The 51,372-nt window shown below is 49.5% G+C and carries 45 protein-coding genes, 1 tRNA gene and 1 pseudogene; 33 read left to right on the top strand and 14 right to left on the bottom strand.

Annotated features, from left to right (window positions below; translation table 11 throughout):
• The first annotated feature begins 212 nt into the window (after window positions 1-212).
• Both DW677_RS13735 and DW677_RS13730 read left to right on the top strand, forming a co-directional pair.
• Entirely contained in the window at window positions 213-1,433 is a 1,221-nt protein-coding gene (locus DW677_RS13735) for a diaminopropionate ammonia-lyase (protein ID WP_117504425.1), read from the top strand.
• Between the two features lie 160 nt (window positions 1,434-1,593).
• Window positions 1,594-2,382 (top strand): tRNA threonylcarbamoyladenosine dehydratase, encoded by a 789-nt coding sequence (locus DW677_RS13730; RefSeq protein ID WP_015553535.1) that lies wholly within the window; start codon window positions 1,594-1,596, stop codon window positions 2,380-2,382.
• Between the two features lie 133 nt (window positions 2,383-2,515).
• Here the strand turns inward: DW677_RS13730 and DW677_RS13725 are convergent, their stop codons facing one another.
• Window positions 2,516-2,875 carry a DUF4368 domain-containing protein gene (locus DW677_RS13725; RefSeq protein WP_242992177.1) on the bottom strand — a complete coding sequence of 120 codons (360 nt, stop codon included), beginning with the start codon at window positions 2,873-2,875 and terminating at the stop codon, window positions 2,516-2,518.
• A 426-nt stretch (window positions 2,876-3,301) separates the two neighbouring features.
• Between DW677_RS13725 and DW677_RS13715 the strand changes: the two genes are divergently transcribed.
• The 7 genes from DW677_RS13715 to DW677_RS13685 all read left to right on the top strand — a co-directional run bounded on the left by DW677_RS13715 (window position 3,302) and on the right by DW677_RS13685 (window position 10,960).
• A complete protein-coding gene (locus DW677_RS13715) occupies window positions 3,302-3,919 on the top strand; it encodes a TetR/AcrR family transcriptional regulator (protein ID WP_117484219.1) in 618 nt (205 codons plus the stop codon).
• 104 nt (window positions 3,920-4,023) lie between these two features.
• Window positions 4,024-5,799 (top strand): ABC transporter ATP-binding protein, encoded by a 1,776-nt coding sequence (locus tag DW677_RS13710; protein ID WP_117567596.1) that lies wholly within the window; start codon window positions 4,024-4,026, stop codon window positions 5,797-5,799.
• Window positions 5,796-7,526, top strand: a complete 1,731-nt coding sequence (locus DW677_RS13705; RefSeq protein WP_117484221.1) for an ABC transporter ATP-binding protein — start codon at window positions 5,796-5,798, stop codon at window positions 7,524-7,526. The genes DW677_RS13710 and DW677_RS13705 overlap by 4 nt, the downstream gene beginning before the upstream one ends.
• A 1-nt stretch (window position 7,527) precedes the next feature.
• Entirely contained in the window at window positions 7,528-7,713 is a 186-nt protein-coding gene (locus DW677_RS13700; RefSeq protein ID WP_117484222.1) for a cysteine-rich KTR domain-containing protein, read from the top strand.
• Window positions 7,714-8,109: 396 nt separating this feature from the next.
• Window positions 8,110-8,574 (top strand): sigma-70 family RNA polymerase sigma factor, encoded by a 465-nt coding sequence (locus DW677_RS13695; RefSeq protein ID WP_181968364.1) that lies wholly within the window; start codon window positions 8,110-8,112, stop codon window positions 8,572-8,574.
• Window positions 8,537-8,752 carry a helix-turn-helix domain-containing protein gene (locus tag DW677_RS13690; protein ID WP_117567594.1) on the top strand — a complete coding sequence of 72 codons (216 nt, stop codon included), beginning with the start codon at window positions 8,537-8,539 and terminating at the stop codon, window positions 8,750-8,752. Before DW677_RS13695 ends, DW677_RS13690 begins: the two co-directional genes overlap by 38 nt.
• 816 nt (window positions 8,753-9,568) lie before the next feature.
• Window positions 9,569-10,960 (top strand): alanine/glycine:cation symporter family protein, encoded by a 1,392-nt coding sequence (locus DW677_RS13685; RefSeq protein WP_117470707.1) that lies wholly within the window; start codon window positions 9,569-9,571, stop codon window positions 10,958-10,960.
• Between the two features lie 172 nt (window positions 10,961-11,132).
• Here DW677_RS13685 and DW677_RS13680 read toward each other — a convergent pair whose 3' ends face one another.
• Window positions 11,133-11,561, bottom strand: a complete 429-nt coding sequence (locus DW677_RS13680) for a hypothetical protein (protein ID WP_117470706.1) — start codon at window positions 11,559-11,561, stop codon at window positions 11,133-11,135.
• Window positions 11,562-11,760: 199 nt separating this feature from the next.
• Here DW677_RS13680 and DW677_RS13675 point away from each other — a divergent pair, with 199 nt between their 5' ends.
• A complete protein-coding gene (locus DW677_RS13675) occupies window positions 11,761-12,024 on the top strand; it encodes a helix-turn-helix transcriptional regulator (protein ID WP_015553524.1) in 264 nt (87 codons plus the stop codon).
• Here DW677_RS13675 and DW677_RS13670 read toward each other — a convergent pair.
• Together DW677_RS13670 and DW677_RS13665 are read right to left on the bottom strand one after the other, a co-directional pair.
• Window positions 11,978-12,388 (bottom strand): helix-turn-helix transcriptional regulator, encoded by a 411-nt coding sequence (locus DW677_RS13670; RefSeq protein WP_117470705.1) that lies wholly within the window; start codon window positions 12,386-12,388, stop codon window positions 11,978-11,980. The genes DW677_RS13675 and DW677_RS13670 overlap by 47 nt on opposite strands.
• A gap of 740 nt (window positions 12,389-13,128) precedes the next feature.
• Window positions 13,129-14,493 (bottom strand): MATE family efflux transporter, encoded by a 1,365-nt coding sequence (locus DW677_RS13665; RefSeq protein WP_117504428.1) that lies wholly within the window; start codon window positions 14,491-14,493, stop codon window positions 13,129-13,131.
• A 323-nt stretch (window positions 14,494-14,816) separates the two neighbouring features.
• On the opposite strand from DW677_RS13665, the gene nudC reads away from it, so the two are divergent.
• Window positions 14,817-15,701: an NAD(+) diphosphatase gene (gene nudC, locus DW677_RS13660; RefSeq protein ID WP_117472116.1), complete on the top strand. Its 885-nt coding sequence runs from the start codon at window positions 14,817-14,819 to the stop codon at window positions 15,699-15,701.
• A gap of 352 nt (window positions 15,702-16,053) precedes the next feature.
• Here the strand turns inward: nudC and DW677_RS13655 are convergent, their stop codons facing one another.
• Together DW677_RS13655 and DW677_RS13650 are read right to left on the bottom strand one after the other, a co-directional pair.
• Window positions 16,054-16,950 carry a LysR family transcriptional regulator gene (locus DW677_RS13655; protein ID WP_015553520.1) on the bottom strand — a complete coding sequence of 299 codons (897 nt, stop codon included), beginning with the start codon at window positions 16,948-16,950 and terminating at the stop codon, window positions 16,054-16,056.
• Window positions 16,951-17,375: 425 nt separating this feature from the next.
• Complete coding sequence (locus DW677_RS13650; RefSeq protein WP_117567593.1) at window positions 17,376-18,266, bottom strand: DUF4392 domain-containing protein; 891 nt, start codon at window positions 18,264-18,266, stop codon at window positions 17,376-17,378.
• A 411-nt stretch (window positions 18,267-18,677) separates the two neighbouring features.
• Here DW677_RS13650 and DW677_RS13645 point away from each other — a divergent pair, with 411 nt between their 5' ends.
• Together DW677_RS13645 and DW677_RS13640 are read left to right on the top strand one after the other, a co-directional pair.
• Window positions 18,678-19,010, top strand: a complete 333-nt coding sequence (locus DW677_RS13645) for a DUF3870 domain-containing protein (protein ID WP_015553518.1) — start codon at window positions 18,678-18,680, stop codon at window positions 19,008-19,010.
• A 269-nt stretch (window positions 19,011-19,279) separates the two neighbouring features.
• Window positions 19,280-20,179, top strand: coding sequence for a YitT family protein (locus DW677_RS13640; RefSeq protein ID WP_117472122.1), 900 nt, complete (start codon window positions 19,280-19,282; stop codon window positions 20,177-20,179).
• Between the two features lie 209 nt (window positions 20,180-20,388).
• Here DW677_RS13640 and DW677_RS13635 read toward each other — a convergent pair whose 3' ends face one another.
• Window positions 20,389-21,243, bottom strand: coding sequence for an ABC transporter permease (locus DW677_RS13635; RefSeq protein ID WP_015553516.1), 855 nt, complete (start codon window positions 21,241-21,243; stop codon window positions 20,389-20,391).
• Between the two features lie 148 nt (window positions 21,244-21,391).
• Window positions 21,392-22,144 (bottom strand): annotated as a pseudogene (locus tag DW677_RS13630) (ATP-binding cassette domain-containing protein); the annotation flags it as partial.
• A 548-nt stretch (window positions 22,145-22,692) separates the two neighbouring features.
• On the opposite strand from DW677_RS13630, the gene DW677_RS13625 reads away from it, so the two are divergent.
• From DW677_RS13625 to DW677_RS13615, 3 genes are read left to right on the top strand one after another with little or no spacing between them, the layout of a single operon-like run.
• On the top strand, window positions 22,693-24,009 hold the full coding sequence (locus DW677_RS13625) for an efflux RND transporter periplasmic adaptor subunit (protein WP_242990559.1): 1,317 nt from the start codon (window positions 22,693-22,695) through the stop codon (window positions 24,007-24,009).
• Window positions 24,010-24,012: 3 nt separating this feature from the next.
• Entirely contained in the window at window positions 24,013-24,837 is an 825-nt protein-coding gene (locus tag DW677_RS13620; protein WP_117567591.1) for an ABC transporter ATP-binding protein, read from the top strand.
• Window positions 24,831-26,042 (top strand): ABC transporter permease, encoded by a 1,212-nt coding sequence (locus DW677_RS13615; RefSeq protein WP_117567590.1) that lies wholly within the window; start codon window positions 24,831-24,833, stop codon window positions 26,040-26,042. Before DW677_RS13620 ends, DW677_RS13615 begins: the two co-directional genes overlap by 7 nt.
• 132 nt (window positions 26,043-26,174) lie before the next feature.
• On the opposite strand, the gene DW677_RS13610 is transcribed toward DW677_RS13615, so the two are convergent.
• A complete protein-coding gene (locus DW677_RS13610; protein WP_181968363.1) occupies window positions 26,175-26,657 on the bottom strand; it encodes a hypothetical protein in 483 nt (160 codons plus the stop codon).
• Between the two features lie 233 nt (window positions 26,658-26,890).
• On the opposite strand from DW677_RS13610, the gene DW677_RS13605 reads away from it, so the two are divergent.
• The 6 genes from DW677_RS13605 to DW677_RS13580 all read left to right on the top strand — a co-directional run bounded on the left by DW677_RS13605 (window position 26,891) and on the right by DW677_RS13580 (window position 33,122).
• Window positions 26,891-27,550, top strand: coding sequence for an HAD family hydrolase (locus DW677_RS13605; protein WP_117567588.1), 660 nt, complete (start codon window positions 26,891-26,893; stop codon window positions 27,548-27,550).
• A 222-nt stretch (window positions 27,551-27,772) separates the two neighbouring features.
• Window positions 27,773-28,969, top strand: coding sequence for a metal ABC transporter substrate-binding protein (locus DW677_RS13600; protein WP_242992176.1), 1,197 nt, complete (start codon window positions 27,773-27,775; stop codon window positions 28,967-28,969).
• Window positions 28,966-29,676: an ABC transporter ATP-binding protein gene (locus DW677_RS13595; protein WP_117470694.1), complete on the top strand. Its 711-nt coding sequence runs from the start codon at window positions 28,966-28,968 to the stop codon at window positions 29,674-29,676. The genes DW677_RS13600 and DW677_RS13595 overlap by 4 nt, the downstream gene beginning before the upstream one ends.
• Window positions 29,677-30,495, top strand: coding sequence for a metal ABC transporter permease (locus DW677_RS13590; RefSeq protein ID WP_117567587.1), 819 nt, complete (start codon window positions 29,677-29,679; stop codon window positions 30,493-30,495).
• A gap of 305 nt (window positions 30,496-30,800) precedes the next feature.
• On the top strand, window positions 30,801-32,060 hold the full coding sequence (locus DW677_RS13585) for a CobW family GTP-binding protein (RefSeq protein WP_117567586.1): 1,260 nt from the start codon (window positions 30,801-30,803) through the stop codon (window positions 32,058-32,060).
• Between the two features lie 114 nt (window positions 32,061-32,174).
• The gene (locus DW677_RS13580; RefSeq protein ID WP_343220242.1) at window positions 32,175-33,122 is read left to right on the top strand and encodes a GTP-binding protein; all 948 of its coding nucleotides are present in this window, start codon (window positions 32,175-32,177) and stop codon (window positions 33,120-33,122) included.
• 239 nt (window positions 33,123-33,361) lie between these two features.
• Here the strand turns inward: DW677_RS13580 and DW677_RS13570 are convergent, their stop codons facing one another.
• Window positions 33,362-34,873 (bottom strand): polysaccharide deacetylase, encoded by a 1,512-nt coding sequence (locus DW677_RS13570; RefSeq protein ID WP_117514057.1) that lies wholly within the window; start codon window positions 34,871-34,873, stop codon window positions 33,362-33,364.
• A 408-nt stretch (window positions 34,874-35,281) separates the two neighbouring features.
• Here DW677_RS13570 and DW677_RS13565 point away from each other — a divergent pair, with 408 nt between their 5' ends.
• Window positions 35,282-36,427, top strand: coding sequence for a D-alanyl-D-alanine carboxypeptidase family protein (locus tag DW677_RS13565; protein WP_242992178.1), 1,146 nt, complete (start codon window positions 35,282-35,284; stop codon window positions 36,425-36,427).
• Window positions 36,428-36,626: 199 nt separating this feature from the next.
• Here DW677_RS13565 and DW677_RS13560 read toward each other — a convergent pair whose 3' ends face one another.
• On the bottom strand, window positions 36,627-37,625 hold the full coding sequence (locus DW677_RS13560; RefSeq protein WP_117567584.1) for an ABC transporter substrate-binding protein: 999 nt from the start codon (window positions 37,623-37,625) through the stop codon (window positions 36,627-36,629).
• 277 nt (window positions 37,626-37,902) lie between these two features.
• Between DW677_RS13560 and DW677_RS13555 the strand changes: the two genes are divergently transcribed.
• Window positions 37,903-39,213 (top strand): O-acetylhomoserine aminocarboxypropyltransferase/cysteine synthase family protein, encoded by a 1,311-nt coding sequence (locus DW677_RS13555; RefSeq protein WP_117504456.1) that lies wholly within the window; start codon window positions 37,903-37,905, stop codon window positions 39,211-39,213.
• Window positions 39,214-39,514: 301 nt separating this feature from the next.
• Here the strand turns inward: DW677_RS13555 and DW677_RS13550 are convergent, their stop codons facing one another.
• Window positions 39,515-39,994, bottom strand: coding sequence for an Rrf2 family transcriptional regulator (locus tag DW677_RS13550; RefSeq protein ID WP_021904784.1), 480 nt, complete (start codon window positions 39,992-39,994; stop codon window positions 39,515-39,517).
• 317 nt (window positions 39,995-40,311) lie between these two features.
• Between DW677_RS13550 and DW677_RS13545 the strand changes: the two genes are divergently transcribed.
• Together DW677_RS13545 and DW677_RS13540 are read left to right on the top strand one after the other, a co-directional pair.
• Window positions 40,312-40,836, top strand: a complete 525-nt coding sequence (locus DW677_RS13545) for an adenine phosphoribosyltransferase (RefSeq protein WP_117567583.1) — start codon at window positions 40,312-40,314, stop codon at window positions 40,834-40,836.
• A 137-nt stretch (window positions 40,837-40,973) separates the two neighbouring features.
• On the top strand, window positions 40,974-41,204 hold the full coding sequence (locus tag DW677_RS13540; protein WP_165860042.1) for a hypothetical protein: 231 nt from the start codon (window positions 40,974-40,976) through the stop codon (window positions 41,202-41,204).
• On the opposite strand, the gene DW677_RS13535 is transcribed toward DW677_RS13540, so the two are convergent.
• Window positions 41,205-42,788: an oligosaccharide flippase family protein gene (locus DW677_RS13535; protein ID WP_117567582.1), complete on the bottom strand. Its 1,584-nt coding sequence runs from the start codon at window positions 42,786-42,788 to the stop codon at window positions 41,205-41,207.
• A gap of 313 nt (window positions 42,789-43,101) precedes the next feature.
• On the opposite strand from DW677_RS13535, the gene nifS reads away from it, so the two are divergent.
• The 6 genes from nifS (at window position 43,102) to DW677_RS13505 (ending at window position 48,523) form a co-directional block, all read left to right on the top strand.
• Window positions 43,102-44,286, top strand: coding sequence for a cysteine desulfurase NifS (gene nifS / locus DW677_RS13530; RefSeq protein ID WP_117470686.1), 1,185 nt, complete (start codon window positions 43,102-43,104; stop codon window positions 44,284-44,286).
• 12 nt (window positions 44,287-44,298) lie between these two features.
• Window positions 44,299-44,739 (top strand): Fe-S cluster assembly scaffold protein NifU, encoded by a 441-nt coding sequence (gene nifU / locus DW677_RS13525; RefSeq protein ID WP_015553494.1) that lies wholly within the window; start codon window positions 44,299-44,301, stop codon window positions 44,737-44,739.
• A complete protein-coding gene (gene mnmA, locus DW677_RS13520; RefSeq protein WP_117567581.1) occupies window positions 44,739-45,815 on the top strand; it encodes a tRNA 2-thiouridine(34) synthase MnmA in 1,077 nt (358 codons plus the stop codon). Before nifU ends, mnmA begins: the two co-directional genes overlap by 1 nt.
• The gene (locus tag DW677_RS13515) at window positions 45,812-46,885 is read left to right on the top strand and encodes an N-acetylmuramoyl-L-alanine amidase (RefSeq protein ID WP_015553492.1); all 1,074 of its coding nucleotides are present in this window, start codon (window positions 45,812-45,814) and stop codon (window positions 46,883-46,885) included. The genes mnmA and DW677_RS13515 overlap by 4 nt, the downstream gene beginning before the upstream one ends.
• Before the next feature lie 238 nt (window positions 46,886-47,123).
• Window positions 47,124-47,213, top strand: a tRNA-Ser gene (locus tag DW677_RS13510).
• A 299-nt stretch (window positions 47,214-47,512) separates the two neighbouring features.
• Window positions 47,513-48,523, top strand: a complete 1,011-nt coding sequence (locus DW677_RS13505; protein WP_117567579.1) for a GH25 family lysozyme — start codon at window positions 47,513-47,515, stop codon at window positions 48,521-48,523.
• Between the two features lie 426 nt (window positions 48,524-48,949).
• On the opposite strand, the gene DW677_RS13500 is transcribed toward DW677_RS13505, so the two are convergent.
• Window positions 48,950-49,516, bottom strand: coding sequence for a prolyl-tRNA synthetase associated domain-containing protein (locus DW677_RS13500; RefSeq protein WP_117567578.1), 567 nt, complete (start codon window positions 49,514-49,516; stop codon window positions 48,950-48,952).
• 300 nt (window positions 49,517-49,816) lie between these two features.
• Between DW677_RS13500 and rlmD the strand changes: the two genes are divergently transcribed.
• Window positions 49,817-51,367 (top strand): 23S rRNA (uracil(1939)-C(5))-methyltransferase RlmD, encoded by a 1,551-nt coding sequence (gene rlmD / locus DW677_RS13495; RefSeq protein WP_117567577.1) that lies wholly within the window; start codon window positions 49,817-49,819, stop codon window positions 51,365-51,367.
• Window positions 51,368-51,372: the final 5 nt, after the last annotated feature.

The raw sequence follows: 51,372 nt of genomic DNA, 5'->3' as shown, positions 1-51,372 counted from the left end.
AAAGTGGATTATGCGGTAGTTTATGGTGAATTCATGTACAAGGCGATCGAAGAGGCGTAAGCCGATTGTGATGTGTGAAAAAGTATAGGAGGAAGACCTTTTGTGGAGAGATTCGTGAAGGGTCTTCCTTTTTAATATCCGGATTTTTACTGCGAATTTATGGCACGTATGTTATAATTTTATAATTGAAAGATCGTGGAAAGGGGATTCTTATGGCAAAGAAATTAGAAGAGGAATGCGGAACAAAAGTTTTGATGAATGTACCGGAAGTGGATCAGGTGGATCTTTCGGCGTTTTCTGAGGGAAAGGCGAAGGAGACGAGGAGATTTCATGAGAGTATTCCGGCGTATAACCGGACACCGCTGGTGCAACTGCGGGGGCTTGGCGGCAAGCTTGGTGTAAAAGGAATCTTTGTGAAGAACGAGGCGGAGCGGTTCGGGATGAAGGCGTTTAAGGGACTGGGCGGAACGTATGCGATGTTTCGGATCCTGTGCCGGGAGCTGGGGCTTGATCCAGGAAAGGTGGATTTTTCGGAATTTCAGAAAGCGGATGTGCGGGAAAAGACTGCGAAGTACACGTTTGTGACGGCGACGGATGGAAACCACGGAAAGGGCGTTTCCTGGGCTTCCGGGCTCTTTGGGGCACATGCTTACGTCTATATGCCGAAAGGCACCGTAAAGGCTCGTGAGGAGGCTGTACGGCAGGCTGGTCCGGCGGAGGTGACAGTCACAGACTGGAATTACGATGATACGGTAAAATACGCGAAGAAGATGAGTGAGGAGCACGGATGGTTTCTGATCCAGGATACTTCCTGGGACGGATATGAGGAGATCCCAGGCTGGATTATGGACGGGTATCTTACCATGGCATCGGAGGCGGCGGAGCAGACCGAGGCAGCGGGAGAGATTCCGACCCATGTGTTTTTGCAGGCAGGCGTCGGCTCCATGGCGGGGGCTGTCGCAGGATATCTTGTAAACCATTACGGGGAGAAGGCGCCGAAGATCATGATCGTGGAGCCGGACGTGGCGGATTGTATTTTCAGATCCGGGGAAGCGGGGGAACTTTGCTCGGTGGACGGAGCGCCGGAGACCATCATGGCGGGATTAAACTGCGGAACACCGTGTAAATCTATCTGGCCGGTGTTAAAATTGGTTCCTGCGGCTTACATCACCTGTAAAGACTATGCGGCTGCCCATGCCATGCGGGCATACGCAAAGCCGGCGGGGGATGACCCGGTGATCGTATCCGGCGAATCCGGGGCATCGACTATGGGAGCTGTACTGATGCTGTTGGAACGCCCGGAACTTGAGTCTGCGAGAAAGGCGCTGGGACTTGGAGCGGATTCCGTGATCCTGCTGATCAACACGGAAGGTGATACGGATCCGGTGTCCTATCGGAATATTGTGGAGTGCGGGGCGTATCCGTTGCCGTAAGTCTAACAACAGAGTGATCGAGGGTACGGTACACGTGCAATGTCAGTAACTGATCGAGTGGTGAAATCGCGAAATAATGAAGCACTCTCTTTACACATATCAAACTAGTGGGTATAATGGTATCTGGTCAATTGAAGTACAGACAGGATTGGAGTTAGATATGTTAAATCAGTTCTCGAGAACACAGCTCCTTTTAGGAGCGGAAAATATGGACCGTCTCGCGAAGGCAAAGGTGGCGATCTTTGGCATCGGCGGAGTCGGCGGATATGTGGCTGAAGCGCTGGCGAGAAGCGGAGTCGGCTCTTTTGTGCTGGTGGATGACGATAAGGTCTGCCTCACGAACATCAACCGACAGATCATCGCGACGAGAAAGACCATCGGACAGTACAAGGCGGAGGTCATGCGTGACCGGATCCTGGAAATCAACCCGGACGCCCAGGTGGAGGTCAGAAAGTGCTTTTACCTTCCGGAAAACGCCGACGAATTTGATTTCACGGAGTATTCCTATGTGGTGGATGCTGTGGACACCGTGACAGCAAAGCTTGAGATCATCATGAGAGCCATCAGCTGTGAGATTCCGGTCATCAGCAGCATGGGGGCAGGAAACAAGCTGGACCCGACACAGTTCCATGTGGCAGATATCTATAAGACCAGCATGTGTCCGCTTGCGAAGGTCATGCGCCGCGAGTTAAAGAAGCGCGGAGTGAAGAAATTAAAGGTGGTTTATTCCACAGAGCCTCCGGTAGAGCAGCAGGAAGACATGAGCATCAGCTGCCGGAAAAACTGTATCTGCCCGCCGGGCGCAAAGCATAAATGCACCGAGCGCCGCGCAATTCCTGGAAGTATCGCGTTTGTTCCGTCCGTTGCGGGACTGATCCTGGCGGGGGAGGTCGTGAAGGATCTCTGTGTGATGCCGCCGAAGAAAGCGGAGCAGCAGGAGAACGCGTAGTTTTCTTTGGGGCAGCATGAATTTAAACTGCATTTAGAAAGATGAAAAAGGATACCAAAAGGTCGGCACTCATAAAACAGCATAGAGTTGTTTTCGAGAAACGGCATAGCTTCAGCTATGCCGTTTCTCCGTTTTACAGGTCAGCGAGCAAGGACGCGGGGAGTATCCCCACAAGGTCATAGGAAATGTCAATCTGCTGTTCCCTATGTCCGCTTAACTTGTCGGGAGCGTGAACATATACCGCCTTTATCATGTCATTCAAGACAGCGGGCGTCAGCTCGTCCAAATCAAGATACTTCCGTACCTTGCCGATAAACCTGTCAATGTTTTCTGCCTGTTCTTCCTGCTGTATCATTTCTTCATTCAGTTGCAACAGCTTTTCCCGCAGTTCTTCCCGCTCCTGCTCGTAATCGTCAGAGAGCATTTGAAATCTGCTGTCAGAAAGTTTCCCGTTGGCGTTATCTTCGTAAATACGCTTGAATAGCCTGTCCAATTCCTCAATGCGCCGTTCCGCTTGTGTAAGCTGTCTTTTCTTCGCCGCAAGTTCCTTTCTAAAACAATGATGTACCTGTCAATCAGCATTTTACGGGAGTAAGCAGATAGGTTCATGGTCGGTATCTGCCTCATTTTTTCCTCAATCAACGTCCGTTCGTCCTCCGTCACTCGGACAATGATGTGCACGTTCCGTTTTCTATTTTCCATTCGCAGTTCTCCTTTCACTACCTACAACACCACAGGAGGCGGTTTTGCCAAAGTTTCAGAGAAAGATTTTTCAAAAAGTTTTCTTACTTCTTAATACGGAGAAAATCGAAAAATGCCAATTCTATAATGCAAAATTTTCAAACTATTGACAAAGCGCCCTCTTTACTGTATCATATAACAGTGATATATAACGATGTTATATGAGAGGAGTGAGTTAATGAATGAAGTAGAGCAGACGACATTACACTTAATTCTTTCAGCCGCCATGCAGGAATTTCTTGAAAAAGGTTTCAAGTCTGCTTCCTTGAGAAACATCGTCAAAACAGCAGGGGTAACAACAGGGGCATTATATGGCTACTACGACAGCAAAGAGGATTTATTTGAAGCATTGGTAGGTAAACATTACAACTTTTTGTTAGATTGCTTTCGCAAGGCGCAAAAAGAATTTGCAGAAATCCCGCCGGAGGAACAGCCTGACAATCTTACCTCTACTTCCGGCGAGTGTATGTATGAAATGCTTTTGTACGCCTATGAACACTTGAATGAATTTAAGCTCATTCTTTGTTGTTCCGAGGGAACGCGCTTTTCAAAGCTGATTGACGAAATGGTGGAAATAGAAACAAATGCAACACATGATTATTTCAAGGTGCTTGAAAGGTTGGGCAGGCCGGTTCCCTCGATTGATAAACGGTTAGAGCATATTTTGATTACTGGAATGTTCAACACTTTTTTTGAATTGATTATACATGAAATGCCGCTTGAAGAAGCAAAGCATTATCTAAAAGAAATGCGGGCTTTTTACACCGCAGGGTGGATGAAAATTATGGGGCAATAAGCCCTATAATTTTTACATGTAAGTTAGTTATTGCTAACTCAAAAAGTGGATATTTGAGGTTTCCATAATCTCTTTTATCATAAAAATTTTAAGGAGGTTTTTCAATGAAAAAACAGTCTAATCTATCAAGATTGATGGGTTATGCCGGAGGGCATAAAATATTGACCTATCTTTCCTGGGTACTGTCAGTCATGAGTGCGCTATTGGCTCTTGTGCCGTTTTGGTATATATGGCGTATCATTCACGACATACTGGAAGTTTCCCCGGATTTTTCAAAAGCGGGGAATGTTACAAGCTACGGTTGGTCTGCCGTATTGTTTGCGGTTATCTCTAGTGTTGTCTACATAGCCGCTTTGATGTGTTCGCATTTGAGCGCGTTCCGGGTTGCCGCAAATATCCGAAAAGAGCTTATGCGGCATATCACAGCCCTGCCGCTGGGGGTAACAGAAAAGTACGGAAGCGGCAATCTGCGAAGGATTGTTAACACCTCAAGTGCCGCAACGGAAACCTATCTTGCACACAGGCTGCCCGACAAAGCGGGAGCGATTGCTACCCCCATAGGGCTGCTCTTTCTACTGCTTGCTTTCGATTGGCGGTTAGGGCTTTTGAGTCTTGTTCCCGTTGTGCTTGGCTTTTTGATTATGATGAAAATGACCGGAAAAGACATGGCGCAGAGAATGGAACAATACCAAAATTCACTTTCCGACATGTCAAATGAAGCCGTTGAATATGTACGGGGTGTACCCGTAGTAAAGACGTTCGGGCAGACAATCTTTTCTTTCAAACGCTTCAAAGATGCGATAGACAATTATGAAGCATGGGTAATTGCGTACACAAAGGGGTTGCGTCTGCCCATGATGTTCTATACAACGGCAATCAACGGCGTATTCGCGTTTCTGATTGCCGGCGGTATTCTCTTTACAAGGGGCGGCGTAACAAATGAACTGCTGCTAAACCTTATCTTTTATATTGTGATTACTCCTGTCATTGGTACAACACTCACAAAAATTATGTTTATGAGCGAGGACGCAATGATTGTAGGGGACGCATTAGGCAGAATTGATGAAGTGCTAAACGAAAAACCATTGTCTGAAAGCACCGTGAATAATACCCCTAAAGACAATGGAATTACATTAGAACACGTTAGCTACAGCTATGACGGAGAAAAAAACGCGCTGAATGATGTGTCACTTCGGGTTGCACCGGGACAGGTGATTGCATTGGTAGGTGCGTCCGGCGGCGGCAAGACGACCCTTGCAAATATTGTAACAAGATTTTTTGACCCGCAAAAAGGGCGCATACTGATAGGGAATATCGACATACGCGACATTCCAAAGGAAACATTGATGAATAAGGTGTCCTTTGTATTTCAGAATAGCCGTCTTATCAAAGCGTCCATATTGGAAAATGTGCGTATGGCAAAGCCTGACGCTACACGTGAAGAAATCGCTCATGCACTGGAAGTTGCACAATGCCTGGATATTATCGAAAAATTACCGAATGGCATTGATACGGTTGTGGGTACAAACGGCGTGTACCTGTCCGGCGGTGAACAGCAAAGAATAGCGATTGCCCGCGCAATTTTGAAAAATGCGCCTATCCTAATTCTGGATGAAGCGACCGCATTTGCTGACCCCGATAATGAGGTGCGTGTACAGAAGGCTTTATCTGCTCTCTCAAAGGGAAAAACTGTTATTATGATTGCACACAGGCTATCGTCAATCACAGGTGTTGATTGTATTTATGTAATGCAAGACGGCGAGATTGTCGAGAGCGGCACGCATAATGAGTTGATAGAGAGAAACGGCATATTTGCAAGAATGTGGAAGAATTATTCCGAAGCAGCAGAATGGAAAATTGCAAAGGAGGTAACAGCATGATTAAAACATTGCAAAGACGATTTGCGTTATCAAGACAAGGAGCTGTCGATTTGATAAAAGGTTGTATTGCCTGCGTTTTGCAGGATATATCGTTTATGCTTCCGGTGGGGCTGCTCTATAATTTTGTCATTGACACCATGAACGGGGGCGTAAATGGAAGCCGCATTGCTTTCTATGGGGTTGGCGTTTTGGTTTGCTTATACCTTATCTTTGTTGCAACTTGGTTTCAATATAACGCCACCTATTTAGCGACTTATGTGGAAAGCGGAGTAAGACGCATTTCGTTAGCAGAGCAGCTCCGCAAAATCCCCTTATCCTTTTTTGGAAAAAAAGACCTTGCCGATTTAACAAATTCCATTATGGGCGATTGTGCCACACTTGAACAGGCATTTTCCCATTATGTACCCGCTTTGGCAGGCTCCCTTGTTTCAACAACGTTGATTGCAATTTGTCTTTTTTCTTATGATTGGCGTATGGCTCTTGCGGCTGTTTGGGTTTTGCCGATTGCATTTACAATCGTATTCTTTTCAGCCCGCATACAGGAATATTTCAACCGTAAATCCGTAGCGGCAAATGTCGCGCTTGAAAGTGGCGTACAGGAGTGTATCGAGAGTTTACAGGACTTAAAGGCGAACAATGCAGAAGAAAGCTATCTGAAAGGACTGGACAAGAAAATTGATGATGTGGAAAAGCGGCACATTATAACAGAACTTGGAACGGCACTTTTTGTTGTTTCCTCAACATTGATATTAAAGTTTGGAATTGCTACGGTTGCGCTTGTAGGCTCTGCGCTGCTCATTCAAGGGGAGATTGATATTCCGCTGTTCTTTCTATTTCTGCTTGTAGCCTCAAGGCTGTATGCCCCGCTGGAGGGCGCATTGCAAAACCTTGCCGCAGTCATATCCACAAAAACGAACATAGACCGCATGAATGAAATCCTTGACCAGCCAATTCAGACGGGCGGCAATACACTAACAAATAAAGGCTATGATATTGTGTTCGACCATGTAGGATTTGCTTATAATACCGGGGAAACCGTATTGAAAGATGTGTCCTTTACGGCAAAGCAAGGAGAAGTTACCGCTTTAGTCGGACCGTCCGGCGGCGGCAAAACTACGGTGTCACGTCTTGCCGCCCGGTTTTGGGATATAAGCAAAGGCAATATCACTGTCGGCGGTATGGATATATCGAAAATAGAGCCGGAAACACTGTTATCACTGTACTCTATCGTGTTTCAAGACGTGACGCTGTTTAACAATACAATCATGGAAAATATCAGAATAGGCAGAAAGGACGCAACAGATGAAGAAGTGATTGCAGCGGCAAGATTAGCAAATTGTGAAGAATTTGCGGCAAAGCTCCCGGACGGTTATCACAGTATGATTGGTGAAAACGGCTGCGAACTGTCCGGCGGTGAAAGGCAGCGTATTTCAATCGCCCGCGCTTTCCTCAAAAATTCCCCTATCATCTTACTTGACGAAGCAACGGCAAGCCTTGATGTAGAGAATGAAACATTGATACAGGCTGCCTTGTCAAGGCTGATAAAGGATAAGACCGTACTTGTTATCGCCCACCGTATGCGTACCGTAAGCGGCGCGGATAAAGTAGTTGTGCTTTCAGACGGTTCCGTTGCCGAACAGGGAACGCCAGAAAAACTGATGAACACAGGCAAAATTTATCCGCATATGGTAAAGCTGCAAATGATTAGCGGGGATTGGGGCATTTAGTATGAATAACGAATGGATAATATGTCCCATATGCCACAGCAAAACAAGGTTGAAGATACGGAACGATACTGAACTGAAAAACTTTCCCCTATACTGCCCAAAATGCAAGCAGGAAACTCTTATTAGCGTACAACAAATGAATATATCAGTTATCATAGAGCCAGACGCAAAGACGCAGAGCCGATAACACGCAGGTTTGAAATGTGGTTATCGGCTCTTTCTTTTTTGACAACCTATGCGATTGCTGACAGATTGCAACTCAGGCGACAGTTTTATGAAGATAAAGCCGCCGTTCTCCTTTTGCAAAATTGGATTTACGGGGACGTGATAAAGTCGCCCATTTTTAGGGACATGGCGGTATCTTTGGAGGTATCGTCATGTCCATTTTATGTCAACACGGTTTTCCAATCAGTAGCCTATTAAAAAAAGCTCTTTCCTGCCTATGGGATATTGCGGCTATCAAGAGGAACTTTTACATCATCATAAATGCCCTACTACATCATATAGCATAACCGCCTGTTCAGTTTTTCGCTGCACAGGCGGTTTTGTTATAGCCCTCATTCCAAACGGAAAGGGGGTGAGAATGATGTTATCCACAGAATACAGAGAAAGTATCGAACGCCGCTTTCACGCATTTTGCAAAGCCGTATTGCACAATGAAGCCTGTAATTATTACAGGGAAAGGAAACACAGAACGCAGCGCGAGATATCCTTTGGATACTTGCAAGAGAACACATCTTTTGCGCCTCACAGTGTAGACGAATACTTTGTCTTGCAGGACAAGTCGACTGCCTTTGCAGTCAACGGGCAGACGGTTATTATTGACAGCGAGAAGTTAGCAAAAGCCTTGTTGTGCCTATCGGAGCGTCGGCGGGAAATTATCCTTATGCGCTATTATCTGCAATTAAGAGATAAGCAGATTGGGGCGTTATTGGGAAAGCCACGCACAACGGTCAACTATCAGAAAAACGCAGCTTTGAAACAGTTGCGGACAGAAATGGAGAAGATGAATGATGAGGAACAGCAAATACAACCTTGTTCCCTATGAAGTGATTGAAAGAGCAATCACAGGCGATACCGCCGCGCTCCTTGCGGTACAGGAACGGAACAAAGCCTATATCGGCAGACTAAGCGGAGGGAACACCGATATGAAGGAGCGATTAAACGAAAAGCTGCTCATGGATGTTATGAAGTTTCGACTGGACTATCAACCACCGAGCAAATAGCAAAGCCATGAAAAACCGTCAAGGGTCAAGATAAACGGGCTGCGCCCGCCCTTGACGGCTTTTCATGTCCTTGCCATGGGACAATCAAGAGGGCGCAAACGGATAGACCGCTTGCGCCCTCTCTAAATTATGGGGTTTTCTGTTACGCAGTAGGGTTTGAAAAATCCTGTATTCATGCGGCTTTGCAAAAGCAAAATGAGTGGCGGCAAGGGGAATACTCATACCCCTCAAAATGGCGTTCTACTGCGTAACAAAACGGACATATCGCCGTTTAGACGATACGCCCGTTTTGCTTTGCCCCCTGTATGGCAGCTACCCTGTTTCAGTTTGTTGTGATACTGTTTTATGAGTAGCTACCAAAGAGGTGTCCTTTTTTATTTACGCGAGCAACGAGCCAAAGTCCATGATTGAATGAGACCTTGGAGACTGCCGCAATAACTTGAGAAGCTCGCAAAGCGTGCTCCTCATAGTTTATACGGACAAGAAGATAAAGTTCAGACTCGCATGAGCATCAGAGTGGCTGGGTACCAGCGTCGTTTGTTCAGGGGACCGAAACAGGGGGGGATCAGTCGCGATAACCTGAGGGGCTTAAAATAGCTGCGTATTTTTTACCTCATAATATAACTGATAATTCATTCCCACATACGAGCTATTCATAAGGATTACTTGACAGCACACATTATAAACGTGTATAATAAAAACTTGTACATGCCAATTTAACAGACTGGCGCGTTTTAGTATTGAAGCTTGAAATGTACGCTTTGGGGGAGCGGGTGCCTGTCTGTCATGTTATATCGAAAAGGAGAAAATTTACTTATGGTAACAGCAGTTGTCGAAGCGGTGTACCGCTTCTTATGGGGAGACCTGTTTACGATTCCGCTGGGGAATGGAAATGGGATCGGGATCCCGCTTCTTGTTTTGCTTTTGATCCCGACGGGAGTCTATTTTACGATTCGGACAAGATTTCTTCCGATCCGCCTGTTTCCGGACATGATCCGGGCTTTGAACGGAAAGAAACAGGAGGAAGGCGGCCTGTCGCCGATCCAGACTTTGTTTGTATCCACAGCGACCCGCGTGGGAATGGGAAACCTCGTGGGAGTCGTTGCGGCGATCTCGGCAGGCGGTGCCGGTGCTGTGTTCTGGATGTGGCTGTCGGCGGCGCTTGGGGCCTCCACAGCGTTTGTGGAGGCGGCTTTAGCGCAGCTTTATAAGGAAAAGGACCCGCTCTACGGCGGTTACCACGGTGGTCCGGCTTACTATATCCACAGCTATGCGGAGAGGGTGAGAAAGAAGAAACTGAAATGTTCCGTGATCGCGGTCCTGTTTGCGCTGTCTGGTCTGATCTGCTGGGGCGGAATCAGCCAGGTCATCAGCAACTCTGTGGCGTCGGCGTTTGAGAATGCCTTCGGAATTTCGCCGCTCGTGACGACGGTAGTCCTCGTCGTGATCTCTGCGGTGATCGTTATGAGAAAGAACGCTACGGTCCGCGCCCTTGATGTGATCGTCCCGATTATGGCGGGCTGCTATTTTGTGATCACCCTGTTTATCATCGCGACACATTTGAGCAGCGTTCCTGGCGTGTTTGCGAGGATCTTTGCGGAAGCCTTCGGACTCCGCCAGATCGCGGCGGGCGGCTTTGGCGCGGTGCTCATGAACGGCGTGAAGCGCGGCCTGTTCTCCAATGAGGCTGGTTCCGGTTCCGCACCATGCGCGGCGGCTGCGGCGGATGAGAGCGATCCGGTAAAGGTCGGCCTCGTGCAGGCGCTTGGCGTATTTATCGACACCATCGTGATCTGCAGCTGCACGGCGATGATCATGCTGCTCGTCCCGGAAGAACTGACGACGGGGCTTGCGGGAATGGATCTTTTACAGAAAGTCATGAGCTACTATATGGGTGAGTTCGGTGTGGTATTTATCGCGGTGACGCTGGCGTTATTCAGCTTCTCAACGTTTCTCGGTATCCTGTTCTACGCTAGATCCAACGTTGCGTATCTGTTCGGAAATCGTTGGATTTATCAGACACTCTACAAGATCTTTGCTTTGATCATGCTGTTCGTCGGCGGACTGCAGGCGTACACGGTGGTGTGGGATCTCGGAGACGTGGGCGTTGGTCTTATGACGGTGTTTAACCTGATAGTGCTGTTTCCGCTGTCAGGGGAGGCACTGCGGGCGCTGAAGGAGTATGAGGAGAAAAAGACAAATAAGTAAGAAATAAAGTAACTGTTCTGTAGGTCTGCGCACTTGCCGCGTTGACTGTATGAGATACAGGGAGAAGGCGCTGAACAGTTACGAAATAAAGAAAAAAGATCTGTCAGGATACCGAAGATAGTTTCGTACGGTATGCTGGCGGATCTTTTTTATGGACTTTTCCTGGGAAAAACTAACCGCGGATTCTTGCATGGACTCCGGAAGTGAGATCCGGATGGCGCAGACCGCAGATCCGCTTTTCGGTTCCGCCGCCGATAAATACACGCTTCCAGACGTCCTGGTTTAATTCATCATCGTGGACATACACTTCGATATCGCTCATCGTCGGAAGAGGATCGCCGCCGAGCGTGAAGTTTCCGGCCGCATCCTGGAGCAGAATTCCTTCCTTCACGATATTCTTCTGCATGTAGGAAGAGACGAACTGCGCGGAGGAGAGGTGGGTGACAAGTTCTAACATCAGGTCTATTTTCAAGCTGTCCTCAGCGGACATTTTCGTCTTATTCAGTGCGTCCGTGAGCTGTGATTCATATTTTCCGAGAAAACTGCTGCACGCAGATTCCAGCTCGGAGAGATCCTGTTTTAATTCTTTTGTGATTTCCATAAATAAATCCTCCTTTGAAAAGTTGTATATTTAAGAGATCTGCTCCTGTGGTGCGGCAGCAGGATCATATTATTTTGGTTTGATAATGCATACCAATAAAATCTTCTTGTGACATCCAGTGAATGTCATGACTGTTTCAATAATAACATATATTGTTTGGAGTGACAATTAGTGAATGCCAAACAAGGAGTGTTATTATATGTACAAAAACAAGTCAATATCCGGCAGGAACAATATCTGCGGGATCAAGATCCGTGAACTTCGCAGCAGGATGAACGATGTTTCACAGAAACGACTGGCGGATATGCTTCAGCTTCTCGGTCTGGACCTTGATAAGAACGCGATCCAGAGGATTGAGAGCGGAAAGAGGTTTGTGACCGATATTGAACTGAGATACTTCGCAAAAGTCTTAAATGTCAGTTATGAGGAGCTTTTGAGTGAGGACACTCCTGAGGCAGATTAAAGATTCCTGAGTAACAGGTTCCCGCGAAGGTATCTGCCCGTGCCACATGCCGCCTTTTTGCGGAAAAGTCATCTTTGTCCTGGACCAGATAGGCAATCTCGTAAGGAAGGCTGTCATCGAAGATACGGTGGTAAGCGACACTTCCGTCCTCATGGACCAGAAGCCTTTCCAACGGAACCTTGAACAGCTCACCGAGGACCAGCATATTCGGAAGAGAGGGGAGCGATTCCCCGCGAAGCCACTTATAGATCGACTGGGGACTGTCCAGTTCCAGTGCATCCTGGAGATCGCGGACTGTCATCTTTCTTTTTAACATTTCATCCCGGATCTTTTTTCCGGTCAGCGTTTTCGATAATTCTTTCATACATCATCCTCCAAATTTCCAATCAGGGCAGACTGATGTCAGCTGTCGGCCATTAAAAAATGTTTCTGACAGCGGGTAATGTTAAGTATTCTTGTAACTGTTCAGTAGGTCTGCGCACTTGCTGCACTGACCGTAAGAAAACATAGGCTGGAAGGCAAAAATCCCATCAGCGAAGCTGATCTGGAATGGATTTTTGCACGTAGCTATGAAGGTACTGAATAGTTACGTATTCATTAATTTTCATAGGGAAACGGACGACGGATCCTTGTCGCCGGTATATGAGACTTAGAACCTCTGTTTTGTAAGTAGCTATATCATACTATAAAATTCGCGGTTTGTCTTGAACTAAAAGGTTAAAATCACATATTTTTTGAAAAAATTTTATGAGAAAATGCTGACGGACAGAAATGCAGATCATCGGAGAATGCGAAAAGACGAGGAATGATTTTGAACTTCGGAAAAGAGGTAATAACAAAAAGGTATGTAAACTTAAGTCTGGCAAAGCCGTTTCATACACGGAAATAACCGGGAGAAACGACCTGTCAGGACGTAAGCTTACATGTCTGAAAAATTCGATTCTTTAATTAAAAACTATAAATGAGCAAATTTGAAAAACTGCACTATTAAGTCTTTCACATGCAGACATTAAGAATATTAAACGAATCAATGTCCGTGTTACATGCACAATAAGTCATAATTTTTGTGCACTTTTCGGTATTTGCTCATTTATAGTTAAAAAACTATTTTCCCTGCTGTGCTTTCAACGGAATGATCTCCTTACGGTACACATGGACAAGGCACACACCGCTGAAGATGATCGCGAAAGCTTCGGCAATCGGGAAGGCAAACCACACGGTGTGAAGACCACCGATCCTTGCGAAGATAAATGCCACCGGCAGAAGAACGACAAGCTGACGGAACACGGAGATCCATAAACTCAGCATTCCATGTCCAAGTGCCTGGAACAGGGAAGTACAGACGATGGAGCAGCCCGCAAACAGGAAGCTGATGGAGATGATCCGGAGTGCCGGAATGCCGATGGAGAGCATCGTATCAGAGGCGCTGAAGATCATTAAAAGCTTATCCGGCATGAGCTGGAAGACAGCGAAGCCGCACAGCATGATCGTTGTAGCGTACACAGCGGCCAGCTTTATGGTTCCCATAATTCGGTCCGGTTTTCCGGCACCGTAGTTGTAGGCGATGATCGGAACGGTTCCGTTGTTTAAACCGAAGACCGGCATGAACACGAAGCTCTGGAGCTTGAAGTAGACACCGAATACAGCTGTCGCCGTGGAAGAAAAAGCGATAAGGATCTTGTTGATTCCAAAGGTCATGATACTTCCGATGGATGCCATGATGATGGACGGAACGCCCACCGCGTAAATGTGGCGGATGATCTCACCGTTGGGCTTAAAGCTCCTGAGGGAGATCGTGATCTCGTGGTTTTTCGTCTTATTTAAGTAAAAACCGAGGCCGAAGGCGATGATCTGTCCGAAAACAGTGGCGCCTGCGGCACCGGCGATCCCGAGAGCCGGTGCTCCGAAGTAACCGAAGATCAGGATCGGGTCCAGGACGATGTTGATGATGGCGCCGAGTCCCTGGGTGTACATGGAGTAAATCGTTTTTCCGGTAGACTGTAAGAGACGCTCACATGCGATTTCCATAAAGAGTCCGAAGGAAGCGATCGTGCAGACTCTCAAATAAGTAGTTCCGAGATCCACAATCTCCTCGATATCGGTCTGGAGACGGAAGAACTGTCTCGCAAAGAAGAGACCGAAGAGCGCGAATACGATGTAGCTCATAGCCGCCAGGAACAGCGCGTGGTCCGCGATCCTGTTGGCGCGATCAAAGTTCTTTTCGCCGAGATTTCTTGAGAGAGCAGCATTGACACCGACGCCGGTTCCGGTCGCCACGGCGATCATCAGGTTCTGCGCCGGGAACGCCAGGGATACGGCGGTCAGGGCATTCTCGCTTAACTGCGCGACGAACATACTGTCCACAATGTTATAGAGTGCCTGGACGAGCATCGAGATCATCATTGGTACGGACATGGAGATCAGAAGCCGGTTCAGCGGCATGACGCCCATTTTGTTTTCTGTTGCCATTTGGGTAACTCCTTTCGTAAAACATAGATAACCGTGAAGAAATTTCACGGTTACAAATAAACATACATTCTCCCTTTGTGAAGGGACACTGAATGGCATTATAAGGCAAATGAACATGTTCGTCAACCGAAACAGGGAAACATATGGCGGAGTTTCTTTGAGGGACTGTGCAGAGCGGAAGGTTTTGATGGATTGACAAAAATGAATGCCCGTCGTATCATGGAAATGATGTGAAAATTTTAAGGTTTTACCGGTCCGGCAGCAGAAACTGAGAGGTGCTGCGGGGAGGCAGAAACTTATGTCAACGAATAAGGAGTATAGGAATGATCCAGAATATCAACCCGCATAAATTTGACCTGACCTACGGACAGCCGAAGGCGCAGGATGAGGACTTTGTCCTTTATATAAAGAAGAGTAAGACACTATTAAGAAAAGTGGACGAGGAAAATCACGAGATTCCGAAGTTTTCTGATTTCCCGGAGGACAAAGAGCTGCTGAAAGAAAGCGCGTATTATCTGTTCGCCATCGATGGAAATCATTATTACTATGTGACGAAGATGCCGAGATATGATGCCGATGTCTATGAACTCTGTTCGACAGCGGCGTACAGAAAGATGCATCCGATGTATCAGGCTTTCGCGGGAATCACGGCGACACAGATTCATCGCTTTAAAGAGAGCAGAAAGTACTGCGGATGCTGTGGTCATCTGATGGAGAACAGCAAGACTGAGCGTGCGTTAGTGTGCCCGGAGTGCGGACAGACGGAGTATCCGAAGATCTCTCCGGCTGTCATCGTTGCGATCTCCGACGGGGACAGACTTTTAATGTCCAGATACCGCGTGAACAACAACCCGTACCGCGGATACGCGCTGATCGCCGGTTTCGTGGAGATCGGGGAGAGCTTTGAGGAGACGATCCACCGTGAGGTCATGGAGGAGGTCGGACTGAAGGTCAAGAACATCCGCTATTATAAGAGCCAGCCATGGGCATTCTCTGACACGGAGATGATCGGATTTTTTGCGGAGTTAGACGGACCGGATAAGATCAAGCTTCAGGAGGATGAACTCTCTGAGGCGGGATGGTACCACCGCGACGAGATCCCGGATGAGACGATGATGAACAGCATCGGAAGTGAGCTTAAGATGGTGTTTAAGTATGGAAGTCTTGAGAAGTTTTATGAGGTGACTGGGTATAAGGACCAGAATTAGGGATTTGGTTTGTAAAAACGCGTGCGGAGACTGCGCCTGGAGGAGTGGTTGAGCGTACATAAGAAAAATGAGAGTAACTGTTCAGTAGGTCTGCGCACTTGCTGCGCTGACCGTAAGAAAACCTAGGCAAAAAGGCAAAAATCCATCGGCGTAGCCGATTTGGAATGGATTTTTGCATGTAACTGTGAAGGTACTGAACAGTTACAAATGAGAAACTAAAAAGAGCCGGGAACTGGATTTTGTAATTGATCGGAATTCAGTTCCCGGCTCTTTTTTGCGGGCGATTCGTACTTATATTGTTTGTTTGCCAATTCTGGGAAGATCGGTATTAAAAATGCCCGCGATTGTCAGATCATGCTTTGTGGAATGTCCGGGAGAATTCCATGAATTCTCTCAGGGTATCCGGCATATCCTGAGGATGGCAGCAGAAGCCGATGACGCGTTTCGGGATCGGGATATCTAACGGGATCTCAATGAGTGTACCGTTTTTCAGGTCATCCTCGACGAAATCTTTGATGACGCAGCCGATTCCGAGTCCGATCCGGGAGAATTCGATGAGGAGTTCCATGTCAGTGGTCTCCAGGATCTGGTTGATCTCGATCTGGTTGTCAGCCAGGTAGGCGTCCACATGTTTCCGGCTCATATTGGAGCGGTTTAAGAGCATGATGTTTCCGGTTTTAAAAATATCGGTGTCATTGCCTTCTCTCAGATGGAGGTTTTCCAGATAGGCCGGAGTACAGACGAATGCATCGCTGATTTCCATTACCGGCTGGAAGTGGAGGCCTTTTTTGCTTTTTGGCTCCGCCACGAGTCCGATATCGATCTTTCTGGCATCCAGCATGTCGAGGGTCTGGTAGGTGGACTGGCTCTCGATGGCGATGTTTACGTGCGGGTATTTTCCGATGAATCCTTTTAAGTAGGGGAGAAGGACGTATTTGCACAGGGTGTTGCTGACACCGATCTTCAAGTTCCCGATATGGAAATCATGGATCCGCTTCAGTTCGCGTTCGCCGCGGCCGATGGAGTCGAAGGCGGTGTTCACATGCTGGAAGAGGATCGCGCCTTCTCTTGTTAGTTGGACGCCGCGGGAGTTTCGGCTGAAGAGTTTGATGCCGAGGCTTTCTTCAAGTTTGCTGATGGCTTTGCTGATGGCAGGCTGGCTGATGTAGAGTTCTTTGGCGGCGCGGGAGATGTTGCCGCAACGGGCTACTTCGTAGAAGATTTTGTATTGTGACAGGTGCTGTTCCATAAAAATACTGCCGTCCGGGTGGGACCGCAGGAGTATAACCCCCTTTCATATGTGGTATTCGTATTATTTATGTCTATTATATAGAATTGGGGTGGGGAATGTCAATATGAAATGTGCGGGGGATTGGCTAAAGGGTACGTGCTGGCCTGGGTCCGGCTCCGGGTACTCGGGATTTCGGGGACGGTTCCTCTAAGTTTGCAGAAGAATGCTAAGGGCGGAGAAAAAGTGACACAACTCGCCTGCGGCTCAAACAAGTGTCACTTTTTCTCCAACGAATTCTCCTGCGCACTAAGAGGAAACCATGCCCCCGAAATCAGGCACCCGGATCCGGACCCAGGCCAGCGCTGGGATTGGCTGCGCGAGGGTGGCCAGTCGAGTGTATTGGCGGGATCGCAGGCGCTGCGCTGTGCGATATGGAGATTACTTTATGCAATTGCACATATGTCCAGTTCTTTCTTTAAGATGTCGTTAACAGAATCCAGGATTCCGAGATGCGTCTCGAGATCCAGGCGGTCGACGGTCATTTCGTTCTTTTTGGTGCAACCGTCTACGCTGCCGGCGGCTACGGCGAGGCGGAGAGACTCGGTCTCTTCCTCGCGGGTCGGGAGGAGATTTTTTTCAGCGAAGAGGGAGCAGAGGGCGGCGATACCAATTCCCCACCAGTTGGAGACGCCGCTGGCGAGGGTGATGTCGGCGGATTCAGCGGTGCAGATCGTTCCACCGAAGGGAACGAAATGTTCGATCACGTCGCGGTAGGTGCCCATGCCCATCTCGTTGCCGCCGTCGCCGATGGAGATGGTGGTGGCTCCGGATTTTTTTGCTTCGGAGAGAAAGAGGGCGGAGTCAGTGATCATGTCATCGAGGACTTCGCCGCGCATGCTGTGGTAGTGGCCGTTGGCGGATTTACCGGGGCGTTCTAAGGAGATGAGGTGAGTTGGGGCGAAGGTTTTGATGCAATTTCGGATGAAATCGTCGGTGTCTGTTTTAGGGAGCATTATGAGTTTGGCTTTTGGAGCGCGGTAGCAGACAACGTCGCTTACAATGGAAAAGGCGGGCTCATCGGTGATCACGAGGACGGAGGCGCCGAGAGCGGTCAGGGCTGCTGCAATATCAGCGGTGCCTAAGGGGCCGTCGGTTTCACCAACATAAGAGCCGTCGCTGAGTCGGACCGGAAAGCCGGTTAAGAGAATGACACGGCGGGCGTCCGCGAGCGTGTTTAAGGTTTCCTGGATCGGATTGTCCGGGAGTGCTTTTAAGAGCCCGCGGTTTCCGAAATCCTGTTTCATAATGGTATCCAGATCTTTAAAAAATGTCATGGTATTTATCCTCCCAATATGTTTGATGAGGGGGAAAACTTTTTTCGCTGCCGTGTGTATGAAAAAGCCGATATGGATCGTTTTTCGGATTTCAGGCAACAAAAAAAGCCACTGATCCCCTGTTGGAAGATTCATGGCTCTTATTTACGGAGGGAACATCCGGGCAGGAGTCCAGATAAATAAAAGAATCTGTTTTCGTTGTCTCTAGTCTAGTGGAAATGCATAGAAAAGTCAATGGAAAACGAATATATTTTGTGATATACTATGTAACGGGCGCAAAAGTAAAACAAGCGGCACCGCAGATGACATTTGTTTTTCTTGCGCTGTCAGCAAAGGTTTCGTCTGCGTGAGCGGGCAGGTCGGTTACTATGAGCAATTTCTTATATCGGGGAACAAAAAGGGGTATATTATATGGAAAACAAAAACACGATCCTTGTGGTCGGCCAGGCAAAGCCGAGCAAAGAGGACGCGATCTACAATCTCCACGGGGAGTTCTATATCAGCCTGATCGTGGAGCGGGATACGGGAAAGATCCTGGAGCTGGACTGCAACACGATCCTTGAGGTGACGAAGCAGTTCGTGGCATCCATGTTTGTGGGGAAGAGCCTGAGGACAGACGTTCCGCTGATCGAGAAGGAGATCAGGGAGCGCTATTTTGCTTTGACGCAGAAGCCATTGATCGCGTGCATGAAGGATGCGTGCAACCGGTACCTCACGGCGATCGGGGAAAACCGCGGAAAATAATTGTACAGATGCGGAAACAAGAGAATAGAATTTTTAACATTATTAAGCCGGAGTTCTCCTCCGGTTGTTTTTTTCTCGTTTTTCAAGAGACCGATTGACAATCAAAAAAATCATGATAAAGTTAGGAAGGTCGTTTTTCTAATACCCCATACAAAACGGAAAAGAATCTGAAAACAATGGACCGATTCGGGAAAATACACCATTTGATTTATCAAATACAACAATACCGGATCGCAGCACCAAGAGTATGAAAAAGGAGTACCCCACTTATGAGTTCCTGGAATGATGTTACCAAAAAGGTACGTGAAATACGGAAAAATTTTGTTGTCCGCTGTGCGATTTCCTTCGTGGCAGTTCTGGCATCTGCCCTTCTGCAGTCTTATGTAATTCTGGCCTTTATTCGTCCGGCAGGCCTTCTGTCCAGCGGATTTACGGGACTTGCGATTTTGATCGACCGAATCGCTGAACTGTATGGATTTACCGTCTCGACATCTTTGGCGCTCGTTGTTTTAAACCTGCCTGTTGCCCTGATGTGCTGCCGCAGCATCAACGTGAAATTCACGGTGTTTTCGTTGCTGCAGGTATTTTTTGCAAGCTTTTTCTTAAAAGTCTGCCATTATACTCCGCTATTTGAGGATCTGACCCTGAATGTGATTTTCGGCGGTGTGCTTTACGGACTGTCCGTTGTCCTTTCCTTAAAAGGAAACGCATCCACAGGTGGTACCGACTTTATTGCCCTCTATGTTTCCAATAAGACCGGAAAGTCCATTTGGAACTATGTGTTCATGGGAAATGTGTGTATCCTTGTAATTTTTGGACACATGTTCGGTTGGGAGTATGCAGGATATTCCATCCTGTTCCAGTTCATCTCCACAAAGATGATCTCCACCTTCCATCACCGCTATGACCGCGTGACCTTACAGATCACCACTGAGAAAGCGGAAGAGGTCATGAAGGCGTATGTCAGCAAGTATCACCACGGTATTTCCTGCGTGGACGCCATCGGCGGCTACAGCCACAAAAAAATGTACCTGCTCCACACCGTAATTTCTTCCTATGAGATCAACGATATCGTCCAGCTGATCCAGGAAGTAGATGAAAACGTGATCATAAACGTATTCAAAACAGAAGACTTCTACGGCGGATTCTACAGAGAGTCCTTGGACTAGCTTAAAATCAAAAAATATTCCCCAGAAGACATGCCCCATTATATGGGCGGTGTTTTCTGGGGATTTTTGTTTGTGAGACTATTTCTTCCAGTCACTGATGAGAGTGGTGCATGATGTTGGTAAAAAAATTTGTTTAGAAAGATTTTATGGATTAACGGATTGTCATACATCCGAAAAACCTACCGATACCAGAAGCTGTGGATGGGATTCTACTGCCTACACCTCCGTTCCAGCACTGCCACCGCCTGATACAGGATTGCGGACAGAATACAGAGGATCACGATGGACATGATCACGAGATCCAGCTTGAAGACCTGGCTGCCGTAGATGATGAGGAAGCCAAGGCCTGCCTGGGCGGAGAGAAACTCGCCGATGATGACGCCGACGAGGCAGAGACCGATGTTGACCTTCATGTTGCTGATGATAAGTGGAACAGAGCCGGGCAGCAGGACCTTTGTGAGGACATCCTTCTGTTTTCCTCCCAGCGTGTAGATCAGACGGATCTGGTCAGGATCCATGGAGAGAAAGCCGTTGTAGAGCGTTAAGATCGAGCCAAATACCGCCACAGAGACCGCCGCCGTGATGATCGTCTTCATGTTGTTGCCCAGCCATACGATGAGCAGCGGCGCGAGAGCGGACTTCGGCAGACTGTTCAATATGACAAGGTACGGTTCCAGAATCTTTGCCAGCCGCCTGCTGGACCAGAGCGCCACCGCGCCGAAGATCCCGATCCATGTCACAAGAAAAAAGCTCAAAAGCGTCTCCAAAACCGTGACTCCCGTGTGGTAAAAGATCGTCCGGTCTGCCGCCATGGAAAGAAAACAGGAGAGCACCCGGGACGGGGAACTGAAAATAAAATCGTTCAGGATCCCGATCCGGGCGCTGATCTCCCAGGAAAAAAGAAACAGGACCAGAAATAAGATCCTGCAGATGAAGATCTGCCTCCGGATCCGCCGCTCCTGCTCCAGATACCGGCACTGGGCCGGGGAGACCGCAAGATCCGCTGCCGGGATCACAGCCCGGTGCCTGCGCAGGATAAAAGAAGCGATACTATGAAATCTCATCCGGCTCACCTCCCACATTGATAGCGGTCATGAGTCCGTTTCTGGCTGCCGGTGGATTCTCATCACCGGATTCAGTTCCATTGATAATATCTGTATCTCCAGATCCGGCCCCATCGACAGTTGACGTATCATCACCATTCCCGTTCCCAAGAATCTTCCACAATTCATTAAAATAAGAAGAAAACTCCGGATAATTCCGCCGCTTCAAAGGACTCATTTCATGGTTCGGAAACCGAATCACAAGCTCCCCCTTGATCGTCCCCGGTCTGTTCGTCAGCACCAGGATCCGGTCCGCTGTGCTCACCGCCTCCGAAAGATCATGGGTGATCAGGATAGCCGTTTTCTTTCTGCTGCGGATGATCGAACTGATATCATCACAGACCGAAAGCCTCGTCTGATAATCCAGAGCAGAAAACGGCTCATCAAGAAGCAGAAGATCCGGCTCCAAAGCAAGAGTCCGGATCAAAGCAGCCCGTTGCCGCATCCCCCCGGAAAGCTCCGACGGATGCGCATCGTAAAAATACTGAAGTCCGTAAGAATCCAGAAGCTCCTTCACCCGGCTCAAATGCTTTGAATCACACTTCCTCCGCACCTCAAGCCCCAGTGAAACATTCGAAAGGATCGTCCGCCACTCAAACAAATGATCCCTCTGCAGCATGTACCCGATCCCCGAAGCCCCCTTCCCGACAGAAACCCCGTCCAAAAGAATCTCCCCCCGCTCAGGGGCCAAAAGCCCGGCAAGCAGAGAAAGCAACGTAGACTTCCCACACCCGGACGGCCCGACAATACAAAGAAACTCGCCGGAATTCACATGAAACGATATATCAGAAAGGGCCTTCGTCTCTCCCTCCATGGTATGGTAGGAATAATCCACCCCTCTAACTTCCAATTTCGGAGTCATGGATACCTCACTCAAACGTACTTACTATAAAATATGTAAAAACCTCTCATCCGTGAGCCAACCGTCAAAAACAACAGCACAGTACGCAACTATTATGCAGCATTGCCGTATCCTGTTCCGTCCCTCAGCACAGCCATCCACCTAACGCACAGCGCAGCGCCTGCGCTTTCCCGCCAGTACACAGCACAGACCAGCTTTCAGATCCGGGCGATTGATTTTCGGGGCATGGCTTCCTCTTGGCTCGCAGAAGAATGCGTTGGAGGAGCGTGGACACTTGTTTGAGCGCAAGCGAGTTGTGTCCACGCTTCTCCGTCCTTAGCATTCTCCTGCAAGCCTAGAGGAACCGCCCCGAAAATCCTCTGAGCCCGGATCTGAAAGCTGGTCTGTGCGTACCCCCCGCCAATTCACCTCTCCCCAAAAAACGTAAGAAAATCGCAAGAAAACCGCCAGATAAAAGACCCAAGAAAGAAACATTTCCCTGCTATACTAAATTCCAGTGTTAAAATAATCACATTTAACATAGAAAACCTCGGAAGGAACACATGAGTATGAGCAGTGAAGAAAAAATCTCACCAGAAGAATTCGACAAAGAACTGGACTCCCTACTGGCCGGAACCACAGAAAAGAAACCCAAAAACCCAAAGAGAAAAAAGATCATAATCGCCGCCGCCATTGCCATCCTCGGAATCACCGGCATCAAACTCCTGTCCGGCGGAAAAGACATGGTCCCCGTTGTGGACACTGTGACCCCAACCCGCAAAACTATCCAAAACCGCCTCACCGTCACCGGCCCCATCTCCGGAACCGACAGCGTAGACGTCGTCTCAAACCTCCACGCTGAGATCCTCGAAATTCCCGTAAAAGAAGGCGACAAAGTCACAAAAGGCCAGCCCCTGGCAGTCCTCGACGATTCCGACGTAAAAAAAGAAGCCGACATCGCCAAAAACGACTACGACCTCGCCGTGACCACCTGCGCCGAAAAAGATAAAGAAGCAAGAAACGGCTACGCCAAAGCCATCCAGGACCTGAACACCGCCCAGGCCAACTACGACCGCACAAAAGCCCTCTTTGATGGCGGCAGCGTCCCCAAAGTTGATCTTGAGACAGCGGAAAACGGTCTCCACGACGCAGAACGGGAATGCGACTCCTACACAATAAAAAACGGATCCGCCGTCGCCGATGACTCCTACCGCCTCCAGATCGAAAAAGCAAAATTCGACTACGAAAAAGCCGTAGAGCAGTTAGATAATACGATATTAAAAGCCCCTATCGATGGCACCGTCGTCCGCGTCAACACAAAAGTAGGCCGCTTTGCCGACAAAATGGAAAACGACGCCCCACTCTTCGTGATCGAAAACCTCGATAACCTGGAACTCGAGATCAAAGTCAGCGAGTACACCATCGGAAAAGTCGCCGTCGGCCAGGAAGCCGAGATCTCCGCGGACATCTTAAACGGTGAGACCGTCCACGGCGAAGTCATCTCGATCTCCCCGACCGGCGAAGAAAAAGGCGGCGGTTCCAGCGAGCGCGTCATCCCCACAAAGATCCGCGTCACAGATCAGGACACAAAACTGATCGCTGGAATCACCGCCCGCGCGTCCATTGTCCTGGAAGAATCCGAGAACGCCCTGACAGTCCCAGTCTCCGCCGTGATGGAAAAAGACGGAACGAACTACGTACAGGAGATCAGTGACGGAACCGTATCCTGGGTTCCGGTGGACATCGGTGTGGAAGGCGATGTGGAGATGGAGATCATCCCGGTGGAAGGGAGTTCCCTGGATGAAAACTCCGTCCTGATCGCGGAGCCGGGAGAACAGTACACAGATGGAATGGCAGTCACATCATCCGGAAAACAGGGGGAATAAACAATGTTTGAAAAACTGACAAGATCCCGCTACATGACGGAAAACGTGACAGATGAGCTGATCCGCCTGGAAAACCTCGTAAAGATCTACGACACAGGCGCGATCCGGGTCATGGGACTAAAGAAAATCAACCTGACGATCCACCGCGGCGAGTTCGTTGCGATCATGGGACACTCCGGATCGGGAAAATCTACCCTGATGAACATTTTAGGCTGCCTGGACCGCCCGACACTGGGTCACTATTACCTCGACGGGATCGACACGGCGGCCCTGTCCCCGGACGAACTCTCCGCGGTGCGGAATAAAAAGATCGGCTTCGTGTTCCAATCCTTCAACCTGATCTCCAGGACATCGGCGTTAAAAAATGTGGAGCTCCCGATGACCTACGCGAGGATCCCGAAAAGGAAAAGGACGGAGCGGGCCATGGAACTGTTGGAGTGCGTGGGGCTGGAAAAACGCGCCGGACACATGCCCAATGAGATGTCCGGCGGACAGAGACAGCGCGTTGCCATTGCGAGAGCGCTGGCGAACGAGCCGCCGCTGATCCTGGCAGATGAACCGACGGGAAACCTCGATACAGCCGCGTCCATCGAGATCATGGAGATCTTCTCGGAACTCCACAAAGCGGGAGCCACCGTGATCGTTGTCACCCACGAGGAAAATATCGCTGCCTTTACGGACCGGATCATCCACTTCTCAGATGGTCAGATCATCAAAGATGAGATCAACGAAAACCCGACAAAAGGAAGCGGTAAAGTCCACATGAAAGGTCTCTACAGACACTTCCAGAAAATAGCCGGAACAGAGAGTGGGGTGGTCGGATGCTAGGTGAAAATATGATCATGGCCTTCCATGCAATCATGGCGAACAAGATGCGCTCATTCCTGACCATGCTGGGCATTATCATCGGAATCGGTTCTGTCATATCCATCGTTTCCATCGGCGATACGATGCGCGGGCTGTTCGCGGACCTCTATAAGGACGCGGGGGCCACTCAGGCGGTGGTCTCCATCGGATACAACGTGGAGGATGTGCGGGACAGCGATTACTTTACCCTGGATGAACTTGATAAGATCAAGGAAGTCTTCGGGGATGAGATATCCTATATCGACAGTTACGCCAGCGTAAATTCAGAAGTCCTTGCGGGACGGACAAACATGAAATTTGACTTCCAGGGGATCGACTGGAATTTTAGCGATGTCCAACCGGTGACCATGATTTCCGGACGTTATTTAAACGAAGGAGATATCCTTGGACGAAAGAAAAATGTGGTGATAGAGGAGGAGAGTGCCAGAAAACTTTTCGGAACGGAAAACGCGGTGGGAAAGACCTTCCGGACCACCGTCTACGGGGATACAGACATGTATACGGTAGTCGGTGTCTATAAAAAAGAGATGAGCGCCTTCCAGAAGCTTTTGACCGGAGGCTCCGGCGATACGGGATCCGCGTATATCCCGTATACACTGCTCACGTGGCCGAATGACCAGTTCTATTACTGCCGTTTGTACGCGAAAGAGGGAACGGACATGGTAAATTTCATGTCAAGGCTGACGGTGTATCTTGGGAAAATTAAGAATAGAAACGCGGAAGATTTCTATACGAATACGGTGGCGGACGAGATGGGATCCATCGACAGCCTCATGGGCGGACTTTCCATGGCTGTGGGCGGGATCGCTGCGATCTCTCTCCTGGTGGGCGGCATCGGGATCATGAACATCATGCTGGTGTCCGTCACGGAGAGGACCCGCGAGATCGGTATCAGAAAGGCGCTCGGTGCAAGGACCCGGGATGTCCTGATCCAGTTCCTGACAGAGTCCGCGATCCTGTCCGCTCTGGGCGGAATCATCGGCGTTCTTCTCGCTGTGAGTCTCGTGACGGCGGGCGGCGCGGCGCTTGGACTCCCTGTTGTGATCAAACCTGGGATCATCCTTCTTGCGGTATCCTTTTCGGCCGTAGTCGGCATCTTCTTTGGGATTTACCCGGCGTCGAAAGCCGCAAAGGCGGATCCGATCGATGCTCTGAGATATGAATAAAGAGGAACTGCCGATCAATGGGACATATGCAAGAAACGTATTATTGGAACGGATGCTATATGGACCGGCAAAAAATCCCCGCAGGATGCGGAAAAACGATCCTGCGGGGATTTTTAAAATTTATGCCAGTGACTATTCTACAAGCGCACCATTCACGTCAACGGTGTATCCGTCCGGAGTCTCACAGTTTACCATGAGAGTGCCCTTGAAGCCATCGCCTTCCTCGTGGAAATAGTACCACTTGCCGCTGATCTCGTGCCAGCCGGTGAAGAGAGCGCCGGTCTTAAGGTCCATGTAGTACCAGTTGCCGTCATCCTTTACCCATCCGGTCTGCATGATATTGTCATGACCGAAATAGTACCAGGTTCCATCGATCTCCAGCCAGTAATCGGTAGCTTCGAGACCTTCCGCAAAGTGATATTTATAGGTACCGTCAGAAAGCTTCTCCCAGGCACCGCCTGCCTGGGACTTTAAACCGCGGCGGCGTCCGCCGTTTGTGCTGCGTTTGTATGTGCCGGATACAACAGTTCCATCTGTTGTATCAGCAGCCTGAGCTGTGATCATGGTTCCGAGAGTCAGTGTTGCAGCGAGAGCTGCGATGCAAAATTTTTTCATAAACGTACCTCCTGGGATTTCGTCTTTTGGTACAAAAATGCACATAAAATATATGTAGATTTGTCCTTTTCATATAGATATATCCTAATATGGAAACTGGAAAGAGTCAATGGGATTTAAAGGAAATTTTCGGAGCCCTATATATGCGCAGAAAGGTATTGTCATTTTTTTTTTAGTGTGATAAAATGAGTGGCACAGTTTTTGATTCGTTTTTGCTTTATATGGAGGCAGATATGAAATATAAGTGTCTGATCTTTGATCTGGATGGAACGCTGGTAAACTCGATCCATGCGCTGACATATTGCACAAACCTTTCCCTGGAGAAGTTTGGTCTCGGCCCTTTAAGCGAGGAGCAGATGAAGACCATCGTCGGCGATGGATATAAAATGCAGATGAAACGTTCCCTCGCGGCCTGCGGGGATACGGATGAGGCGCACTACGAGGCGATCCTCCCTGTATATATGGAGATATTCGGAAAATACTGTAACTATGAGATGCATCCTTACGATGGAATCGTGGAGCTCACCTCGAAGGCGAAAGAGCTGGGTTTAAAGATTGCTGTTGTATCCAACAAGCCTGATGCCCAGGCGAAGAAGACCGTAGAATATGTATTCGGCGCGGGATATTTTGACACGGTGATCGGGGAGCAGGAGGGCGTTCCGAAGAAGCCGGACCCGTCGGGAGCGTTGAAGGCGGCGAAGATCTGTGGCGCGGACCCGTCAGAGTGCCTGTATTTTGGAGATACGAATACGGACATGAAGACTGGAAAGAACGCGAAGATGACGACGGTTGGAGTTCTCTGGGGATTCAGGGGCCGTGAGGAGCTTGCGGCATTCCAGCCGGAATTTCTGCTTGAGAAACCGCTTGATATCTTAACGGAGATTGAAAAGTAGCTGTTTGGCAGACCTGTGCAGATGCGGCATGACTTATCAATGTGCCATAAAAGGTGACAGCAGTAAGCGGATTTATTTATATATAGTGATGACTGCAGGAAAAACTGCGCAGGAAAACAAAGAGCTGCTATTAAAAATAAAAGACAGTAACATGAAAATTCGGACCTTGCGTAAACTATGCTTAAAACATCAGCCCGCGCGTTAGATACCGGAGGAAATGGATTGAAGTATTTTAGAAAAACAAGACGAAAACGGATAGAAGCATGGCTCACCGCAGCGATGTTTCTTTTTGGTACCCTGACAGGCTGTGGCTCTGTTAGTGACACACACGGAGATGTGGGAACTCCGAATGATGGAAAGCTGAAAGTTGTAACGACCCTGTTCCCGTACTACGATTTCACGAGACAGATCGCGGGGGATGCCGTAGATCTTTCCATGGTGATCCCGGCGGGACAGGACAGCCATTCCTTTGAGCCGACACCGGCAGATATCCGCCTGATCCAGAACGCGGACCTTCTGATCTGCAACGGTGGTGCCATGGAGCAGTGGGTGAGCCAGGTTGTGGCATCCCTGGATTCGGAGAGCTTAAAGGTCATCACGATGATGGACTATGTGGATACCGTGGAGGAAGAGATCGTGGAAGGCATGGAGGACGCAGGTGAGGAACATCACCACAGCCATGCGTCGGCAGACGATACCCATGATGACCACGACCATGATGAGGCGGTCCATGCTGATGACGATGATCACGATGCGGAAGATCATGACCACACGGATGATGAACACGATCATGATGCGGAAGATCATGACCACACGGATGATGAACACGATCATGATGCGGAAGATCACACACACACGCACGATGATGACGACGCGGATTACGAGATCGAATATGACGAGCACATCTGGACTTCCCCGGTGAATGCCATGAAGATCACCCAGGTGATCACGGACACGCTTCAGGAGATGGACCCGGCGGACGCGGACACCTTTGCGGCAAACGCAGAGGATTATCTCGGAAAACTTAAAAATCTCGACCAGGAATTCCGCAATGTGGTAGACGGCGCGGACTTAGATCTCATCGTCATGGCGGACAAGTTCCCACTCCGCTATTTTGCGGACACCTACGGACTCCGGTACCGGGCAGCGTTTTCCGGCTGCGCCTCCGACACTGAGCCAAGCGCAAAGACCATCGCATACCTGATCGACAAGGTGCGGGAGGAACAGATCCCGGCGGTCTATTACCTGGAACTCTCCAGCCACCGGGTGGCGGAGATCATCAGCGAGGAGACCGGCGCGAAGCCGTTGTTATTCCACTCCTGTCACAACGTGACGCGAAGGGAGTTTGATAACGGCGTCACCTATCTGGAACTGATGGAGCAGAATGTTGTCAATTTACGGGAAGGACTTTATCGATGAACCAGCCATTATTAAAATGTGAACATGTGGACTTTGGATATGAAAATTATGACGTGGTGAAGGACGTGTCCATGGAGATCAATCCTGGGGACTACCTCTGCATCGTCGGCGAGAACGGATCCGGAAAGAGCACCCTGATGAAAGGACTCCTGGGACTTATAAAGCCCACCGGTGGTGTCCTGACGCTGGCGGACGAGTTGAGACGGTCCGGAATCGGATATCTCCCGCAGCAGACCCCGGCCCAGAAGGATTTCCCTGCGACGGTACAGGAGGTCGTGATCTCCGGCTGCCTTGGAAAGCGTGGGAACCGACCGTTTTACTCGATGGAAGAGCGGAAGCTTGCGGCGGTCAATATGGAAAAGCTCGGAATCACGGATCTCAAAAAGAGCTGCTACCGGGATCTCTCCGGCGGACAGAAACAGCGTACCCTGATCGCGAGGGCCCTCTGCGCTACGGATAAGCTCCTGATCCTGGACGAGCCGATCACGGGACTTGACCCGGCATCCACCCAGGATTTCTACGCGGTGATCCGCCATCTAAACAGGGACGAGAAGGTGGCTGTCCTCATGGTCTCCCACGATATCGGAAATATCGTGACCCAGGCCAACAAGATCTTACAGTTGAAACAGACGGTCCAGTTTTACGGGACCGTGGATGAGTATAAGAAATCGGAATTCGGAAGAGAATTCCTCGGAGGTGAGAACTAAATGGGACTTTTACAGGAAATGTTTTCCTATCCGTTTCTCGTGCGGGCGATGATCGGCGGTATCTGTATCTCGCTCTGCGCATCGCTCCTGGGAGTCAGCCTTGTGCTGAAACGGTATTCAATGATCGGTGACGGACTGTCCCATGTTTCCTTTGGGGCACTCTCTATCGCGGTGGCCTTTAACTGGGCGCCTCTCGCGGTATCGATCCCGGTGGTGGCAGCGGCGGCGGTCCTGCTTCTTCGGATCACGGGAAACGGAAAGATCAAGAGTGACGCGGCGATCGCGATGATTTCCGCAGGATCTCTCGCCATCGGTATCATCGTCACATCCCTGACGACGGGAATGACGACGGATGTCAGCAGCTATATGTTCGGAAGTATTTTAGCAATGAGCCGCGAGGACATGTACTTAAGCGTAGTCCTGTCCCTGGTGGTCCTCGGCATGTTTGTGATCTGCTACAACAAGGTCTTTGCCGTGACCTTCGATGAGAGCTTCGCGAAGGCGACGGGTGTGCGGGTCTCCGCCTATAATCTTCTGATCGCGGTCCTGACTGCCATTACGATCGTTCTCGGCATGCGGATGATGGGTGCCATGCTGATCTCGAGCCTTGTGATCTTCCCGGCACTGACATCCATGCGGGTATTTAAGAGTTTCCTCGGCGTTGTGGTATCCTCGGGCGTTGTGTCTGTGGTGTGCTTCTTTATCGGACTCATTCTTTCCTATGTATATTCAATTCCGGCGGGAGCCAGCGTTGTTGTGGTGAACCTGGCGATGTTCGGGGTGTTCAGTGTCGTTCAGATGGTGAAGCAGTCGAGATAGGGGAGAAACAGCAGGATGCCAGCAGATACGTAATCGCAAGCGCTCAATGAGGTTGGATTTTGCCAGATCCTGAAGACTGTACAAGAAAACAATATTATATGAGAAAATTTCTCGTATTTCTGCCGCTTTCCAGACATCCGCTGGAAGCGGCAGTACTTGACTTTGTTAGAAAATGTGTTAAAGTTAGTAATTGGTAATGAAAAATGAAAGTGCGGCAGTGGATCTGGTCTGTATACAGTATAAAATTAAGGCGGACAGATAAAAATACAGGAATGCCGCGCGGATGGCAAGAAAGAGGTGTCATTATGACAAAAATTGATATTATCTCCGGTTTCCTCGGAGCCGGAAAAACAACATTTATAAAGAAGCTTCTGAAAGAAGCAATTGCGGGCGAGAAAGTAGTCCTGATCGAGAATGAATTTGGTGAGATCGGTATCGACGGCGGCTTCTTAAAGGATTCCGGCATCGAGATCCGTGAGATGAACTCCGGATGCATCTGCTGTTCCTTAGTCGGTGATTTCGGACGTTCCTTAAATGAAGTCCTTACAAAGTATACACCGGACCGTGTAATTATCGAGCCGTCAGGTGTCGGCAAGCTTTCCGATGTCATGAAGGCAGTCTGCGACGTTGCGGGCGAGATCGACGTTGTATTAAATGGTTCCGTGACAGTCGTTGACGCTCAGAAGTGCAAGATGTATATGAAGAACTTTGGTGAGTTCTTCAACAACCAGATCGAGAGCGCAGGAACGATCGTGTTAAGCCGTACCGATGTCGCTGACGCAGACAAGGTCGCTCAGTGTGTAGAGATGATCCGCGAGAAGAACCCGAAGGCAGCTATCGTTACAACTCCGATCGACAAGCTCACAGGCGAGCAGCTTCTTGAGATCATTGAGAAGCCGACAGATGATATGGCTGAGAAGCTCCTTGAGGAGGTAAAAGAGGGCCATCACCATCATCATGACGATGACGACGAGGAGTGCTGCTGTGGCCATCACCATCACCACCACGATGACGATGATGACGACGAAGATGAGCATGAGCACCATCATCACCACCATGACGATGACGGAGAGTGTGAGTGCGGCCACCACCATCACCACCACGATGACGATGATGACGACGAAGATGAGCATGAGCACCATCATCACCACCATGACGATGACGAAGAGTGCGGATGCGGCCATCACCATCACCACGATGATGACGATGATGAGCACGAGCATCACCATCACCATGACAGCGAGTGCGGATGCGGCCACCACCATCATCACCACCACGATCATGATGCCGACGAGGTATTCACAAGCTGGGGTCTTGAGACAAACCGTACCATCACAAAGGAGAAACTCGAGTCCCTGTTACAGGAACTCGCACATTCCGAGAAGTACGGCCAGGTTCTCCGCGCAAAGGGAATGCTGCCGGATGCGGACGGAACATGGTACTACTTCGATCTTGTACCGGAAGAGACCGAGATCCGCACAGGCGCTCCGATCTACACAGGAAAAGTGTGCGTGATCGGTTCCAACCTGAAGGAAGACGAGTTAAAGGCTGCGTTTGAGGCTTAATGAACGTATTCTGCCAGGGTCAGGCTGCCAGATCTGCAGAACCTGTTCAGTGGCAGTTCCTGTCTGCGCAAGACGTGGGCAGGAACCATTTTATATAATTAGGAGAATAAGACAGTGAAACAGCAGGAAAAAATGCCGGTATTTGTCATCAACGGCTTTCTGGAAGCGGGAAAGACCCAGTTCATCACAAATACTTTACAGCAGGACTATTTCCAGGCCGACGGTACGACCGTTCTGATCCTCTGCGAGGAAGGCGATACGGAGTACGATAAGGAAATCTTAAAGAAAACAAGAACAAAGATCGTTACCGTGGAAGATATCTCCGAGATGGACGAGGATTTCTACGGACGGATCGAGGCATTATATGACCCGGCCCGCGTTCTCATCGAGTGGAACGGAATGTGGCCGCAGGATCAGCTGCAGCTCCCGGATACCTGGGAACTCTTCCAGCAGATCACGATCATCGATGGCTCCACCTTCGAGCTCTATTTAAGCAACATGAAGCCGCTCTTAGCGCTCCTTGTAAAGCGCTCCGAGCTTGTGATCATGAACCGCTGCGATGAAGTCAGCGATGAGAACATCACCCGCTACCGCCGCGGCTTAAAGGCTTTAAACCCGCAGGCAGAGCTGATCTTCGAGGACGCGGAAGGCGAGATCGAGCAGGAGGTTCTGGAAGAGGATCTTCCGTACGACATGAAGGCAGATGTGATCAAGATCGATCCGAAGGATTACGGCATCTGGTACATCGACGCCATGGATAAGCAGGACCGCTACGAGGGAAAAGTTGTGGAGTTCACCGGTATGGTATTAAAATCCCCGGAATTCCCGAAGAACTATTTCGTTCCGGGCCGAATGGCGATGACATGCTGCGAGGCAGATATGACATTTTTAGGATTTATCTGCAAGGCGCGTGAGGCGAGAAACCTTGAGACAAAGCAGTGGGTCAAGGTCCGTGCGAAGATCGCATACGAGTTCTGGCCGGACTACGACGGTGTCGGTCCGGTGCTCTACGCCGAGAGCGTGGAACCGGCGCAGGAGATCAAGGATATTGTGCAGTTCTAAATGAAGATTTCAGCTGAAAAACAGAAAATGCAGAATAATACCGGGTACGCTGGATGGAAAAACTGTCCAGCGTATTTTGATTTTCTCGAATTCCGAAGAAGCTGCCGTTGGCAGGCTCTGCGGGTTCCCATGTATTCAGAAGGGACTTCCAGTGAAAGCTTTAGCGGATATAAACAAAAGAAACGGACTTCGTGAGCCATATGAGATATAACTTTTGAAGTCCGTTTTTAATTCCAGGTCTAATTCATCGGTGCCACCGGAACCGGCCGTTCGCGGTCGAAGACCTGGGTCACATCGAAGAGGTCGCTTAAGTGGTCTTTTTCCGGATTCGTCTCCGGCAGGTCGTAGTACATGCGGTAGCCGTCCAGGTTCCGGCGTCCCTGGCGGAGATAGTCAGATCCAAACTGTACCCAGTACTGGCTGGAGTCTACATTGCAGAAGTAGCGGAAGCCCAGCTCATGGAGATATGCGTATTTTTCATTTTCCATTGTGTACGGATGCCAGTCGCCAACATCTGATCCGAATGGGTAGAGCAGGATATCCGTCTTTCCGATCAGGGATTCCACCCTGGAGGCCCACTTATCGGAGTCTGTCTTCACATCCTCAAAGGAGCGTTTCCCGAAATTGATATGTCCCCAGCTGTGGGAGGCGAGCTCCCAGCCGTTGTCCCTGAGACACTGTGCCACCTGGCGGACCGTCTCTTTATCGGCTTCAAAATTTGGGTTAGAACTCTCATAGGACGGATCCGTCCGGTATCCCAGAACGCCCTGATATCCGGTAAACGCCAGGACCGCCCGGGCACCCCGGTAGGAAAAATCAGGGTGTTCCGTGATAAAGTCCTCAAGGAGCGGCACGAGATCATAAGAGCCCACCGACACGGAGCCGTCATCCATCACCATCTCGCAGGTCGGCTTTCCGTTCTCGCCCACGATCATCCGGCTTGCGAAACCGTCACCGTCCATATACTCGTAATAGCAGAGGTCATCCTGGGACATGACAAAAGGAATCTTTCCAGGCGGCAGCATAATATCCCCCGCCACCATCTTCGTATTGCCGTTTTCGTCCGTTACCTCGTGGGCAATATCGTGGAGCTTTACGAGAACATATCCTTTCTCGTACATGGAATCCAGGATCTTTAAAAATTCGCTCTTCGTGGTCATCACCTGGTTGTAGCCCTTGGAATCTGCGTCCCCGTCGAAGGCTTTGGAGTTATCCATGATCAGGGAGTGGAAGAACACATGGGTGATCTTGTTTACATCCGCCCGGACGAGTGTGGATTTTGTCTCCTCGCAGGAGGCGAGAAGCTCCTTCACATCGGAATTCTCCGCGTAATCCGGGTTGGAGTTTAAGATCTCGATGGCAGCATCGTAGTCGTAGGTGACGAATTTTGCGTGAGCGCTGTTTAAAATCCCATCCAGGGCAGTATCGCCTGTATTGTAAGCGGCAGCCGGTACGGCGGCTTCCTGTGACTCCGGAGAAGCGTCTTCTCCGGATCCGCTCTCCGCAAGTGAAACGGTCGTTTTATCGTCTCCGGACGGATCGGATTCCGCCGAAGATTCAGAAGTGTTGTTTTTCAACTGTGTGGATAAGCGGCCTCCTTTTTTAAAGAGGAGCAGTCCGCCGATTCCCAGGAGAAGAACTCCGAGAACGATCAGCAGTATCGTAATATGAACTGTCCGCCGCCGTTTCCGCAGCTTTTCGCGGCTTGAAATATATGCGCGGCGCCTTTCAAAATCATTATTGTATTCCAAAATATCACCTCGTAATTTAATTCGTAACCGCCGTCCTTTGTCAGACAGAACAACGGATAAAATTCTGTATTTATTACTTCTATCATAGCACAACCCCATGTCCGACGCTACGAGAAATAGAAAAATTAAGCATTTTGTAAGCAGTGACATAAAGGGGGATGTCCGGGCCATATTTTATAAGGAGAAAAACTGGCTGAGAACATGAAAAGCGTGCCGCAGGGCGGAATAAAATGGCGTCCGGGCGGAGAAATTTTATGGAACAGCAGGCAGGTCGGGAGTAGAAATATGAGAGTGGGAAAAAGAAGCATTTGTGGGATCATGGCCGGAATCCTGTTCATGATGGAACCGGTGAGCGGATATGGGATGATGAGGGAAGGGACGTGGAAAAAGGATATAAGAAATCAGATCATGGAAATACAGCAGATGCAGCCGGAGCTGACACCGTACACCGGCCCGGAGATCACGGCTCCGGCCGCAATCCTCATGGAGGCATCCACGGGGACCGTGATCTGCGAGAAAAACGCGGATGAGCCGAGAAATCCCGCCAGTGTCACAAAGATCATGACGCTGATCCTGATCTTCGACGCCCTGCAGTCAGGGAAGATCCGTCTGACAGACGAGGTGGTGACAAGCGCCCACGCGAAATCCATGGGCGGATCCCAGGTGTTCCTGGAGGAGGGCGAGATCCAGACAGTGGAAACTCTGATTAAGTGCATCGTCATCGCCTCCGGCAACGACGCGTCGGTGGCAATGGCTGAGTTTATCGGAGGCGATGAGGGGACTTTTGTGAAGATGATGAATGAGCGGGCGAAAGGCCTGGGGATGGAGCACACGAAGTTCATTGACTGCTGTGGACTCACGGATTCCCCGGAACATGTGACTACGGCGAGGGACATCGCGCTGATGTCCAGGGAACTTATCACAAAATACCCGCAGATCACAAACTACACGACGATCTGGATGGAGAATATCACCCATGTGACGAAGCAGGGGACAAAGGAGTTCGGTCTCTCAAACACAAATAAGCTCTTAAAGATGGCGACGAATTTCGAGGTGACGGGGCTGAAAACAGGTTCCACCAGTATCGCAAAATACTGTCTCTCCGCCACAGCAAAAAAGGACGGCGTGGAGCTTATCGCCGCGATCATGGCGGCACCGGACTATAAGGCAAGATTTAAGGATGCTGTGACGCTTTTAAATTATGGGTTTGGAAACTGCAGGCTCTATAAGGATGAGACGCCGCCGGAGCTTCCGAAACTCTCCGTGACAGGCGGAAAAGAGCCGGAGGTGGAACTTTCCTACGGCGAAACCTTTACATATCTGGGACTCCACGGCGAGGACTTTTCCGGTGTGGAGCGGGAACTGATGCTGGAAGAGAGCGCAAAGGCCCCGGTAAAGGCGGGAGACCAGCTTGGAACGCTGCACTACCGGTTTAATGGGGAGGAGATCGGAAACATCCCTGTCATTGCGGACCGGGATGTGGATCCCGCTGGATTTTCTGACTATGTGAAGTGGATGATGGGATGGTGGAGAATGAGAGGAGAGGAAGTATAAAAATATCGGAGAGATCTGAATTTAAATGATTAGTAACCTCAGTACTTTCATAGTTACAAGCAAAAATCACTCGAGATCGGCTGTGCCGATGGGATTTTTGCCTTCCAGCTTATGTTTTCTTACGGTCAGCGCAGCAAGTGCGCAGACCTGCTGAACAGTTACAATGATTAAAAAAATTCAGATCTCTCCGATTAAAAGGTTATTTCTCTGCGGCTGCCTTCGCAAACCCCGTATTCACAAGATCCTCATAAGGAACCCGCGTGTCAAGCTCACCGGCTTCCTCCAGAATGTTCTCGAGAAGCTCAAAGCTTTTCTTCTCAAAGACCGTATTTTCTTTCCAGGTATCCTGCTCTTTGTAGCGGTCCACGATGATCGCGATCTTTTCGGTGTCGGTCTCCTTAAACTGCGGACTTATCGTCTCGGCGATCTCCTCGGCGGAGTGGGTGTTCACATAGTCGAGGCCTTTCTGAATCGCATTTGTGAATTTCTGGATGATCTCCGGATGCTTTTCAATATAGCTTTTTTTTGCACTGTAGGCCGTGTAAGGGACGTAGCCGGAGTCTTTTCCGAGGGACGCGACTACATAGCCGTTTCCTTCCTGTTCCAGGGCTGTGGCGAAGGGTTCGAATTCGACGGTGTAGTCCGAATCATTGCTGGTGAAGGCCGCGGCGGTGAGACCGAAGCTGATGCTTTGGTCGATGGAGAGATCCTTTGCGGGATCGATGCCGTTCTTCTTTAAGATATACTCAAAGACCATCTGGGGCATGCCACCGGCACGGCCGCCTAAAACTTTCTTCCCGATGAGGTTTTCCCACTTGAAATCAGCTTCCGGTGTCCGTCCAACGAGGAAGTTCCCAGCCCGCTGGGTGAGCTGGGCGAAGTTTACGGCGTAGTCATCATCGCCCTGGATATAAGTATAGATACTCGCCTCAGATCCCATGAACCCGATGTCCGCATCCCCGGATACCAGGGCTGTCATGACCTTGTCAGCCCCTGCACCGTTTACCAGTGTCAGATCGATTCCCTCCTCCTCAAAATACCCCAGCTCGATGGCGGCATACTGGGGGGCGTAGAAAATGGAGTGGGCAACCTCATTTAAAGTCACGGGAGTTAAAGATGATTCCGCGTTCTTTTTACACCCGGTGAGCAGAGCCGCCGCTGTAAACACAAAAAGAACCGGTGCCAGAATTTTTCTCATAATACCAAAAGACCTCTCTTAGCGATCATTCTATATGTTCAGTGTATGAGAAATGCCGGAAAGGGTGCAAACGATCATGATTCCTGTGGTGCCTTGACGCAGCATAAAGCAATAGGAAAAAACTATAGTAAACCCTGAGTACATCCAATTAGACAGATTTTCCAACATATGGTACTATTACCTTGCAACCAGATAGGGTGGTTGGTAAATGAAAATAAGAAATTTTTCGGGAATGAAATGCGATGTCCCGATCCGGGATAAGAGGAGGAAAATCACTATGGCAAAGAAAACAAGAGCAGAGAGAAACTTTAAATTTGAGACATTACAGCTTCATGTAGGACAGGAGCAGCCGGATCCGGTGACAGACGCGAGAGCGGTTCCGATCTACCAGACCTCTTCCTATGTATTCAGAAACTGCGAGCATGCGGCAGCACGTTTCGGTCTCACAGATGCAGGCAACATTTACGGAAGACTGACAAACCCGACCGAGGATGTTTTCGAGAAGAGGATCGCAGCATTGGAGGGCGGCGTTGCGGCGCTGGCAGTTGCCTCCGGCGCGGCAGCAGCAACCTATGTATTCCAGAACCTTGCGCATGCAGGTGATCACATCGTCGCAGCAAAGAACATCTACGGCGGAACATACAACCTTTTAGCACACACACTTCCGGAGTACGGCGTGACAGCAACCTTTGTTGACCCGTTCAACTACGAGGAGGTTGAAAATGCAATTCAGGAGAATACAAAAGCGATCCATGTTGAGACACTCGGAAATCCGAACTCCGATGTCGTTGATATCGAGAAGCTGGCTTCCATCGCCCACGCACATAAGATCCCGCTGGTTGTCGACAATACGTTCGCAACTCCGTACCTTGTAAGACCGATCGAGTACGGCGCAGATATCGTATTCCATTCCGCGACAAAATTCATCGGCGGCCACGGAACCACCATCGGCGGTGTGATCATCGACAGCGGCAACTTTGACTGGGAAGCAAGCGGAAAGTTCCCGTCCTTAGTTGAGCCGAACCCGAGCTACCACGGTGTAAGCTTCGTAAAGGCAGCAGGAAGAGCAGCATTCGTTACAAAGATCCGTGCGATCTTACTTCGTGATACAGGAGCAACGATCTCCCCGTTTCACGCATTCATCTTCTTGCAGGGACTCGAGACACTGTCTCTCCGTGTAGAGCGCCATGTACAGAACGCCTTGAAGGTCGTTGAGTACTTAAACAACCATCCGCTTGTAGAAAAAGTAAACCATCCGTCCGTATCCGATGATCCGGAACAGCAGAGACTCTACAGGAAATACTTCCCGAACGGCGGCGGCTCCATCTTCACCTTCGAGATCAAAGGCGGCGCAGAGGCAGCGAAGAAGTTTATCGATAACCTCGAACTCTTCTCCTTACTTGCAAATGTTGCTGACGTGAAGTCTCTCGTGATCCATCCGGCTTCCACAACTCACTCCCAGTTAAATGACGAGGAGTTAGCGGACCAGGGCATCAAACAGAATACGATCCGTCTCTCCATCGGTACAGAGAACATCGACGACATCATCGAGGATCTGGACGAGGCGTTTAAGACATTACAGGAATAATCCCCCAACAGTTCAGCCGTGCGTCGAGCTGTGCTGGAAAAAATCCCTCTCAATTAACGAACGAATACAGGACAGCGGTCACTGCGTAGCAATATGTGTGACCGCTGTTCTATTGTTGGACGGAAGTGGAATATATGTGGATGCCATGCTGCCGTCCCCAATATATAAATCTGTAACGGTCTGTGCCGTTGAACAGGCACAGAAAAAACTTCGTAAGAAACTGCCTTAAGACAATTTTTTGCGAAGCTTTTTTGTTTCGATATATAAAATACAATATAAAAAAGTCACAAAGCCGCAGATTTTATGACTGACACGGACCCTTCACACTGTTTAAGATCTCCTCAGCCGCCAGTCTGTGCTTTTCCTCCAGCTCATGCTTCTGATCCAGGATCGTCTGGATCGTGATTCCGTCTAAGTAGTCCATGATGACGCGGTTTAGGCCTTCCCAGACCGGGAGCGTGTCGCAGGCGGAGCAGCGTTCGCAGGGGTTTGGAGTGTGCTCGAGGCAGGAGACCGGGGCGAGGCTGCCTTCAGTGGTCTGTAAGATCGCACCGACGGTGCATTCCGACGGGGATTTTGCGAGTTTGTATCCGCCCTGGTAGCCGCGGGTGGTGGAGAGCATTCCGGTCTTGTTTAAGAGTGGAACGATCTGCTCTAAATATTTTTTTGAGAGACCCTGGCGGGCGGCGATGTCCTTTAAGGAGATAAAGCCATCGTCGGCATGTTCAGCCAGGTCGATGACCATGCGCAGTGCATAACGACCTTTTGTAGATATTTTCATGATTATTTCACCAATTTCAACAGTGATCTGACAAGATGTGAGATGCTCAGATCACTGGACTTCCTAAACAATGTTATAATTGTGCCGATACGGAACAATTTTGCGATATTATTCTGCAGAAATACGCTCAGAGGGCATCCGCAGATGAAACAAACAAAGATTCCGCTCACATGCGGAATCCGGAACTGCTCTGATTATACTACAAAAAAGGTAGGCATTCAACCGACGTTTTGCTTTTTCTCAAGGTTGCCAGAAAAAAACACATGTGATAAAATAGAAGTAATCGTGGATCGAATCAGAAAGGAACCATAAATATTATGAAAAAGCTGGAAGATTATGTAGTAAGCATCCCGGATTTTCCGGAGCCGGGAATTATTTTCCGTGATATCACTTCAATTTTACAGGATTCGGACGGATTAAAGCTGTCGATCGATTCTCTCCTTGATATGGTGAAGGATGTAGATTTCGATGTGGTCGTTGGAGCGGAGTCCAGAGGATTTATTTTCGGAACACCGGTCGCTTACGCGATGGGAAAATCCTTTGTTCCGGCGAGAAAACCGGGAAAACTTCCGAGAGAGACCGTTTCTATGGAGTATGCTCTTGAGTACGGCACCGGAACCATCGAGCTCCACAAAGATTCCATCAGACCGGGCCAGAAGGTCGTGATCATCGATGACCTGATCGCCACAGGCGGAACGGTGGAAGCGATCGCAAAGCTTGTGGAAGAGCTTGGCGGAGAAGTTGTTAAGATCTGTTTCGTAATGGAACTTGCAGGATTAAAAGGAAGAGAAAAACTGAAAAAGTATGCTGTAGATTCAGCTATCATTTACGAAGGAAAATAAATGCTCCAGTAATGATCAACAAGGTGGATTCCGCCGGATGCCGTGAAAAGAAGCGGTACCCGGCGGTTTTGATATGTTCTGTCGGAAGCGCACATTGGATTTATGTGCGTTTGAATAAAAGAAAAGAGGAATCAGAGATGAGGGAGATCGTATTTAAAATGGAACGCCCGGGCCTTGTGGAGGTCGGTCAGGAGGTGGATGTCAGCGAGTCCATCACGCCGGTCAATGTGAATTACATGATCGAACCGGCGGTGGCGATGTCAGGACTGTTTCGGTTTACGGAGCGTTTGAAGAGCAGAAAGGGCATTGTGAAGGATATTATCCAGAATGACCGCGGGTATTATGTGACGGTGGAATTCGACGAGTGATCATGTAGAGGCCGGACTCTGTTTTCTGTGAAAAAACAGCAGAAACAGGAGATACATGGTGGATAAAAGAAGTATCTGCACTGCAGTCCGGAAAAAATCCGGGAGTCCTGCCGGAAGCGGAAGCGTTTCCGGAAAGAGCCGGAAGAGCCACAGGGCGCAAAGCAGGCAGAAAACAGGCTTTCCGATCAATATCCATGCGTTCCAGTCGCATGGGACGATCCTTCGGAGCGCCAGAATATGGAGCAGGGCTAAAAGCATCTCACTCGCAAGCATCCCCCAGAGGCATGCGCGGATCCCAAACTCCGGGATCCCGAACCACACGAAGGCGATGCGGATGAGAAGTGAGACCAGGTGATGGAAAAACGTGAGTTTCGTCTTTCCGAGCCCATTTAAAATGCTGCCGGATGAGGTGGCGAGATAGAGAAACGGGCAGAGCCAGGCGAGGATCTGAATGAAGGATCCGGCGTCCTGGCTTTTAAATATCTGTAAGCCCAGCGCATCTCCGAAGACTGTGAAGACCCCGATGCAAAAAATTCCGAGATAAAGGCTGTATCGGAAGGACATGGAGATCCCGGCGGCAATTCCGGAGTCGTTTCCGGCGGACTGGTGCCTCGCAGTGGCGGGCAGCAGGACCACAGCCAGGGAGTTTACCAGGGCCGATGGAAAGAGGACAAAAGGCATCGCCATGCCTGTGAGAGTTCCATATGTACTGACGGCCTGGGAACGGGTGAGTCCGTAGACGGTCAGGCGCTCCGGGATCATGATCGTCTCCGCGCTTTGCAAAAGGTTCAGGATGAGACGGTTTGCCATGAGTGGGGCAGCGAGGGCCAGGAGGGCGGACATGGGAGAGAACAGATTGCCAGAGAGATCCGAAATTTGTTCGGAATTCCTGAAAAGCGGATTTTTTATGGAACTTTGGCCAATCCTGCAGGATCTGCCTGTATTTTCGTGAAATTCATGAAATAAAAGAAAAAATATCAGCACAAACAATGCCGACCCGGCTTCCCCGGCAACCAGCCCGAATACGGCAAGTGACACTGTGACCGGAATTCGTTTTTCGATGCAGACAGACACCAGCAGAAATACCGTAAAGATCCGGATCGTCTGCTCAAAAAGCTGGGCGGCCGCAGGGACGGAGACTTTTTCTTTTCCGTAATAGTACCCGCAGATGCAGGCATGGACAGAGGTACACGGAATCGCGAAGGCCATGACGGAGAGCAGCGGGGCACACCGCGGTTCCATGAGGACATGTTCCGCAAGAGGGCCCGAGAAGTGCCGGATCACAAAGGCGGCGGCCAGAGACATGGCGAAAGATAAAGAAAAACCAGAGAGCAGCGTTCGCTTCGCATGGTCCGGGTCCGCCGCGGTAAAGCGGGAGATGGCGGTCTGGATCGACCCGGCGCAGAGGGAGAAAAAGATTCCGTAGACTGGGAAGATCATCTGGTAGATTCCGAGTCCCTCAGCGCCGATAGTCCGGGAGAGAAAGATCCGGTAGAAAAAACCGAGGACCCGGGAGAGGAGTCCGGCGGCGGTGAGGAGAATGGTTCCGGTGATCAGTGGGTGAGTTTTATGGGAAGAAGGCATGGGCAGCTCCGTTGAGGCAGAAGGATTCTGTTATATATATGTGGAAATAAGAGAGGGATATGACGGCTGAAACCGCTGAAAATACGGGGATTTCCTAAATACTTAGCGAGTTACTGTGTATTTCTGAAAAAACATAAGATTACCGGTTGAAATTCCCAACCGGTTTCGTATATAATGTAGGATATCTGTGGCTTGTCTGCGCCTTTTTGGGCGCTGACTCACGGGTCATGGCATAAAATAAATGGTAACAGTTCAGCCTTGCGGCGGTATAACAGCAAGACTGGATGATCAAGCTTTACAGAAAGGCGGAACAATGAAAAAAGTAATCTATCTCGACAATGCGGCTACGACAAAGGTACGTCCGGAAGTCGTGGAAGCCATGCTGCCGTTTTATACAGAATATTACGGAAACCCTTCCGCGGTATATGAGTTTTCCACACCGTGTAAGGAAGCCCTCGCAAAGGCAAGAGAGACTGCAGCAAACGCTCTCGGCGCGAAGGACAATGAGATCTACTTCACAAATGGCGGTTCCGAGTCCGACAACTGGGCTCTGATCGCGACTGCGGAGGCTTACGCGTCCAAAGGAAAACACATCATCACAACAAAGATCGAGCACCACGCGATCCTTCACACATGTGAGTATCTCGAGAAGCGCGGCTATGAGATCACCTACCTCCCGGTAGACGAGTTCGGCACCGTCTCCATCGACGAGTTAAAGAAGGCGATCCGCCCGGATACGATCCTGATCTCTGTAATGTTTGCAAACAACGAGATCGGAACGATCCAGCCGATCAGGGAGATCGGTGAGATCGCCCATGAGAACGGGATCATCTTCCACACAGACGCAGTTCAGGCATTCTGCCACGAGCCGATCAATGTGGATGAGTATCATATCGATATGTTAAGTGCCAGCGGTCACAAATTCCACGGACCGAAGGGAGTCGGCTTCCTCTACATCAGAAAGGGCTTAAAGCTCCGCTCCTTCATCCATGGCGGTGCCCAGGAGAGAAAACGCCGTGCCGGAACTGAGAATGTGCCGGGAATCGTCGGTCTCGGAAAAGCTGTCGAGATCGGAATGGCAGAACTTGAGAATAATAAGAAGAAAGAGACAGAACTCCGCGATTACCTGATTGGACGTGTTATGGACGAGATTCCGTACACACGCTTAAACGGTCACCGCACAAACCGTCTCTCCAACAACGCGAACTTCGCGTTCCAGTTCATCGAGGGTGAATCCTTACTCATCATGCTGGACATGGACGGAATCTGCGGATCCAGCGGATCTGCATGCACATCCGGTTCCCTGGATCCGTCCCATGTGCTCTTAGCTATCGGACTTCCGCACGAGATCGCGCACGGATCCTTACGCCTTACCTTAAGCGAGGAGACAACGAAGGAAGAGATCGACCATACTGTAGACTGCCTTAAGAAGATCGTGGAGAAGCTTCGCGCAATGTCCCCACTCTATGAGGATTTCATTAAGAAGAACAGAAAGTAAGAGGAAAAAATAATGTATTCAGAGAAAGTAATGGACCATTTCCAGCACCCGAGAAACATGGGAGAAATTGAGGACGCCAGCGGCGTAGGTACTGTCGGAAACGCAAAATGCGGCGATATCATGAGAATCTATCTCGATATCGATGACGAGAGCCACATCATTCGTGACTGCAAGTTCAAAACCTTCGGCTGCGGCGCTGCAGTTGCTACAAGCAGCATGGCGACAGAGATGGTAATGGGAAAGACGATCGAGGAAGCGATGGAAGTAACCAATAAGGCAGTTATGGAAGCACTTGACGGACTTCCGCCGGTAAAGGTTCACTGCTCCCTGCTTGCAGAGGAAGCGATCCATGCAGCACTCTGGGATTATGCAGAAAAGCACCATATCGAGATCAAAGGCTTACAGAAGCCAGTGTCCGATATCAGTGAGCATGAAGAGGACGAGGAATATTAATGAAGAAAAAAGTCGTGGTAGGAATGTCCGGAGGCGTGGATTCATCGGTTGCTGCCTGCCTTTTAAAGGAACAGGGATACGACGTGATCGGGGTCACCATGCAGATCTGGCAGGAAGAGGATTCCTGTACGGTTGAGGAAAACGGCGGATGCTGCGGACTCAGTGCGGTGGAGGATGCGAGACGTGTCGCGTGGACACTTGGAATTCCCTACTATGTTATGAACTTCCGGAAAGAATTCCAGAAGAATGTCATTGATTATTTTGTTGCGGAGTATCTGCACGGACGGACACCGAATCCGTGCATTGCCTGCAACCGCTATGTAAAATGGGAGGCGCTTTTGGAGCGCAGCCTGGAGATCGGTGCCGATTATATTGCGACCGGTCACTATGCCCGGATCAGCCAGCTGCCGAACGGACGTTACACGATCCGCAATTCCGTGACGGCGGCGAAGGACCAGACCTACGCGCTCTACAACCTGACCCAGTTCCAGCTTTCCAAGACTTTAATGCCCATCGGTGATTACACGAAGGACGAGGTGAGAAAGATCGCCGAGGACCGTGGACTCGCCGTGGCAAAGAAGAAGGACAGCATGGAGATCTGCTTTGTGCCGGATAACGATTATGCCGGATTTATCGAGCGCGAGACGTCCGATGTTCCGGGATGCGGAAACTTTGTGGATAAAAATGGCGTGATCCTCGGAAAACATAAGGGAATCACCCATTACACCGTCGGACAGAGAAAGGGCTTGAACCTTGCGATGGGACATCCGGTGTTTGTCACAGGGATCCGCCCGGAGACCAACGAGGTCGTCATCGGCGATGGGAATGATGTGTTTTCCGATCATCTGATCTGCAGGGATGTGAACTGGATGGCGATCGACGGTCTTCATGGAGAGGAGAAAGAGGTTCTCGCGAAGATCCGCTACAGCCACAAGGGATCCCCTTGTATCATCAGGGAACTCCCGGATGGAACGGTGGAGTGCCAGTTTAAGGAACCGCAGCGTGCGATCACGCCGGGACAGGCAGTTGTATTTTATGAAGATGAATGCGTAGTCGGAGGAGGAACGATCCTATGAGCAGGATGAAAAAGGGAAACGGACTCCTCCGATTCCTTGTCTTTGCAGCCCTTTTTGCTCTGGTGCTTACCGGATGCAATGGGGCGAGGAAATATGAGGCAGTGGATCTGAGCAGTGAGACGGCGGCGGGGGCTGAAATGTCCGGGAATGGTGCAGACCTGGTGGCAGAAAGCACGGATACAGGAACTTCCGGATCCGGGGATGCGGACGTGCAGGCGCTCGGAGAAGCTGCCGGGGAACCGCTAAGCGCAGATCCAGAGGGTGGTGATGTGGCTTCTGAGAGTTCAGAACTGGCGGAAGCAGCTTCAGAATCAGAAGAACTGTCCTCAGAGATGTCCGAGGCAGAGAGCGTTGAGGCCGCGAGAGAGGCGGCTGCGGCGGCGTACACAGCGGCTGCGAGCGATGATGCTGAGACTGCGCCGGAGATCCCGTTTAACGGTCACACCGTTGCCATCGACGCGGGACATCAGGCGAAGGCGAACACCTCAAAAGAGCCTATCGGCCCGTCCTCCACGACCATGAAGGCAAAGATGCCGGAAGGCGCGGTGGGGACATCCAGCGGAGTCCCGGAGTACGAGGTGACGCTGACAGTGGCGAAAAAGCTGGAAAAAGAGCTTATAAACCGCGGCTATCATGTCGTCATGATCCGCACGAGCCATGATGTGAATATGAGCAGCGCGGAGCGGTCTGTGGCGGCAAACAAGAGCGGAGCGGATATCCTGATCCGTCTTCATGCCGGTACTATGGATAACTCCAGCGTCTACGGCGCACTGTCCACCTGCATGACGTCCCAGAATCCTTATAACGCCAGTCTTCACGACAAGAGCTATAATCTTTCCAAGAAGATCGTTGACACCGTCTGCGGCACCACAGGCACGAAAAACCGCGGTGTCCAGGAGACGGACAGCTCCTCCGATATCAACTGGTGCGAGATTCCGGTCTGTGTGTTTGAGATGGGATTCCTGAGCAATCCTGACGAGGATACCTGGCTGCAGGATGACGGCTACCAGGGGAAGATCGCGAGCGGGATCGCCGGAGCAGTGGATGCTTATTTTGCGGAGGGGAATTAGTGGATTGATGCCTGCTGGCTTCTTGTTTTCATGTGCATGAAAACAAGAAGCATTTGGCGTTCGCCTAATATCAGTTCTCATTTAAAAATGTTTATGCAGGCAAGCTTGCAAAGCATTTTGAGATGAAAACCGACGCACGAGCAAGCTGGTGAAAATTATTTTGTAATTTCTCTATACAAATCTGAAAAAATATGTATAATAATATGTAGTCTGCCTTTTTTAAAGAGGCAGACATCCTGGAGACGTAGCGAAGCGGCCGTAACGCGGCGCACTCGAAATGCGTTTATCGGTTCATCCCGGTACGAGGGTTCGAATCCCTCCGTCTCCGCTCCGGAACCCTTGGTTTTCAAGGGTTCTTTTGTTTTTGCGGCACAGGGAAGGCTGTCAGGAAACTGGCGACTTTTATCCTGGACGAAATTTTGCCACAAAGTCTTAGAGGTGTGACAACGAAAATGTAAGAAGTTCTTAATAAAAAAAGAGGGAAATTGTAGTATACTTGTGAAGACTTAAAGAAAACTGTTTGTAACCGTTCAGCATCCTCATAGTCACAACGGTTTCTTGTGCAGCTTTGAAGATGGAAAATATTTAAGGAATAAAACACGGACAGAGAAGAAAGGCGGAATCAGAATGTTTCAGAAAAAATTTCGATATATGGCAGCAGTCCTTGCGGTGCTAATGATCACACAGGGCAGTTTTACCGCGTTTGCGGATGAGATCGGACCAGGTTATGATGAGCAGAATAAGGCATCCACGGATACCAGTGTAACGGATCCTGCAAATGCATGGAAAAAGGTAAATGGTGTTTATGTGGACAATAATGGAAAAACAATAGAGGGAGCGCTTCTCCGCGGCATCAGTGTTGCAAAATGGCAGGGAGATATCGACTGGGCGAAAGTTGCGGCAGATGATATATCGTTCGCTTTTATTAAGATGATGTCTTACGGATATGAGGGTGGTTACACCATGGATCCGAATTATGAGAAAAATATGAAGGGGGCTTCGGACAACGGAGTTCAGGCAGCTCCGTATGTCTATCTTCAGACGAAAACTGTGGAGGAAGCGAAGGCGGCTGCGAAATATGCTGTAGAAAAAGTATCCGGATACAATGTAAAGTATCCGATCGCTGTGGATGTAGAGTCAAAATATATCCTGGAGCTTTCGGTTCAGGAGCTCACAGATGTGGTAAACGCATTCTGTGATACGATTGCTGCGGCAGGCTATACACCGATCGTATACAGCGACTACAGCAAATTTACGACCGAGATGGACACAAAGCAGATCCACTATGATATCTGGCTTGCGAGATACGGTGCGGACGGTACATATGAGGGTCGCACGATCTGGCAGTGTACGGATAAGGGGCATGTAAACGGAATCAACGGAAATGTATGCCTGGAATTCGCTTACAAGGATTATGCTCCGGTCACTAAGGGAACCGCGGTGGATACCGGTGAGTGGAAGAATGAGAGCGGCAAATGGTACTTCTACCGTGATGGCGGAAGAATGAGCGGCTGGATCAATCCGGATGGATACTGGTATTATCTGGATCCGTCTGAGTTAGGTGCTATGGTGACAGGCACGACGATGACAATCGATGGCGTCAGCTATACGTTTGATGCAAATGGTATCATGCAGTAAAACCGGAGTTTCCGGGGAGCAGGCGGCAGATTAGCACATTTTGGATGCTGACGGTCAGGGAAATGGTACATTTTCTGCGGAAATACGCAGTGAGCGGATAAAGGTTTCAGGATAAAATAAAGGATAAAAAAGAAGAACGGGGATGCGGTCTCTTGATGAGATCTGCGTTCCTGTTCTTCTTTTTGTAGATATACATTTAAAGTAACTGTTCAGTAGGTCTGCGCACTTGCTGCGCTGACCGTAAGAAAACATAGGCTGGAAGGCAAAAATCCCATCAGCGAAGCTGATCTGGAATGGATTTTTGCACGTAACTATGAAGGTACTGAATAGTTACCATTTAAAAATAATTCCTGTTAATGGATTCTACAGGTGACTTTAGCGTGTGGGAAAACTGGTACTTACGATGATTGGTGGAAAACGCTGTTTTTATTCCTCCCATGGAAGATCCACGATCGTCGGCTCGTGATGAACAGCCGGAAGAAATTTCTCCATGATATCGGACGTTTTGAGCTTCATGCTTGTGGTGTTGATACACGGATGGCAGCCGAAATACTCGTCCTTTAAGACGTCAGAATCGATCAGAAGCTTTACATGGTCCTCCAGGTCATTCATGAGTCCCATGATGCTGACAGATCCGGGAGTCAGGCCGAGATATTCCTTCATATGGTCATCGTCCGCAAAAGAAAGCCTCGCGGAACCGATCTGTTTGGAGAGAACCTTCGTCTTGAATTTCTTATGCCCCGGCATCAGGAGGAGGTAGAACTTCGTCTTCTGGGCGTTGCAGAGGAAAAGGTTCTTGCAGATATGGATCCCAAGGACTTCGTCTGCACCGTTGCATGCGTCGATGGTGAATGCGGCTTCATGGTCGAAGCGTATATAGGGGATATTTAAGGAGTCCAGGAGATCGTAGGTGCGGATCTCGGTCTCGATTCGTCCGGTGACGTCCTTCGGGCGTCCGGATTCGGCAACAGGGGTATTGGTTTCGTTATTCATGATTTGTTTTTCGGCAGTGTCTGGAGTGTCCAGATGCTGCGTCCTTTCTTGAAAATGTGAGGAACAGTTACAACTGATTTTACTGATGTTTTGTATTCTAAGCCGGCAAAATCTGCATGTTTCATGCAGTATTTTCAGCTCAGAAAATGTCTAACTGTGTATAACGGCCGGAATTGTCCCAGGTAAAAAGTTTCAGTGGAATATTCCGGGAAAAAACGCTATACTTTATGTGTTATTATAATCATCCGCATTCCGGGAATCAAGCGGAATGTTTCAGATAAGAATGGAGAAATATTTATTATGGAATACAGGGAAAAGAAGTTTAAAAGTGGCGGTGATAAGGGAAAGAAGAACTGGAAGAAAGAGAACGCTGGCAGAAACGGGAATAATGGAAGAGATGTGAACGGGAAGACCGAAAGAAATAGCGGAAGAAAAGAAACGCAGAATTTCGTCAGCGGTACAGAGAAAAGAAACGGAAGAAACTACGGAAATCAGGATAAAAGTGTAGAAAAAAAGCTGGGATACATTGATGAAAAATTAGAAAAGAAGTATGGCGGAGCATGGAATCATACAGGAGAGAAAAACATGAACGCTGGTGATAAAAAGAAGGCTGTATCCGCAGCGAAACGCCAGGATGACCGCAAAACAGCACATGTTCGAGGAAAAAATGCATCTGTCCAGGCAGAAGCAAAAACAGAGCGGAAAAAATCCCTCTGTCCACATTTCAAGACCTGTGGCGGCTGTCAGTATCTGGATATGCCATATGAGAAGCAGTTAGAGCACAAAAAGAAAGAGGTTTCTGATCTTCTCCGCCCGTTCTGCAGGGTTGAGGAGATCATCGGCATGGACGACCCGTTCCATTACCGGAACAAGGTCCATGCAGTCATGGCCCGCGACAGGAAAGGCCGTATCATCTCCGGTGTATATAAAGAGGGAACCCACACGGTTCTCCCGGTGGAGACATGCCTGATCGAGAACAAAAAGGCGGACGAGATCATCGGAACGATCCGTGAACTTCTTCCCTCCTTCAAAATGAAGGTATTCGATGAGGATACCGGATACGGCTTCCTGCGCCATGTCCTGGTGCGCACCGCCCATGCCACAGGGGAGATCATGGTAGTCCTGATCACCGCATCCCCGGTGTTCCCGTCGAAGAACAACTTCGTGAAGGCGCTCCGAAAGGTTCACCCGGAGATCACGACCGTAGTGCAGAATGTGAATGGACGTGACACCAGCATGGTCCTTGGGGAAAAGGAACATGTGCTCTACGGACCTGGATTTATTGTCGATGTCCTCTGTGGTAAGAAATTCCGGATCTCCTCAAAATCCTTCTACCAGATCAACCCGGTTCAGACGGAGAAGCTCTACAACCTGGCGATCGAGGCAGCAGGACTCACCGGAAAAGAGACCGTTGTTGATGCCTACTGCGGAATCGGAACCATCGGAATCGTCGCAGCGTCTGCCGCGAAGGAAGTCATCGGCGTCGAGTTAAACAGGGATGCTGTCCGGGATGCCGTCACAAACGCGAAGGTAAACGGCGAGAAAAACATCCGCTTCTACAACAACGATGCCGGAAAATTCATGGTCCAGATGGCCTCCCAGAACGCTCATGCCGATGTGGTATTTATGGATCCGCCGAGAAGCGGAAGCACAGAAGAATTTATGGATGCTGTAGCGATCTTGAATCCGGACCGCGTGGTCTATGTGTCCTGCAACCCAGAGACGCTGGCGAGAGATCTGGCGTATTTTAAGAAGAAAGGGTATAGGGCGGAGAAGGCATGGGCTGTGGACCAGTTCCCGGCCACCAGCCATGTCGAGACTGTGGTAGGACTACACAGAAAGGATATGTAGAAATC

The sequence above is a fragment of the Clostridium sp. AM25-23AC genome (assembly GCF_003435125.1).
GTDB classification, from domain to species: domain Bacteria; phylum Bacillota; class Clostridia; order Lachnospirales; family Lachnospiraceae; genus Pilosibacter; species Pilosibacter fragilis.
The sequence above is the reverse complement of the archived record's forward strand: the minus strand, read 5'-3'. Positions and strand labels throughout refer to the sequence as shown.

Coding starts and splice junctions, on each gene's coding strand:
- DW677_RS13735 (WP_117504425.1), top strand. CDS start 213: ATGGCAAAGAAATTAGAAGAGGAATGCGGAACAAAAGTTTTGATGAAT.
- DW677_RS13730 (WP_015553535.1), top strand. CDS start 1,594: ATGTTAAATCAGTTCTCGAGAACACAGCTCCTTTTAGGAGCGGAAAAT.
- DW677_RS13715 (WP_117484219.1), top strand. CDS start 3,302: ATGAATGAAGTAGAGCAGACGACATTACACTTAATTCTTTCAGCCGCC.
- DW677_RS13710 (WP_117567596.1), top strand. CDS start 4,024: ATGAAAAAACAGTCTAATCTATCAAGATTGATGGGTTATGCCGGAGGG.
- DW677_RS13705 (WP_117484221.1), top strand. CDS start 5,796: ATGATTAAAACATTGCAAAGACGATTTGCGTTATCAAGACAAGGAGCT.
- DW677_RS13700 (WP_117484222.1), top strand. CDS start 7,528: ATGAATAACGAATGGATAATATGTCCCATATGCCACAGCAAAACAAGG.
- DW677_RS13695 (WP_181968364.1), top strand. CDS start 8,110: ATGATGTTATCCACAGAATACAGAGAAAGTATCGAACGCCGCTTTCAC.
- DW677_RS13690 (WP_117567594.1), top strand. CDS start 8,537: ATGATGAGGAACAGCAAATACAACCTTGTTCCCTATGAAGTGATTGAA.
- DW677_RS13685 (WP_117470707.1), top strand. CDS start 9,569: ATGGTAACAGCAGTTGTCGAAGCGGTGTACCGCTTCTTATGGGGAGAC.
- DW677_RS13680 (WP_117470706.1), bottom strand. CDS start 11,561: ATGGAAATCACAAAAGAATTAAAACAGGATCTCTCCGAGCTGGAATCT.
- DW677_RS13675 (WP_015553524.1), top strand. CDS start 11,761: ATGTACAAAAACAAGTCAATATCCGGCAGGAACAATATCTGCGGGATC.
- DW677_RS13670 (WP_117470705.1), bottom strand. CDS start 12,388: ATGAAAGAATTATCGAAAACGCTGACCGGAAAAAAGATCCGGGATGAA.
- DW677_RS13665 (WP_117504428.1), bottom strand. CDS start 14,493: ATGGCAACAGAAAACAAAATGGGCGTCATGCCGCTGAACCGGCTTCTG.
- nudC (WP_117472116.1), top strand. CDS start 14,817: ATGATCCAGAATATCAACCCGCATAAATTTGACCTGACCTACGGACAG.
- DW677_RS13655 (WP_015553520.1), bottom strand. CDS start 16,950: ATGGAACAGCACCTGTCACAATACAAAATCTTCTACGAAGTAGCCCGT.
- DW677_RS13650 (WP_117567593.1), bottom strand. CDS start 18,266: ATGACATTTTTTAAAGATCTGGATACCATTATGAAACAGGATTTCGGA.
- DW677_RS13645 (WP_015553518.1), top strand. CDS start 18,678: ATGGAAAACAAAAACACGATCCTTGTGGTCGGCCAGGCAAAGCCGAGC.
- DW677_RS13640 (WP_117472122.1), top strand. CDS start 19,280: ATGAGTTCCTGGAATGATGTTACCAAAAAGGTACGTGAAATACGGAAA.
- DW677_RS13635 (WP_015553516.1), bottom strand. CDS start 21,243: ATGAGATTTCATAGTATCGCTTCTTTTATCCTGCGCAGGCACCGGGCT.
- DW677_RS13625 (WP_242990559.1), top strand. CDS start 22,693: ATGAGCAGTGAAGAAAAAATCTCACCAGAAGAATTCGACAAAGAACTG.
- DW677_RS13620 (WP_117567591.1), top strand. CDS start 24,013: ATGTTTGAAAAACTGACAAGATCCCGCTACATGACGGAAAACGTGACA.
- DW677_RS13615 (WP_117567590.1), top strand. CDS start 24,831: ATGCTAGGTGAAAATATGATCATGGCCTTCCATGCAATCATGGCGAAC.
- DW677_RS13610 (WP_181968363.1), bottom strand. CDS start 26,657: ATGAAAAAATTTTGCATCGCAGCTCTCGCTGCAACACTGACTCTCGGA.
- DW677_RS13605 (WP_117567588.1), top strand. CDS start 26,891: ATGAAATATAAGTGTCTGATCTTTGATCTGGATGGAACGCTGGTAAAC.
- DW677_RS13595 (WP_117470694.1), top strand. CDS start 28,966: ATGAACCAGCCATTATTAAAATGTGAACATGTGGACTTTGGATATGAA.
- DW677_RS13590 (WP_117567587.1), top strand. CDS start 29,677: ATGGGACTTTTACAGGAAATGTTTTCCTATCCGTTTCTCGTGCGGGCG.
- DW677_RS13585 (WP_117567586.1), top strand. CDS start 30,801: ATGACAAAAATTGATATTATCTCCGGTTTCCTCGGAGCCGGAAAAACA.
- DW677_RS13565 (WP_242992178.1), top strand. CDS start 35,282: ATGGAAATACAGCAGATGCAGCCGGAGCTGACACCGTACACCGGCCCG.
- DW677_RS13560 (WP_117567584.1), bottom strand. CDS start 37,625: ATGAGAAAAATTCTGGCACCGGTTCTTTTTGTGTTTACAGCGGCGGCT.
- DW677_RS13555 (WP_117504456.1), top strand. CDS start 37,903: ATGGCAAAGAAAACAAGAGCAGAGAGAAACTTTAAATTTGAGACATTA.
- DW677_RS13550 (WP_021904784.1), bottom strand. CDS start 39,994: ATGAAAATATCTACAAAAGGTCGTTATGCACTGCGCATGGTCATCGAC.
- DW677_RS13545 (WP_117567583.1), top strand. CDS start 40,312: ATGAAAAAGCTGGAAGATTATGTAGTAAGCATCCCGGATTTTCCGGAG.
- DW677_RS13540 (WP_165860042.1), top strand. CDS start 40,974: ATGAGGGAGATCGTATTTAAAATGGAACGCCCGGGCCTTGTGGAGGTC.
- DW677_RS13535 (WP_117567582.1), bottom strand. CDS start 42,788: ATGCCTTCTTCCCATAAAACTCACCCACTGATCACCGGAACCATTCTC.
- nifS (WP_117470686.1), top strand. CDS start 43,102: ATGAAAAAAGTAATCTATCTCGACAATGCGGCTACGACAAAGGTACGT.
- nifU (WP_015553494.1), top strand. CDS start 44,299: ATGTATTCAGAGAAAGTAATGGACCATTTCCAGCACCCGAGAAACATG.
- mnmA (WP_117567581.1), top strand. CDS start 44,739: ATGAAGAAAAAAGTCGTGGTAGGAATGTCCGGAGGCGTGGATTCATCG.
- DW677_RS13515 (WP_015553492.1), top strand. CDS start 45,812: ATGAGCAGGATGAAAAAGGGAAACGGACTCCTCCGATTCCTTGTCTTT.
- DW677_RS13505 (WP_117567579.1), top strand. CDS start 47,513: ATGTTTCAGAAAAAATTTCGATATATGGCAGCAGTCCTTGCGGTGCTA.
- DW677_RS13500 (WP_117567578.1), bottom strand. CDS start 49,516: ATGAATAACGAAACCAATACCCCTGTTGCCGAATCCGGACGCCCGAAG.
- rlmD (WP_117567577.1), top strand. CDS start 49,817: ATGGAATACAGGGAAAAGAAGTTTAAAAGTGGCGGTGATAAGGGAAAG.